General features: G+C 63.0%; 47 protein-coding genes and 3 tRNA genes (1 of these 50 cut by a window edge). 28 read left to right on the forward strand and 22 right to left on the reverse strand.

The window, feature by feature from the left end:
- Nucleotides 1-238: 238 nt before the first annotated feature.
- Nucleotides 239-3097, forward strand: a complete 2859-nt coding sequence (locus LRS11_RS13880; RefSeq protein ID WP_260493542.1) for an HD domain-containing phosphohydrolase — start codon at nt 239-241, stop codon at nt 3095-3097.
- 123 nt (nt 3098-3220) lie between these two features.
- Here LRS11_RS13880 and lpxH read toward each other — a convergent pair whose 3' ends face one another.
- A complete protein-coding gene (lpxH, locus tag LRS11_RS13885) occupies nt 3221-3943 on the reverse strand; it encodes a UDP-2,3-diacylglucosamine diphosphatase (protein WP_260493543.1) in 723 nt (240 codons plus the stop codon).
- Nucleotides 3944-3947: 4 nt separating this feature from the next.
- On the reverse strand, nt 3948-4442 hold the full coding sequence (locus LRS11_RS13890; RefSeq protein WP_260493544.1) for a peptidylprolyl isomerase: 495 nt from the start codon (nt 4440-4442) through the stop codon (nt 3948-3950).
- 202 nt (nt 4443-4644) lie between these two features.
- Between LRS11_RS13890 and LRS11_RS13895 the strand changes: the two genes are divergently transcribed.
- Nucleotides 4645-6312, forward strand: a complete 1668-nt coding sequence (locus LRS11_RS13895; RefSeq protein ID WP_260493545.1) for a glutamine--tRNA ligase/YqeY domain fusion protein — start codon at nt 4645-4647, stop codon at nt 6310-6312.
- Nucleotides 6313-6315: 3 nt separating this feature from the next.
- Nucleotides 6316-7701 (forward strand): cysteine--tRNA ligase, encoded by a 1386-nt coding sequence (cysS, locus tag LRS11_RS13900; protein WP_260493546.1) that lies wholly within the window; start codon nt 6316-6318, stop codon nt 7699-7701.
- A gap of 109 nt (nt 7702-7810) precedes the next feature.
- Here the strand turns inward: cysS and ampC are convergent, their stop codons facing one another.
- Nucleotides 7811-8956: a class C beta-lactamase gene (gene ampC, locus LRS11_RS13905; RefSeq protein ID WP_409519733.1), complete on the reverse strand. Its 1146-nt coding sequence runs from the start codon at nt 8954-8956 to the stop codon at nt 7811-7813.
- Nucleotides 8957-8967: 11 nt separating this feature from the next.
- The gene (locus LRS11_RS13910; protein ID WP_260493547.1) at nt 8968-9405 is read right to left on the reverse strand and encodes an Lrp/AsnC family transcriptional regulator; all 438 of its coding nucleotides are present in this window, start codon (nt 9403-9405) and stop codon (nt 8968-8970) included.
- Between the two features lie 134 nt (nt 9406-9539).
- Between LRS11_RS13910 and LRS11_RS13915 the strand changes: the two genes are divergently transcribed.
- Nucleotides 9540-10433, forward strand: a complete 894-nt coding sequence (locus tag LRS11_RS13915) for a DMT family transporter (protein WP_260496923.1) — start codon at nt 9540-9542, stop codon at nt 10431-10433.
- On the opposite strand, the gene LRS11_RS13920 is transcribed toward LRS11_RS13915, so the two are convergent.
- A complete protein-coding gene (locus LRS11_RS13920) occupies nt 10418-10990 on the reverse strand; it encodes a hypothetical protein (protein ID WP_409519734.1) in 573 nt (190 codons plus the stop codon). The two genes, LRS11_RS13915 and LRS11_RS13920, sit on opposite strands and share 16 nt — an antisense overlap.
- Nucleotides 10991-11220: 230 nt before the next feature.
- On the opposite strand from LRS11_RS13920, the gene LRS11_RS13925 reads away from it, so the two are divergent.
- Nucleotides 11221-13125, forward strand: coding sequence for a putative bifunctional diguanylate cyclase/phosphodiesterase (locus LRS11_RS13925; RefSeq protein WP_260493548.1), 1905 nt, complete (start codon nt 11221-11223; stop codon nt 13123-13125).
- A 79-nt stretch (nt 13126-13204) separates the two neighbouring features.
- Here the strand turns inward: LRS11_RS13925 and folD are convergent, their stop codons facing one another.
- On the reverse strand, nt 13205-14059 hold the full coding sequence (gene folD / locus LRS11_RS13930; RefSeq protein ID WP_260493549.1) for a bifunctional methylenetetrahydrofolate dehydrogenase/methenyltetrahydrofolate cyclohydrolase FolD: 855 nt from the start codon (nt 14057-14059) through the stop codon (nt 13205-13207).
- A gap of 268 nt (nt 14060-14327) precedes the next feature.
- Between folD and LRS11_RS13935 the strand changes: the two genes are divergently transcribed.
- The 9 genes from LRS11_RS13935 to LRS11_RS13975 all read left to right on the forward strand — a co-directional run bounded on the left by LRS11_RS13935 (nt 14328) and on the right by LRS11_RS13975 (nt 23233).
- Nucleotides 14328-14404 (forward strand) — tRNA-Arg (locus LRS11_RS13935).
- Nucleotides 14405-14435: 31 nt separating this feature from the next.
- Nucleotides 14436-14511 (forward strand) — tRNA-His (locus LRS11_RS13940).
- A gap of 57 nt (nt 14512-14568) precedes the next feature.
- Nucleotides 14569-14653: transfer RNA gene (locus LRS11_RS13945), tRNA-Leu, on the forward strand.
- 135 nt (nt 14654-14788) lie between these two features.
- On the forward strand, nt 14789-16099 hold the full coding sequence (gene tig, locus LRS11_RS13950) for a trigger factor (RefSeq protein ID WP_260493550.1): 1311 nt from the start codon (nt 14789-14791) through the stop codon (nt 16097-16099).
- A gap of 91 nt (nt 16100-16190) precedes the next feature.
- The gene (gene clpP / locus LRS11_RS13955; protein ID WP_173205549.1) at nt 16191-16826 is read left to right on the forward strand and encodes an ATP-dependent Clp endopeptidase proteolytic subunit ClpP; all 636 of its coding nucleotides are present in this window, start codon (nt 16191-16193) and stop codon (nt 16824-16826) included.
- A 113-nt stretch (nt 16827-16939) separates the two neighbouring features.
- Complete coding sequence (gene clpX / locus LRS11_RS13960; RefSeq protein ID WP_182834827.1) at nt 16940-18220, forward strand: ATP-dependent Clp protease ATP-binding subunit ClpX; 1281 nt, start codon at nt 16940-16942, stop codon at nt 18218-18220.
- 146 nt (nt 18221-18366) lie between these two features.
- The gene (gene lon, locus LRS11_RS13965) at nt 18367-20763 is read left to right on the forward strand and encodes an endopeptidase La (protein WP_182834828.1); all 2397 of its coding nucleotides are present in this window, start codon (nt 18367-18369) and stop codon (nt 20761-20763) included.
- 135 nt (nt 20764-20898) lie between these two features.
- Nucleotides 20899-21171: a nucleoid-associated protein HU-beta gene (gene hupB / locus LRS11_RS13970; protein ID WP_003239952.1), complete on the forward strand. Its 273-nt coding sequence runs from the start codon at nt 20899-20901 to the stop codon at nt 21169-21171.
- Between the two features lie 184 nt (nt 21172-21355).
- Nucleotides 21356-23233: a SurA N-terminal domain-containing protein gene (locus tag LRS11_RS13975; RefSeq protein ID WP_260493551.1), complete on the forward strand. Its 1878-nt coding sequence runs from the start codon at nt 21356-21358 to the stop codon at nt 23231-23233.
- An 88-nt stretch (nt 23234-23321) separates the two neighbouring features.
- Here LRS11_RS13975 and fabI read toward each other — a convergent pair whose 3' ends face one another.
- The 6 genes from fabI to LRS11_RS14005 are packed head-to-tail and all read right to left on the reverse strand — an operon-like array spanning nt 23322 to nt 31514.
- Nucleotides 23322-24116 (reverse strand): enoyl-ACP reductase FabI, encoded by a 795-nt coding sequence (fabI, locus tag LRS11_RS13980; protein ID WP_260493552.1) that lies wholly within the window; start codon nt 24114-24116, stop codon nt 23322-23324.
- Nucleotides 24117-24136: 20 nt separating this feature from the next.
- Nucleotides 24137-25750 (reverse strand): ABC transporter ATP-binding protein, encoded by a 1614-nt coding sequence (locus LRS11_RS13985; protein ID WP_260493553.1) that lies wholly within the window; start codon nt 25748-25750, stop codon nt 24137-24139.
- A gap of 1 nt (nt 25751) precedes the next feature.
- Nucleotides 25752-26771, reverse strand: coding sequence for an ABC transporter permease (locus tag LRS11_RS13990; protein WP_260496925.1), 1020 nt, complete (start codon nt 26769-26771; stop codon nt 25752-25754).
- A gap of 2 nt (nt 26772-26773) precedes the next feature.
- Nucleotides 26774-27859 (reverse strand): microcin C ABC transporter permease YejB, encoded by a 1086-nt coding sequence (locus LRS11_RS13995; protein ID WP_260493554.1) that lies wholly within the window; start codon nt 27857-27859, stop codon nt 26774-26776.
- Nucleotides 27859-29688: an extracellular solute-binding protein gene (locus LRS11_RS14000; RefSeq protein ID WP_260493555.1), complete on the reverse strand. Its 1830-nt coding sequence runs from the start codon at nt 29686-29688 to the stop codon at nt 27859-27861. Before LRS11_RS14000 ends, LRS11_RS13995 begins: the two co-directional genes overlap by 1 nt.
- Nucleotides 29685-31514: an extracellular solute-binding protein gene (locus LRS11_RS14005; protein WP_260493556.1), complete on the reverse strand. Its 1830-nt coding sequence runs from the start codon at nt 31512-31514 to the stop codon at nt 29685-29687. The genes LRS11_RS14000 and LRS11_RS14005 overlap by 4 nt, the downstream gene beginning before the upstream one ends.
- 146 nt (nt 31515-31660) lie before the next feature.
- On the opposite strand from LRS11_RS14005, the gene LRS11_RS14010 reads away from it, so the two are divergent.
- The gene (locus LRS11_RS14010; protein WP_260493557.1) at nt 31661-33103 is read left to right on the forward strand and encodes an HDOD domain-containing protein; all 1443 of its coding nucleotides are present in this window, start codon (nt 31661-31663) and stop codon (nt 33101-33103) included.
- A gap of 41 nt (nt 33104-33144) precedes the next feature.
- Here LRS11_RS14010 and LRS11_RS14015 read toward each other — a convergent pair whose 3' ends face one another.
- Together LRS11_RS14015 and gloB are read right to left on the reverse strand one after the other, a co-directional pair.
- Nucleotides 33145-34737, reverse strand: coding sequence for a LysM peptidoglycan-binding domain-containing protein (locus LRS11_RS14015; RefSeq protein WP_260493558.1), 1593 nt, complete (start codon nt 34735-34737; stop codon nt 33145-33147).
- 92 nt (nt 34738-34829) lie between these two features.
- The gene (gloB, locus tag LRS11_RS14020) at nt 34830-35618 is read right to left on the reverse strand and encodes a hydroxyacylglutathione hydrolase (RefSeq protein WP_260493559.1); all 789 of its coding nucleotides are present in this window, start codon (nt 35616-35618) and stop codon (nt 34830-34832) included.
- 76 nt (nt 35619-35694) lie between these two features.
- Here gloB and LRS11_RS14025 point away from each other — a divergent pair, with 76 nt between their 5' ends.
- The 8 genes from LRS11_RS14025 (at nt 35695) to nudC (ending at nt 45007) form a co-directional block, all read left to right on the forward strand.
- Nucleotides 35695-36453: a class I SAM-dependent methyltransferase gene (locus LRS11_RS14025; protein WP_260493560.1), complete on the forward strand. Its 759-nt coding sequence runs from the start codon at nt 35695-35697 to the stop codon at nt 36451-36453.
- Nucleotides 36454-36462: 9 nt separating this feature from the next.
- Entirely contained in the window at nt 36463-36918 is a 456-nt protein-coding gene (rnhA, locus tag LRS11_RS14030; protein WP_173205590.1) for a ribonuclease HI, read from the forward strand.
- Nucleotides 36911-37645: a DNA polymerase III subunit epsilon gene (dnaQ, locus tag LRS11_RS14035; protein ID WP_260493561.1), complete on the forward strand. Its 735-nt coding sequence runs from the start codon at nt 36911-36913 to the stop codon at nt 37643-37645. The genes rnhA and dnaQ overlap by 8 nt, the downstream gene beginning before the upstream one ends.
- 122 nt (nt 37646-37767) lie before the next feature.
- Nucleotides 37768-40002 (forward strand): Orn/Lys/Arg decarboxylase N-terminal domain-containing protein, encoded by a 2235-nt coding sequence (locus LRS11_RS14040; RefSeq protein ID WP_260493562.1) that lies wholly within the window; start codon nt 37768-37770, stop codon nt 40000-40002.
- A gap of 58 nt (nt 40003-40060) precedes the next feature.
- Complete coding sequence (locus tag LRS11_RS14045; RefSeq protein ID WP_260493563.1) at nt 40061-41398, forward strand: amino acid permease; 1338 nt, start codon at nt 40061-40063, stop codon at nt 41396-41398.
- 259 nt (nt 41399-41657) lie between these two features.
- Nucleotides 41658-42470, forward strand: a complete 813-nt coding sequence (locus LRS11_RS14050; protein WP_260493564.1) for a crotonase/enoyl-CoA hydratase family protein — start codon at nt 41658-41660, stop codon at nt 42468-42470.
- A 33-nt stretch (nt 42471-42503) separates the two neighbouring features.
- Entirely contained in the window at nt 42504-44174 is a 1671-nt protein-coding gene (locus tag LRS11_RS14055; RefSeq protein WP_260493565.1) for a ferrous iron transporter B, read from the forward strand.
- Complete coding sequence (nudC, locus tag LRS11_RS14060; RefSeq protein ID WP_260493566.1) at nt 44174-45007, forward strand: NAD(+) diphosphatase; 834 nt, start codon at nt 44174-44176, stop codon at nt 45005-45007. Before LRS11_RS14055 ends, nudC begins: the two co-directional genes overlap by 1 nt.
- Before the next feature lie 231 nt (nt 45008-45238).
- Here the strand turns inward: nudC and LRS11_RS14065 are convergent, their stop codons facing one another.
- A complete protein-coding gene (locus LRS11_RS14065) occupies nt 45239-46024 on the reverse strand; it encodes a TSUP family transporter (RefSeq protein ID WP_260493567.1) in 786 nt (261 codons plus the stop codon).
- A 101-nt stretch (nt 46025-46125) separates the two neighbouring features.
- On the opposite strand from LRS11_RS14065, the gene LRS11_RS14070 reads away from it, so the two are divergent.
- Entirely contained in the window at nt 46126-46776 is a 651-nt protein-coding gene (locus LRS11_RS14070; RefSeq protein ID WP_260493568.1) for a hypothetical protein, read from the forward strand.
- Nucleotides 46777-46831: 55 nt separating this feature from the next.
- Here LRS11_RS14070 and LRS11_RS14075 read toward each other — a convergent pair whose 3' ends face one another.
- The 4 genes from LRS11_RS14075 to LRS11_RS14090 all read right to left on the reverse strand — a co-directional run bounded on the left by LRS11_RS14075 (nt 46832) and on the right by LRS11_RS14090 (nt 49976).
- A complete protein-coding gene (locus LRS11_RS14075; protein WP_260493569.1) occupies nt 46832-47599 on the reverse strand; it encodes an SDR family oxidoreductase in 768 nt (255 codons plus the stop codon).
- 20 nt (nt 47600-47619) lie between these two features.
- Nucleotides 47620-48687, reverse strand: a complete 1068-nt coding sequence (locus LRS11_RS14080) for a phosphotransferase family protein (RefSeq protein ID WP_260493570.1) — start codon at nt 48685-48687, stop codon at nt 47620-47622.
- Between the two features lie 202 nt (nt 48688-48889).
- Entirely contained in the window at nt 48890-49204 is a 315-nt protein-coding gene (locus LRS11_RS14085; RefSeq protein ID WP_182834850.1) for an SCP2 sterol-binding domain-containing protein, read from the reverse strand.
- Between the two features lie 61 nt (nt 49205-49265).
- On the reverse strand, nt 49266-49976 hold the full coding sequence (locus tag LRS11_RS14090; protein WP_260493571.1) for a histidine phosphatase family protein: 711 nt from the start codon (nt 49974-49976) through the stop codon (nt 49266-49268).
- Between the two features lie 329 nt (nt 49977-50305).
- Between LRS11_RS14090 and sohB the strand changes: the two genes are divergently transcribed.
- Both sohB and LRS11_RS14100 read left to right on the forward strand, forming a co-directional pair.
- Entirely contained in the window at nt 50306-51328 is a 1023-nt protein-coding gene (sohB, locus tag LRS11_RS14095) for a protease SohB (protein WP_260493572.1), read from the forward strand.
- Nucleotides 51329-51339: 11 nt separating this feature from the next.
- On the forward strand, nt 51340-52329 hold the full coding sequence (locus LRS11_RS14100) for a YhdH/YhfP family quinone oxidoreductase (RefSeq protein ID WP_260493573.1): 990 nt from the start codon (nt 51340-51342) through the stop codon (nt 52327-52329).
- A gap of 121 nt (nt 52330-52450) precedes the next feature.
- Here the strand turns inward: LRS11_RS14100 and LRS11_RS14105 are convergent, their stop codons facing one another.
- Nucleotides 52451-52888, reverse strand: a complete 438-nt coding sequence (locus tag LRS11_RS14105) for a hotdog fold domain-containing protein (RefSeq protein ID WP_260493574.1) — start codon at nt 52886-52888, stop codon at nt 52451-52453.
- Between the two features lie 112 nt (nt 52889-53000).
- On the opposite strand from LRS11_RS14105, the gene LRS11_RS14110 reads away from it, so the two are divergent.
- The gene (locus LRS11_RS14110) at nt 53001-53585 is read left to right on the forward strand and encodes a TetR/AcrR family transcriptional regulator (protein WP_260493575.1); all 585 of its coding nucleotides are present in this window, start codon (nt 53001-53003) and stop codon (nt 53583-53585) included.
- 133 nt (nt 53586-53718) lie between these two features.
- On the opposite strand, the gene LRS11_RS14115 is transcribed toward LRS11_RS14110, so the two are convergent.
- Nucleotides 53719-54216 (reverse strand): DUF934 domain-containing protein, encoded by a 498-nt coding sequence (locus tag LRS11_RS14115; protein WP_260493576.1) that lies wholly within the window; start codon nt 54214-54216, stop codon nt 53719-53721.
- A complete protein-coding gene (locus LRS11_RS14120) occupies nt 54200-55858 on the reverse strand; it encodes a nitrite/sulfite reductase (protein WP_260493577.1) in 1659 nt (552 codons plus the stop codon). Before LRS11_RS14120 ends, LRS11_RS14115 begins: the two co-directional genes overlap by 17 nt.
- A gap of 488 nt (nt 55859-56346) precedes the next feature.
- Here LRS11_RS14120 and LRS11_RS14125 point away from each other — a divergent pair, with 488 nt between their 5' ends.
- A protein-coding gene (locus LRS11_RS14125; protein WP_260493578.1) for an ABC transporter substrate-binding protein crosses the window boundary here: on the forward strand, nt 56347-56459 show its start. The gene runs 943 nt beyond the window's last position; 113 of the gene's 1056 nt are visible here — the first part of the coding sequence; the start codon lies at nt 56347-56349; the stop codon falls past the right edge of the window.

A 56459-nucleotide genomic window follows, 5' to 3' on the forward strand; every position in this document is an offset into this window, starting at 1 on the left:
AGCTGAACTGCGCCGTGCAGTTCAGCGAGCGAATGGGGGGTGAAGATGGGCCGGGAGTCTTGTCGAGGTCATTGGCTGAAGAGTAGCTTGCGCGCGGCTCTGCTGAGTCCGGATCAGGCCGTGGAGCCGGCGCGGCGCTCTGGTTGCGAGCCGTTTTGCCTGGCCGCGATCACAGCGCACCTGGCTGAGGAGCTGCCGAACAGCTATTACCCTGACGTACTGGCCGGGCGGGACAACCATGCATAAGTCCGCAGGCGGCATCTCCCTGCAACTGCTGATCGCCCTGGCGATCACCTTCAGCTCCCTGTTGCTGGGCGGGGCGCTGGCTTGGCAGGGCTACCAAGGGGTCGAGCAGGCCCTGGTGGTGGCCGCCGGCGATACCGCCCAGCAGTTCGGCAAGACCTTCAATGAGAAGGCCCGGCGGCTGATCGACCCGGTGCGCAGTTCGATCCGTCTGCTCGCCTACGACGCCATCTCTCAGGCCGACACCCTGCCGCAACGGCTCGAAAGCCTGCCGCTGCTGGTGGAGTGCCTGACCGCCAACAATGTGCTCAGCAACATCTATGTCGGCTACCCCAATGGTGAGCTGCTGTCGGTGCTGCGCGACCCGGAGCTGCGCCAGCGTTTCGGTGGCCCCGAGGGGGCAGACTTCCTGGTGATGAGCATGAGCAGGGGCGAGTCCGGTGCCTTGCTGGGCGAGTGGCGTTTCTACGACAGCGACCTGACCCTGTTGCAGTCCGAGGTCAAGCCCGATTTCCGCTTCGATCCGCGCACCCGGCCCTGGTTCACCCAGAGCATTGAGCAGGCCAGCACCGTGCTGACCCGCCCCTATGTGTTCTTCGGCACCCGCGAGATCGGCCTGACCCTGGCGCAGCGCAGCATCGATGGGGCGGCGGTGATCGGCATGGACGCCTCGGTGAATGCGCTCGCCAGCGAGATGCAGGATATGCGCATGACGGCCGGCACCGAGATCGCGCTGGTGGATGGCGAGGGCACGGTGCTGACTTACCCGGACCTGCAGCGGGTGATCGTCGAGGAGGGTGAGGGGCTGCGCCTGTCGCGCATCGAGGAATTGGGCATCCCCAGTCTGGCCCAGCTGTTCGCCGATCCACCGCAGGGCACCGCGCCGCGGCTGTACCGGGTGGAAGGCCGCGAGTGGTACGGCATGCGCGTGCCGATGTCGAGCCTCTCCGATCAGCCGCTGCAGGTGCTGATCGCCGTGCCGGCCGATGAGCTGCAGGCTGGCGCGCGCAAGGTGCTGCTGGAGCAACTGCAGTGGGCGCTGGTACTGATCGCCCTGTTGTTGTTGGTCGGCTGGCTGCTCGGCCATCGCATCGGCCGGCCGCTGCGGCTGTTGGCTGGCCAGGTGCGCGCCCTGGCGAGTTTTGATTTCAGCCTCGAGGTGGGCGTCGAGTCCAGCGTCAGCGAAGTGCATGATCTCAGTCGCGTGCTGCGGCGCATGTCGGGGGCCATTCGTAACTTCCAGTCCATCACCCTGACGCTGAGCCGCGAAACGAACCTGGAGAGCATGCTCGGCGGGGTGCTCGGGCAATTGGTCGAGGCCACCGGGGCGAGTGGCGGCGCCGTCTACCTGCATGACGACGAGAGCGGCGAGTTGCGCCTGGCGGCCGACTGCCATGGTGAGGACTATCCGGAGAGCGTCGCGCTCGAGGCGCACAGTCATGAGGATCTGGCGGCCGCCGTGGCCCAGGCCCTGGCGATTCGCGGCCACTGTCTGGAGGTCGTGCTCAACGACCGCAGTGACGAACTGCTCGGCATCCTGGTGCTGCAGCTGGCACCCGAGCATGCACAGGGTGGCGCTGTGCAACAACCCTTCCGCCGCTTCGTCGAGGAGCTGTCCGGCGCCGCCGCGGTGGCCATCGAGACACGCCAGCTGATCGAGGCCCAGCAGCGTCTGCTGGACGCCATCATCAAGCTGCTGGCCGATGCCATCGACGCCAAGAGCCCCTATACCGGCGGTCACTGCGAACGGGTACCGCAGCTGGCGCAGATGCTGCTGGACCAGGTCATCGCCGATCGCGGGCCTTACGCCGACTTCAGCATGAGCGAAGCCGAGCTGTACGAGTTTCGCATCGCCGCCTGGCTGCACGACTGTGGCAAGGTCACCAGTCCGGAATACGTGGTGGACAAGGCGACCAAGCTGGAGAGCCTGTACAACCGCATCCACGAGGTGCGCATGCGCTTCGAGGTGCTCTGGCGCGACGCCGAGCTCGACTACTGGCAGGGCCTGGCTGGCGGCAGCGAGCGGGAGGCCCTGCAGTCGACCCTGGCGCAGCGCCAGGCCGAGCTGCAAGAGGAGTTCGCCTTCGTCGCGGCAGCCAACGTCGGCGGCGAATTTATGAAGGACGAGGACGTCGAGCGCCTGCAGCAGATCGGCCAGCGGCGCTGGCTGCGCCATTTCGACAATCGCCTGGGGCTATCGCGCGACGAGGCCGAGCGGTTGGCGGCGGTGCCATTGGCGGCGCTGCCGGTGGAGGAGGCGCTGCTCGCCGACCGCCCCGAACACCGGGTGCCCTGGGGCGAGCGCAAGCCGCCGGTGACCAAGGACGACCCGCGCAATGTCTGGGGCTTCGACATGCGCCTGCCGGCCTATGCCTGCAACTACGGCGAACTGTACAACCTGGGCATTCGTCGCGGCACGCTGAACGATGAAGAGCGCTTCAAGATCAACGACCATATCGTGCAGACCATCATCATGCTCAGCACCTTGCCGCTACCGCGCCAGCTCAAGCGGGTGCCGACCATTGCCGGCAGCCACCACGAGAAGATGGATGGCAGCGGCTACCCGCGGCGACTGGGCAAGGACGACATGAGCATCGCCGAACGGGTGATGGCCATCGCCGATATCTTCGAGGCGCTGACCGCCGCCGATCGTCCGTACAAGGCGCCGAAGACCTTGTCCGAGTCGGTGAAGATCCTCGCCTTCATGGCCCGCGACCAGCACATCGATGCGCAGTTGTTCCGTCTGTTCCTGAGCAGCGGCGTGTACCGCGAATACGGCGAGCAATTTCTTCGCCCGGAACAGCTCGACGAGGTGGATATCCAGCCTTGGCTGCAGATGCTTGACGCTCTGTGACGGCGGCTGGCTCAGTCGAGCAGCCGGTAGCCCGGACTTCAGTCCGGGACATGCCGGACGCCCTCCCGGACTGAAGTCCGGGCTACGTCACTAGGGCGCTCCCACGGTGTGTCGCCGCAGCTTCTAGCTCAGAGGGAAAGGTGCCTGATGCAGGCCGTTCTCATCCACCTGCAGGGCCCAGCCCTGCTGGTCCCAGTCGCCGAGGACGATGCGCCGGGCGGCCTGGCCGTCGACCAGCAGCTCATGCACCGCCGGACGGTGGGTGTGGCCGTGGATCAGGGTGCGCACGCCGTGCGCGGCCATGATCCGCGGCACTTCGTCCGGGGTCACGTCGACAATCTGGCTGGCTTTCATGCGGGTCTGCGCGCGGCTTTCGTTGCGCAGCTTGCGCGCCAGCTTGTGGCGGGTGGTGAGCGGCAGGTTGCGCAGGATGAACAGGCTGAGCGGGTTGCGTAGCCAGCGGCGCAGCTTCATGTAGGCCAGGTCCTGGGTACACAGGCTGTCACCGTGCATCAGCAGCACCGGCTCGCCATTGAAACGCACCAGGCTGGGGTCTTGCAGCAGGGTACAGCCGGCTTCGCGGCAAAAGGCTTTGCCGATCAGGAAGTCGCGGTTGCCATGCATGAGGAAAATTTGCGTGCCGCTGTCACTCAGCTGGCGCAGGGCACGGGCGATCTCGTGCTGGAAGGGCGTCATGCCATCGTCGCCGATCCATACCTCGAAGAAGTCGCCGAGGATGTACAGGGCTTCGGCCGCACGGGCACGGGTCTGCAGGAAATGTAGAAACGCCCGGCTGATGTCCGGGCGTTGCTCTTCCAGGTGCAGATCGGAGATCAGCAGGATCATCGACTTACTCGACGATTTCGGCTTTCTCGATGATCACGTCGTCGACCGGCACATCCTGGTGGCCGGATTTCATGGTGGTGGCCACGCCTTTGATCTTGTTGACCACGTCCATGCCTTCTACCACTTCGCCGAACACCGCGTAGCCCCAGCCCTGTACGGTCGGTGCGCTGTGGTTGAGGAAGCTGTTGTCGGCGACGTTGATGAAGAACTGCGCGCTCGCGGAGTGCGGCTCCATGGTGCGGGCCATGGCCACGGTGCCGACCTTGTTGGCCACGCCGTTGTTGGCTTCGTTCTTGATGGTGGCGCGGGTGGCTTTCTGCTTCATGCCCGGCTCGAAACCGCCGCCCTGGATCATGAAGTTGCTGATCACGCGGTGGAAAACGGTGCCGTCGTAATGACCGCTCTTCACATATTCCTTGAAGTTGGCCACGGTTTCCGGGGCCTTGTCTTCGAAGAGTTCCAGGGTGATGACGCCGTGGTTGGTGTGCAGCTTGATCATGGGATTCACTCTTGGGTTACGGGCAAAGCGGTGGAAGTGGCGTGGCAGCGAGACAGGCAGGGCCTGTTTTCACGCCATTATGCTCACGCCCGGTCGCTTTGCGGCTGTCAGGGGGTTGACGGGTTGGGTATCATACGGGCTTTGTTTTGACCGGCCTACTGTCTCGCCGCATCTGGCCGCGCACCTGACCCTCAAGGACATCATGAGCAAGCCCACCGTCGAAAAAGCCGCCAACTTCCTGCTGCCCATCGTTCAGGCTGACCTGGACAGCGGCAAGCACGCCAAGATCATCACGCGCTTCCCGCCGGAGCCCAACGGCTACCTGCACATCGGCCATGCCAAGTCGATCTGCCTGAACTTCGGCCTGGCCCAGGCCCTCGGCGGCGAGTGCAACCTGCGCTTCGACGACACCAACCCGGCCAAGGAAGACCAGGAATACATCGACGCGATCAAGAGCGACGTCGAGTGGCTGGGCTTCCAGTGGGCCGGCGAGGAGCGCTACGCCTCCAACTATTTCGACCAGTTGCATGCCTGGGCCATCGAGCTGATCAAGGCCGGCAAGGCCTTCGTCTGCGACCTGAATGCCGAGGAAATGCGCGCCTACCGTGGCAGCCTGACCGAGCCGGGCAAGAACAGCCCGTTCCGCGAGCGTTCGGTGGAAGAGAACCTCGACCTGTATGCCCGCATGAAGGCCGGCGAGTTCGCCGATGGCGCCCGTTCGCTGCGCGCGAAGATCGACATGACCTCGCCGAACATCAACCTGCGCGACCCGATCCTCTACCGCATCCGCCACGCCCATCACCATCAGACCGGTGACAAGTGGTGCATCTACCCGAGCTACGACTTCACCCACGGCCAGTCGGACGCCATCGAGGGCATCACCCATTCCATCTGCACCCTGGAGTTCGAAGACCACCGCCCGCTGTACGAGTGGTTCCTCGAGCAACTGCCGGTGCCGGCGCAACCGCGCCAGTACGAATTCGCCCGCCTCAACCTGAACTACACCATCACCAGCAAGCGCAAGCTCAAGCAGCTGGTCGATGAAAAGCATGTGAATGGTTGGGACGATCCGCGCATGTCGACCCTGTCCGGCTTCCGTCGCCGCGGCTACACGCCGGCGTCGATCCGCAACTTCTGCGACATGATCGGCGTCAACCGCGCCGGCGGCGTGGTCGATGTCGGCATGCTCGAATTCGCCATCCGTGACGACCTCGATGCCAACGCTGCGCGCGCCATGTGCGTGCTCAAGCCGCTGAAAGTGGTGATCAGCAACTATCCAGAAGGCCAGGTCGAGAACCTCGAACTACCGCGCCATCCCAAGCAGGACATGGGCGTACGCGTGCTGCCGTTCAGCCGCGAGATCTACATCGACGCCAGCGACTTCGAAGAAACCCCGCCGGACGGCTTCAAGCGCCTGATCCCCGGTGGTGAAGTGCGCCTGCGTGGCAGCTATGTGATCCGCGCCGACGAAGCGATCAAGGACGCCGCCGGCAATATCGTCGAGCTGCGCTGCTCCTACGACGAGAACACCCTGGGCAAGAACCCCGAAGGCCGCAAGGTCAAGGGCGTGATCCACTGGGTGCCGGCCACCGAGAGCGTGGAGTGCGAAGTGCGCCTGTACGACCGCCTGTTCCGCTCCGCCAACCCGGAGAAGGACGAGGAGGGCGGCAGCTTCCTCGACAACATCAACCCGGATTCGCTGGTGGTGCTGCAAGGCTGCCGCGCCGAGCCGTCGCTGGCCAACGCCGCGCCGGAAGAGCGCTTCCAGTTCGAGCGCGAAGGCTACTTCGTCGCCGACCTGAAAGACTCGCAGCCGGGCAAACCGGTGTTCAATCGCACCGTTACCCTGCGCGATTCCTGGGGAGCCTGAACCATGGCTTTGTCCATCTACAACACCCTGAGCAAGACTAAGGAGGCGTTCAAGCCACTGGTCGACAATCAGGTGCGTATGTACGTGTGCGGCATGACCGTGTACGACTTCTGCCACATCGGCCACGCCCGCGTGATGGTGGCGTTCGACGTGGTCACCCGCTGGCTGCGCCATCGTGGCTATGACGTGACCTACGTGCGCAATATCACCGACATCGACGACAAGATCATCAAGCGCGCTCAGGAGAACGGCGAGCCGTTCGAAGCCCTGGTCGAGCGCATGATCGCCGCCATGCACGAGGACGAGGCGCGCCTGTCCGTGCTGCGTCCGGATATCGAGCCACGCGCCACCGGCCATATCGCCGGCATGCACCAGATGATCCAGGCCCTGATCGACAAGGGTTTCGCCTATGCGCCCGGCAACGGCGACGTGTACTACCGGGTCGGCAAGTTTGTCGGCTACGGCAAGCTGTCGCGCAAGAAGATCGAAGACCTGAAGATCGGCGCGCGCATCGAAGTCGACGAGATCAAGCAAGACCCGCTCGACTTCGTCCTGTGGAAAGGCGCCAAGCCGGGCGAGCCGAGCTGGCAGTCGCCTTGGGGCGCGGGTCGGCCGGGCTGGCACATCGAGTGCTCGGTGATGTCCACCTGCTGCCTGGGCGAGACCTTCGACATCCACGGCGGCGGCCCGGACCTGGTGTTCCCGCACCACGAGAACGAGATCGCTCAGAGCGAGGCGGCCACCGGCAAGCTCTACGCCAACGCCTGGATGCACGCCGGCGCGGTACGTGTGGACGGCGAGAAGATGTCCAAGTCCCTGGGCAACTTCTTCACCATCCGCGAGGTGCTGGAGAAGTACCACCCGGAAGTGGTGCGCTACCTGCTGGTGTCCAGCCACTACCGCAGCCCGATCAACTACTCGGAAGACAGCCTCAAGGAAGCCAAGGGCGCCCTGGAGCGCTTCTACAACGGCCTCAAAGGCTTGCCACAGGCTCAGGCGGCCGGCGGCGACGAGTTCGTCGAGCGCTTCGGTGCGGCCATGGACGACGACTTCAACTCGCCGGAAGCCTGCGCCGTGCTGTTCGAGATGATCCGCGAGGTCAACCGCCTGCGTGAGTCGGATCTGCCTGCCGCCGCCGCTCTGGCGGCGCGGCTGAAGGAGCTGGCCGGCGTGCTGGGTGTGCTGCAGCTGGAACCGGATGTGTTCCTCCAGGCCGGTGCCGTGGGCAAGGTCGATGCCGCTGAAGTGGATGCTCTGATTGCCGCGCGCCTGCAGGCGCGCGCCGAGAAGAACTGGGCAGAAAGCGACCGCATCCGCGACCAGCTCACCGCCATGGGCGTGGTGCTGGAAGACGGCAAGGGCGGGACTACCTGGCGCCTGGCCGAATAAGCGCTTGCGCGTCATGGAAAAGGCCGCCCTCGGGCGGCCTTTTCATTTGTAGCCGGATGCAATCCGGGATGGATATAGGAAAGGCCCCGGATTGCATCCGGGCTACAGGTCAGTGCTGCAGCGCACCGAGTATCTGCAGGGCGACGCGCACCCGTTCGGCATTCGGGTAGTTGCGGTTGGCCAGGATCACCAGACCGGTATCACGGGCCGGCAGCAGCACCACATAGGCGCCGAAGCCATTGGTCGAGCCGGTCTTGTTCAACAGCAGGTCGCCCTGGGCCGCTTGCGGTTTGCTGAAGCGTTCGACGGCATGCGGTTCCAGCGCCATTGGCGAGGAGTTGCCGGCCTGCAGGCGCTCCAGGCTGATGGGGTAGGTGTAGCGCTCCCAGCCCAGGCCCTGGGTCATGTCGCCGACCCGGTAGTAACCCTGGTGCGTGGTCGTGATGGCCTGGCGCAGCGGTGTCGGCAGCCGCGATGGGTCGAGGTTAGCCTCGACGAAGCGCAGCATGTCGGCGGCAGTGGACTTCACCCCGTAGGCCTCGGCATCCAGTGGTCCCGGCTGCACGCGGAGCGGCTGGTCTTCGCGGTAGCCCCAGGCGTAGTGCGCCATGTGCGCCTGCGGCACCCGCGCATGGCTTTCGCTCATGCCCAGCTGCGGAAATAGTCGGCGCTCCAGCAACTGGCCGAAGGGCTCGCCCAGGCTGGCGGCAGCCAGGTGGCCGAACAGGCCGATGCTGGGGTTGGAGTACAGGCGCTGGCTGCCAGCGGGGTAGGCGGGTTGCCAGGCGCGGTAGTAGTCGAGGATCTGCCGTTCGCTGTGCACGGTATCCGGGAACTGCAACGGCAAACCGCCGGGCGTGTAGATGGCCAGGTCGAGCAGGCTGATTTGCTCGAAGGCGCTGCCGCGCAGTGCCGGTAGATGCTGGCTGGCTTTGTCGCTCAGGCTCAGTTTGCCCTCGGCCTGGGCATAGGCGCCGAGGGTGGCAGTGAACAGCTTGCTTACCGAACCCAGCTCGAACAGCGTGTGTTCATCCACCGCCTGAACGCTCTCGCGGGAAGCGACGCCATAGTTGAAGAAGTGACGCTCGCCCTTGTGAACGATGGCCACGGCCAGTCCGGGAATCTCGTACTCGGCTATGGCGGGTTGCACGGCGGCATCGACGGCGGCGCGCAGGTCTGCCTGGGCAGTGGCGGCCTGGGTCATGGCTGTATGGCCGACTAGCAGCAGAGTCAGCGCGGTGAGGATGACGCGCATGGCTGTTTCCTTCAGTTCATCGGCGGCAGGCGGCGCGGCACCGAGGTCTTCTTGACGATGGCGGTGTTGGTCTCGGCATAGGCGTTGATGCGGTCCAGCAGTTCGTCGAGCTGTTCCATGGAGCGCACGTGCAGGCGGGCGACGAAGCAGTCCTCGCCGGTGATCTTGTCGCACTCGGTGAACTCGGGAATCGACTGGATCTGTCGCTCTACCTCGTGCAGCTTGCCCGGCAGCGGGCGTACCCGGACGATGGCCTGCAGCTGATAGCCGAAGTGGCGCGGGTCCACCTCCACCGTGTAGCCCTTGATCACCCCGCGCTCTTCAAGGCGGCGCAGGCGCTCGGCTACGCTGGGCGAGGACAGGCCGCTGATCTGCGCCAGGGCCTTGAGCGAACGGCGCGAGTCTTCCATCAGGGCCTTGAGCAGAAGCTGGTCGATTTCGTCGGTCATGGCGTGCTCGTTAGGTGATTAAGTGAAAACGCCTTCGCATTAAAGGTTTCGCGTTTATTTCGCCTTAGATTAGCTCTGGAGCCGCTGGAGTGGGTAGCCGAATAATGAGCGCACCCCAACCGGAGACTCCGACCATGGACAAGACCCTCAAGCGCGGCTCGCTGGAAATGATCGCGGCGATGCTGATTTCCGGCACCATTGGCTGGTTCGTCCTGGTGTCCGGCCAGGCCGTGGTCGACGTGGTGTTCTGGCGCTGCGTGATCGGCGGCGCCATGTTGCTGCTGGTCTGTGCCGTGCTCGGCCTGCTGCGCGCCGAGCTGCTGGGCCGCCGCGTGTTGGCTCTGGCGGTAGTCAGCGGGGTGGCCATAGTCGGCAACTGGCTGCTGCTGTTTGCCTCCTACTCCAAGGCGTCCATCGCCATCAGCACGGCGGTGTACAACGTCCAGCCGTTCATGCTGGTGGGGCTGGCCGCGCTGTTCCTCGGCGAGCGTATCAGCCTGGCCAAGCTGGCCTGGTTGGGTGTGGCCTTCCTCGGCATGCTGGCCATCGTCAGCGCCCATGGCGACACCGGTACGACGGGCGAGAACTACCTGCTGGGTATCGCTCTGGCACTGGGCGCCGCGCTGCTCTACGCGCTGGCGGCGCTGATCGTGAAACGCCTGACTGGCACGCCGCCGCACCTGATTGCACTGATCCAGCTGTTTACCGGCATCCTGATGCTGGCGCCGCTGGCCAGTTATCAGCTGCCCGAGCAGCCGCAGGCCTGGGCCAGCCTGGCGGCCCTGGGCATCGTGCATACCGGGGTGATGTACATGCTGCTGTATAGCGCGATCCAGAAGTTGCCAACGGCGCTGACCGGGGCGCTGTCCTTCGTCTATCCGATCGCAGCGATCTTCGTCGACTGGCTGGCCTTCGGTCATCGCCTCAGCCCGCTGCAGTGGCTGGGCGTGGCGGCCATCCTGCTGGCGGCGGCCGGTATGCAGCAGGGCTGGAGCCTGCGCGGGGCCAGGCTTCAGTCGAGCCGGTAGCGGGCCAGTTCCTGAGGCGAGAGTACGCGCATCTTGCTCGGTTCGATGCGGCTCATGTCTTCGGCCAGGCTGGCCGGGATATTCATCTCACGCCAGTAGGCGCTCGGGTTGTAGCGTGCAGCGCTGCTGCTGCGCTCGGACAGGGCCGAGTCGCCGCTCGGGTAGTAGGGGCGGTGCAGGCCGACGTGGCCGCGTACGTTCTTGTCGCGCCCGGCAGCCAGCAGGTAGACGCAGGTGCCCTGGCAGATGCCATTGCTGGGCACCAGTGCATCGAATCCGGTTTCCCGCAGCAGGCGGCCCATGCGGATGGCTTCCTGCACGCTGCCGCCAATGCTGTCTAGCACCACGATCTTCTTGGCGAACTCGCCCGGATTCTGCCGGAGTCCCTTGAGCAAGGCCTCGTAGTCGTTCGGGGCAATCTCCTCGAAGATCTTGACTGCCAGGATCCGGCCGACAGTCGTGTGCTGCACGGGCTGGACTTCGACTTGGGCGAACGTGGCTGTCGAGCAGAGCGTGGCAGTGGCGAGCAGGGCGCTGCGGAGGGTGGTGCTGATCAAAAGCGTGTCTCGGCGGAAGATGAGTACAGGTCGCTGAAGATACCTGCAAGCGCGCGTAACGCCCAGATTGGAATGCATCCAGTAATCGCCTGGCATTCGCGGGGGCCCATGCTGCAGCCTTTTGCCGCAGCACAAAAACTTGCCGCTGGCGCGCAGTTTTCGTTAGCGTGCAATCTTTTCGCCGAGCCACGACCGCTTCGCAGTAGTCGCATCATGGAAGAGAAGTAGAGATGACGCGCGCGCAAGACTCGCAAGCCCAGTACGAGCAGAACGATCCACTGGATCGGCGTTTGCAGGCGCGGCGCCTCGGCCAGATCGCCAATGTGCAGTGCGTCGTGCTGCTGCTGATCGGCCTGCAGACCGTGTTGGCGCAGAGCTGGCTGAACACCGTGCTGGTGCTGCTGGCGCTGGCCCTGGTGGTGGTTGGCCAGCAGCTGAACCGGCGCGGGGCAACCACGGCGGCCATCGTGCTGGTGCTGGTCTCGTTGACGGGGGTGGTCACGGTGTCCCTGTGGTTCAGTCAGGGGCTCTATAGCGGAGTGCTGCTGGCCTATCCGGCTATCCTCATCGTGGCCGGCATGGTCGCGTCGCTGCGGTTGTTCATCGGTCTGCTGCTGAGCATGTTGGCGTCGGTGGCCGGCATGACCTACGCCTCGCTCAGCGGTCTGCTGGTGTTCGAGCCCTGGCCGATCGGGGTCGGGCGAATGATCAATGTCAGCTGCATCCTGCTGATGTGCGCGATGGCGGTGTGGCTGCTGGCCAATGACCTGCGCCGCACGCTGTTGCGCCTGCAGCAGGAAATCCTGCGGGTGAAGGACTCCCAGGCCAGCTTCACCCATCTGGCCCAGCACGATGCGCTGACCAATCTGCCCAATCGCCTGTTGATCAGCGACCGCATGGAGCAGGCTATCGGCCAGGCGCGGCGCTACAAGAAGCGCGTGGCCTTGCTGTTTCTCGATCTGGACAACTTCAAGACGATCAACGATTCGCTGGGGCACGCCGCCGGCGACGAGCTGCTCAAAGAAGTGGCGCTGCGTCTGCAAGGCGTGGTGCGTGACACCGATACGGTCAGCCGCCAGGGTGGCGATGAGTTCCTTATGGCGCTGGCCGATGTCGATGACCCGGCCACGATTTCTGCCGTGGCGACTCAGGTGCAGGCCGAGCTGGCGCGCCCCTTTGCCTTGAAAGGGATGCAGATCGTCACCTCGATCTCCATCGGTATCGCTCTGTTCCCCGAGGATGGCGACGACTTCGATACGCTGCTCAAGCATGCGGACATGGCCATGTACCAGGCCAAGTCGGCGGGGCGTAACGGTTTCTGCTTCTTCGATGCGCAAATGAACGCCGACACCCGTGAGCGTCTGAGTCTGGAGCTGGATCTGCGTCAGGCGCTGGCGCGCGGTGAGTTCGTCTTGCACTACCAGCCCATTGTCGACATCCACAGCGGTCGCTTGCTGGCGGCCGAGGCTCTGATCCGCTGGCAGCACCCAGTGCTGGGAGTGATCGCGCCGGATCGGTTCATTCGGGTGGCCGAACAGTCGGGGCTGATTGTCGAAATCGGTGAGTGGGTGCTGAACGAGGCCTGTCGCCAGATGATGCTCTGGCAGGCGGCCGGTCTGCCGCGCTTCGTGGTCTCGGTGAATCTTTCCGCGGTGCAGTTTCTTCGGGGCAATCTTGAGGCGTTGATCGGCACGGCTTTGAGCCGCTTCGGTTTGAATCCCAGCTGCCTCGAACTGGAGTTGACCGAGTCGATCCTGTTGCAGGATTCGGCGGCCTTTATCGACATGCTTTACCGCCTCAAGGCACTGGGCGTGAAGTTGTCGATCGATGATTTCGGTACAGGCTATTCCAATCTGGCCTATCTGCAGCGCTTTCGCGTGGACAAGCTAAAGATCGATCAGTCATTCGTCCGCAAGTTGCTGGGCAATGCGCAGGATCAGGCCATCGTCACGGCGATCATCCAGATGGCCAAGAGCCTTAACCTGCTGACCACGGCCGAAGGCATCGAGGATGAGTCGATTCGGCGGCTGCTGGCCGAACTGGGTTGCGATCAGGGGCAGGGCTACCTGTTCGCCAGGCCGCTGCCTGCTCAGGAATTCATGGCGTTTGCTCAGGGTGCGCCGTTGCCGGCGTAGCCTGCCGTGCTCGACAACTGAAAATAAAACGGCACCCGAGGGTGCCGTTTTTTTGGATGCCACCTGTCCAGCAATACCCTTACACGTGCAGGTGTTCGGCCGCGTACAGGGTGTTTTCCAGCAGGCAGGCGCGGGTCATTGGGCCGACGCCGCCCGGTACCGGGGTGATCCAGCCGGCGCGTTCGGCAGCGGCGTCGAACTCCACGTCACCGACCAGCTTGCCGTCGGCCTGGCGGTTGATGCCCACGTCGATGACGATGGCGCCCGGCTTGATCCACTCGCCCTTGACCAGTCCCGGTTTACCGGCCGCTACGACCACCAGGTCGGCATTGGCCAGGTGGCCCGGCAGGTCCTTGGTGAAGCGGTGGGTGACGGTCACGGTGCAGCCGGCCAGCAACAGTTCCAGGGCCATCGGTCGGCCGACGATGTTGGAGGCGCCGACGATCACTGCATTCAATCCGTGCGGATCGACACCGGTGCTTTGCAGCAGGGTCATGATGCCTTTCGGCGTACAGGGGCGCAGCAGTGGGATGCGTTGGGCCAGGCGGCCGACGTTGAAGGGATGGAAACCGTCCACGTCCTTGTCCGGGCTGATCCGCTCGAGCAGTTGCGAGGCGTCCAGGTGCGCCGGCAGCGGCAGTTGCACGAGGATGCCGTCGATGGCCTGATCGTCGTTCAGGTGATCGATCAGGGCCAGCAGCTCGCCCTGGCTGGTGCTGGCCGGCAGGTCGTGGGCCACGGAGACGAAGCCGACTTCCTCGCAGTCCTTGCGCTTGTGCGAGACGTAAACCTGGGAGGCGGGGTCGCTACCGACCAGGATCACGGCCAGGCCGGGGGCGCGCAGGCCTTGCTGGCGGCGTTCGACAACGCGTTGGGCAATTTGCTGGCGCAGGCTGGCGGCTATGGCTTTGCCGTCGATCAGTTGTGCGGTCATGGCGCGTGGTTAACCATCGGGAAGGATTGAAAAAGGGCGTGCATTCTCGCACGGCGGGGCGGTTGGGCAAAGGCGCCACCCGGCGAATTTCCTGTAACTCCTTTATCTCGCTGAATTTTTTTAACTTTTGGTGTTGACGCTATGGCGACGCCTCTATAAGATTCGCCCCGCTTGTCGAGCACAGCCAGTCGCTGGGTAAGACGGCAAAAGCGAAGCCTTCGGGCCTAGCCGAAGCCGAAGCTTCAAGTCTGCGCTAGCAGATGAACAAGCGCCCGTAGCTCAGCTGGATAGAGCATCCGCCTTCTAAGCGGATGGTCGCAGGTTCGAGTCCTGCCGGGCGTGCCATCTGGCAGTCAGGCACAAGCATCGCAATATGGTGGGCGTAGCTCAGTTGGTAGAGCACAGGATTGTGGCTCCTGGTGTCGAGGGTTCGATTCCCTTCGTCCACCCCATATTCGAGAAAACGCCAGGCCACTAGGCCTGGCGTTTTTGTTTCAGCGCTATACCACGCGGACGTGGTGAAATTGGTAGACACACCAGATTTAGGTTCTGGCGCCGCAAGGTGTGAGAGTTCGAGTCTCTCCGTCCGCACCATCTTTTCTTCCTTTATATACCTCGCCGTTCCTGCGTCTTTTCCGCAGGTGACTTCTGCTATTCGACCCACTAGAATGCATGCCCTTGATTCTGGGCCGGAACGGCCGGCTTACGTCTGTGCAACGAGGAATACCCATGCAAGTTTCTGTTGAAAGCACCTCCGCTCTTGAGCGCCGCATGACCATCGGTGTCCCGGCCGAGCGCATCGAGACCGAAGTGACCAAGCGTCTGCAACAGACTGCCCGTCGTGCCAAGGTCGCTGGCTTCCGCCCCGGCAAGGTGCCGATGAGCGTGATTCGTCAGCGTTACGAAGACTCCGCTCGCCAGGAAGCCCTGGGCGACCTGATCCAGGCCACCTTCTACGAAGCCATCGTTGAGCAGAAGCTGAACCCGGCTGGCGCTCCGGCCGTAGAACCGAAGTCCTTCGAGAAGGGCAAGGACCTGGAATACGTTGCGATCTTCGAAGTCATCCCGGAAATCCAGGTTGCCGGCCTCGACAGCATCGCCATCGAGCGTCTGCAGGCTGAAGTCGCTGACGCCGATGTCGACAACATGCTGGAAATCCTGCGCAAGCAGAACACCCGTTTCGAGGCCAGCGATCGTGCTGCCGAGAATGGCGATCAGCTGACCATCGATTTCGTTGGCAAGGTTGACGGTGAAGTCTTCGCTGGCGGTTCTGCCAAGGGCACTCAGCTGGTGCTGGGTTCCGGCCGCATGATCCCGGGCTTCGAAGATGCCCTGGTTGGCGTCAAGGCTGGCGAAGAGCGCGTGATCACCCCGACTTTCCCGGCTGACTACCAGAACCTCGATCTGGCCGGCAAAGCTGCCGAGTTCAGCGTTACCGTGACTGCCGTGGCTGCCCCGCAACTGCCGGAGCTGAATGACGAGTTCTTCACCCTGTTCGGTGTGAAGGAAGGCGGTCTGGATGGCTTCCGTGCCGAAGTGCGCAAGAACATGGAGCGCGAACTGCGCCAGGCCATCAAGTCCAAGGTTAAGAACCAGGTAATGGAAGGTCTGCTGGCCGCCAACCCGGTTGAAGTGCCGAAGGCGCTGATCGGCAACGAAGTGAATCGTCTGCGCGTGCAGGCCGTTCAGCAGTTCGGTGGCAACATCAAGCCTGACCAACTGCCGGCCGAGCTGTTCGAAGAGCAGGCTAAGCGCCGCGTTTCCCTCGGCCTGCTGGTCGCCGAAGTGGTCAAGCAGTTCGAACTGAAGCCGGACGACGCCCGCGTACGCGAAGTGATCGAAGAAATGGCTTCGGCCTATCAGGAGCCGCAGCAGGTTGTGGCCTGGTACTACAAGAACGACCAGCAGCTGAACGAAGTGCGTTCGGTTGTACTGGAAGAACAAGTTGTAGATACTGTCCTGCAGAAGGCCAAAGTGACCGATAAAGCGGTCTCCTACGAAGAAGCGGTCAAGCCGGCGGAAGCTCCGCAAGCAGCCTGATCCCTCGCCTCGTTAGAGCAAACCATAAGCCAGCCTTCGAGCTGGCTTATGCGTCTTTGGGATATGAACATTTATGGAGAGATCGCTGGATATGTCGCGTAATCAATTTATGCAGCAAATGCCTGATATCCAGGCTGCCGGTGGCCTGGTGCCGATGGTGGTCGAGCAGTCCGCCCGCGGCGAGCGTGCCTACGATATCTACTCGCGCCTGTTGAAGGAGCGGGTGATCTTCCTGGTTGGTCCGGTCGAGGACTACATGGCCAACCTGGTGGTCGCCCAATTGCTGTTCCTTGAAGCGGAAAACCCGGACAAGGATATCCATCTCTATATCAACTCCCCGGGTGGTTCGGTAACCGCAGGCATGTCGATCTACGACACCATGCAGTTCATCAAGCCAAACGTGTCGACCACCTGTATCGGTCAGGCTTGCAGCATGGGTGCCTTCCTGCTGACCGCTGGTGCTGAGGGTAAGCGTTACTGTCTGCCGAACTCGCGCGTGATGATTCACCAGCCGCTGGGCGGTTTCCAAGGTCAGGCGTCGGACATTGAAATTCACGCCAAGGAGATCCTCTTCATCCGTGAGCGTCTCAACATACTGATGGCTAAGCACAGTGGACGCACTTTGGAAGAAATCGAGCGCGATACCAATCGTGATAATTTCATGAGCGCCGAAGCCGCTCGTGAGTATGGGTTGATCGACGCAGTGATTGAACAGCGCCCCGCTTAATATAGGCAGCTCAAAATAGGGCGGTTTGGCGTGTCCGGCCGTCATGCAGGCTTGAAAATGCCTGCAATTGCCTCCATCTTGTTTTCCATGCCTACCGGATTTGGATTGATCGAATGACTGACACCCGCAATGGCGAGGACAACGGCAAGCTGCTTTATTGCTCCTTCTGCGGCAAAAGCCAGCATGAAGTGCGCAAATTGATTGCCGGCCCCTCGGTCTTTATCTGCGACGAGTGCGTCGACCTGTGCAACGACATCATCCGTGAGGAGGTGCAGGAAGCACAGGCCGAAAGCAGCGCGCACAAGTTGCCCGCGCCGAAAGAGATCAGCGGCATTCTGGATCAGTACGTCATCGGTCAGGAGCGCGCCAAGAAGGTGCTCTCTGTCGCGGTGTACAACCATTACAAGCGTTTGAATCAGCGCGACAAGAAAGACGATGTCGAGCTGGGCAAGAGCAACATCCTGCTGATCGGTCCGACTGGCTCGGGTAAGACCCTGCTGGCCGAAACCCTGGCGCGTCTGCTCAATGTGCCGTTCACCATCGCCGATGCCACCACCCTGACCGAAGCCGGTTATGTCGGTGAGGACGTCGAGAACATCATTCAGAAGCTGTTGCAGAAGTGCGACTACGATGTCGAGAAGGCCCAGATGGGCATTGTCTACATCGACGAAATCGACAAGATTTCGCGCAAGTCGGACAACCCGTCGATCACCCGTGACGTTTCGGGCGAGGGCGTGCAGCAGGCGCTGTTGAAGCTGATCGAAGGCACTGTGGCTTCGGTTCCGCCGCAGGGCGGGCGCAAGCATCCCCAGCAGGAATTCCTGCAGGTGGACACGCGCAACATCCTGTTCATCTGTGGTGGTGCGTTCTCCGGTCTGGAGAAGGTCATCCATGGTCGTTCGACCAAGGGTGGCATCGGCTTCAATGCCGAAGTGCGTAGCCAGGAGCTGGGCAAGAAGGTTGGCGAGGCGCTGCGTGAAGTTGAGCCGGATGATCTGGTCAAGTTCGGCCTGATTCCCGAGTTCGTGGGTCGTCTGCCGGTCATCGCGACTCTCGACGAGCTCGACGAGGCGGCGCTGATGCAGATCCTTACCGAGCCGAAGAACGCGCTGACCAAGCAGTACGGCAAGCTCTTCGAAATGGAAGGCGTGGATTTGGAGTTCCGTCCGGATGCCCTGAAGGCCGTGGCCCATCGTGCGCTGGAGCGCAAGACCGGTGCCCGTGGCCTGCGTTCCATCCTCGAAGGTGTGCTGCTCGACACCATGTATGAGATCCCCTCGCAGAGTGAAGTCAGCAAGGTGGTGATCGACGAAAGCGTGATCGAAGGTAATTCCAAGCCGCTGCTGATCTACGAAAACAGCGAGCCGCCAGCCAAGGCTGCTCCCGACGCGTGATGTCAGATACTTGATGAAATAAAGGGCCCTGCGGGGCCCTTTGTTTTTCCGGTGTCCTTGCTTGTTTTTTCCGGAGGCTGGCCCCATCTTAGGTTCAAGGGTCTCCCGTCCGTTTACGGCCAAATGGCCGCCGTAGAGCTGAAATCATGAAGACAACCATCGAATTGCCTCTCCTGCCCTTGCGCGATGTTGTGGTCTACCCACACATGGTCATCCCGCTGTTCGTCGGGCGCGAGAAATCCATTGAGGCCCTCGAGGCTGCAATGACCGGCGACAAGCAGATTCTCCTGCTGGCGCAACGTAATCCTGCCGACGACGATCCGGGCGAAGATGCCCTGTATCGCGTGGGGACCGTGGCCACCGTGCTGCAGTTGCTGAAACTGCCGGACGGTACGGTCAAGGTGCTGGTCGAAGGCGAGCAACGCGGCAGCATCGAGCGCTTCATCGAGGTGGACGGCCATTGCCGCGCCGAAGTGCAGCTGATCGACGAGATGGAAGTCGCCGAGCGTGAGTCGGAAGTCTTCTCGCGCAGCCTGCTCAGTCAGTTCGAACAGTATGTGCAATTGGGCAAGAAGGTCCCGGCGGAGGTGTTGTCTTCGCTGAACAGCATCGATGAGCCGGGCCGCCTGGTCGATACCATGGCCGCGCACATGGTGCTGAAGATCGAGCAGAAGCAGGAAATCCTCGAAATCACCGAGTTGCCCGCCCGCGTCGAGCATGTGCTGGCGCTACTGGATGCGGAAATCGACCTGCTGCAGGTGGAAAAGCGCATCCGTGGTCGGGTCAAGAAGCAGATGGAGCGCAGCCAGCGCGAGTACTACCTGAATGAGCAGATGAAGGCCATTCAGAAGGAGCTGGGCGACATCGACGAAGGCCACAATGAAATCGATGAGCTGAAAAAGCGCATCGACAACGCCGGCCTGACCAAGGAAGCCCTGACCAAAGCCAATGCCGAGCTGAACAAGCTCAAGCAGATGTCACCGATGTCGGCCGAAGCCACGGTGGTGCGCTCCTACATTGACTGGCTGGTGAATGTGCCGTGGAAGGCCGAGAGCAAGGTGCGTCTGGACCTGGCCAAAGCCGAAGACATCCTCGATGCCGATCACTATGGTCTGGATGAGGTCAAGGATCGCATCCTCGAGTATCTCGCCGTGCAGAAGCGGGTGAAGAAGCTCAAGGGGCCGGTGCTGTGCCTGGTTGGCCCGCCTGGGGTGGGCAAGACCTCCCTGGCCGAGTCCATCGCCCGCGCGACCAACCGCAAGTTCGTGCGCATGGCCCTGGGTGGTGTGCGCGACGAAGCCGAGATCCGCGGTCACCGGCGCACCTACATTGGCTCCATGCCGGGTCGCTTGATCCAGAAGATGACCAAGGTTGCCGTGCGCAACCCGCTGTTCCTGCTCGACGAAATCGACAAGATGGGCCAGGACATGCGCGGCGATCCGGCCTCGGCGCTGCTGGAAGTGCTGGATCCGGAGCAGAACCACAACTTCAATGACCATTACCTGGAGGTCGATTACGACCTGTCGGATGTGATGTTCATCTGCACCGCCAACTCCATGAATATCCCCGGCCCGCTACTGGACCGCATGGAGGTGATTCGTCTGCCCGGTTACACCGAGGACGAGAAGATCAATATCGCGGTCAAGTACCTGGCGCCCAAGCAGATCGAGGCCAATGGCCTGAAGAAAGGTGAGATCGAGTTCGAAGAGGCCGCGATTCGCGACATCATTCGGTATTACACCCGTGAGGCGGGGGTGCGTAGCCTGGAGCGGCAGATCGCCAAGGTCTGCCGCAAGGCGGTGAAGGAGCACTCCAAGGAAAAACGTTTCAAGGTATTGGTAACCGACGAGTTGCTCGAGCATTTCCTCGGCGTGCGGCGTTATCGCTATGGTCTGGCCGAGCAGCAGGATCAGATCGGTCAGGTCACAGGCCTGGCCTGGACTCAGGTGGGTGGCGAGTTGCTGACCATCGAGACCGCTGTGGTGCCCGGCAAGGGCCAGCTGATCAAGACCGGCTCGCTGGGTGACGTGATGGCCGAGTCGATGACTGCCGCGCTCACCGTGGTGCGTAGCCGGGCCAAGAGCCTGGGGATTGCGCCGGACTTCCACGAGAAGCGTGACGTGCACATCCACATGCCGGAAGGCGCGACGCCGAAGGATGGGCCGAGTGCCGGTATCGGTTTGTGCACGGCATTGGTGTCGGCGCTGACGCAGATCCCGGTGCGTGCCGATGTGGCCATGACCGGTGAGATCACCCTGCGTGGTCAGGTGCTGGCGATTGGCGGCTTGAAGGAGAAATTGCTGGCCGCCCACCGTGGTGGAATCAAGACGGTGATCATTCCTGAGGAAAATGTGCGCGATCTGAAGGAAATTCCCGAGAATATTAAGCAAGACCTGACCATTAAGCCGGTTAAATGGATTGACGAGGTCCTGCAAATTGCGCTGCAATACGCCCCGGAGCCCTTGCCTGATGCGGCTCCCGAGATGGTTGCAAAGGATGACAAGCGCGAGTCTGATTCCAAGGAGCGAATCAGCACGCATTAGCCGTAGGGCCTCCTTGACACATTTTTCGAGCCCTTGCTATAAAGCGGCTCTTACGTGTCAGCCAGGCCCTTCAGCACCCGCTTTGCTTACACCAAACAATTAAGAAACAACTCAACAGAGATAAGGGGACTTAGAGTGAACAAGTCGGAACTGATCGATGCCATCGCCGCATCTGCTGATATCCCGAAAGCTGTTGCTGGCCGCGCGCTGGACGCAGTGATCGAATCCGTCACTGGCGCCCTGAAGGCTGGTGATTCCGTGGTGCTGGTTGGCTTCGGTACTTTCGCTGTCAAAGAGCGTGCTGCTCGCACTGGCCGCAACCCGCAGACCGGCAAGCCGATCAGCATTGCTGCTGCCAAGATCCCTGGCTTCAAAGCTGGTAAAGCCCTGAAAGACGCCGTCAACTAAGCGTCTCTCTGGCCTTGCCCTTCCAGGTCGGGCTGGTCCCGACCTGGTCGGAGTGGTGGTTCAGACGAGCCAAAGCCACTCCACCAGTTACCGAGAAGGCGCATCCTAGGATGCGCCTTTCTTTTATCCGGATTTTACCCACGCTGCATGGCTGCTTGTTCAGCGCAGCCGTTTCGGGGGATGCATGCTGCAGAACATCAGGGACAATTCACAGGGGTGGATTGCCAAGACCATCGTCGGCGTTATCGTCGCGCTGATGGCTTTCACCGGATTCGACGCCATCGTCAACTCCGCTAGCAACAGTAAGAATGCTGCCGACGTCAACGGTGAGAAAATCACCCAGGACACGCTTAGCCGTGCTGTTGATATGCAGCGCCGCCAGTACATTCAGCAGTTCGGCAAGGACTTCGATGTCTCGATGCTGGACGACAAGCTGCTGCGCGAGTCGGCGCTGAATGCCTTGATCGAGCGCAACCTGCTGCTGCAGGGCGCCAAAGACTCCGGCATGGCCTTTTCCCAGGCAGCACTCGATCAGTTGATCCTCGGCATGCCGCTGTTTCAGCAAGACGGTAAGTTCGATGCCGCACGCTTTGACCAGGTCATTCGCCAGGAAGGCTTTACCCGGATGCAGTTCCGCGAGCGCCTGGAGCAGGATGTGCTGGTCAGCCAGTTGCAAGCCGGCCTGGTCGGCAGCAGCTTCCTCACCGACGCCGAGCTCAGCGCTTTCGTCCGTCTGGACAAGCAGACTCGCGATTTCGCCACGTTGACCCTGAAGGCGGACACCGCGGCTGTGCAGCTCCAGGATGTAGAGCTGAAGAAGTTCTACGAAGAGCATGCCGATCAGTTCATGAGCCCTGAGCAGGTGGTTCTGGACTACGTCGAATTGAAGAAAGATGCCTTCTTCGACCGCGTCGAGATCAAGGACGACGAGCTGCAGGAGCTGTACCAGAAGGAAATCGCCGGTTTGGCCGAGCAGCGCCAGGCCGCGCATATCCTGCTGGAGGTCAACGACAAGCTCAGCGACGAGCAGGCCAAGGCCAAGCTCGAAGACGTGAAAAAGCGCCTGCAGCAGGGTGAAGACTTTGCCGCGCTGGCCAAGGAGCTGTCGCAGGATCCGGGCTCGGCTGCCAATGGCGGTGACCTGGGTTATGCCGGCCCGGGTGTCTACGATCCGGCCTTCGAGGAGGCGCTCTACAGCCTCAAAGAGGGCGAAGTGTCGGCTCCGGTACGTAGCCAGTTCGGTTGGCACCTGGTCAAGCTGCTGGGTGTGCAAGCTGCAGATGTGCCGAGCTTTGACAGCCTGAAAGACAAGCTGATTGCTGACAACAAGGCGCCGCGTGTCGAGCAGCTGTTCGTCGAAGCGGCCAAGGCCCTGGAAGATGCTGCCTACGAGGCGTCCGACCTGGCCCAGCCGGCCCAGGAGCAAGGGCTTGCCGTGCAAACCACGGCAGCCTTTGGCCGCGAGGGTGGCAGCGAAGGTCTGGCGGCCAACCGTCAGGTGATCCAGGCTGCTTTCAGCGAGGACCTTCTGGAAGGTGGCGCCAACAGCGGTGCCATCGAACTGGATCCGGCCACCGTGGTGGTCATCCGGGTCAAGGAGCACAAGAAGTCCGAACTGCTGCCTTTTGATCAGGTGCAGAACAGCATTCGTGAAACCCTGACCCTGCAGCGCGCCAATGAAGCGGTCAAGGCCAAGGGCGAGGCGCTGCTGGTCAGCCTGCGTGAAGGCAAGACGCCGGTCGAGCAGGCTGAGGACGGGCAGAGCTGGAAGGTTGTCGAGGCGGCTACCCGCAGTCAGGAGGGCATCGAGCCCGTGCTGCTGCAGGCGCTGTTCCGCATGCCGAAACCTGCTGAAGATGGTACGCCGACTTTCGCGGGCGTCAGCCTGGGCAACGGTGACTACGTGCTGCTGCGCCTGAACGGCGTCGGTCAGCCGCAAGCCGAGCTGAGCGAAGAAGAGAAGAGCATGTACCGTCGCTTCCTGGCTTCGCGCCTGGGCCAGCAGGACTTCAATGCCTTCCGTGCCGAGTTGAAAGAGCAGGCTGATATCGAGCGTTATTGATCGAGGTGCCGCCCTGTGGGGCGGCCATCCAGCCACAAAAAAGGCCGCTGATCAGCGGCCTTTTTTGTGGGCGAAGATTGAGTCGGACTCAGTCTTCGATGTTGCCCATGGCGGTGGTGTTGAAGCCGCCGTCGACGTACATGATCTCACCGCTGATGCCTGAGGCCAGGTCGGAGCAGAGGAAGGCGCCGGCGTTGCCGACTTCGTCGATCGTCACATTGCGGCGCAGCGGGGTCTGCTTCTCGTTGGCGGCGAGCATCTTGCGGAAGCTCTTGATGCCGCTGGCCGCTAGGGTGCGGATCGGGCCGGCGGAGATGGCGTTGACGCGCGTGCCTTCCGGGCCGAGGCTGCCAGCCAGATAGCGCACGCCGGCTTCCAGGCTGGCCTTGGCCATGCCCATTACGTTGTAGTTGGGCATGGTGCGTTCCGCGCCCAGGTAGGACAGGGTCAGCAGGCTGCCGTTGCGGCCTTTCATCAGCTCGCGGCCGGCCTTGGCCAGGGCGACGAAGCTGTAGGCGCTGATGTCGTGGGCGATGCGAAAGCCTTCGCGGGTGGTGACATCGGTGAAGTCGCCATCCAGCTGGTCGCCGGGGGCGAAGCCGACCGAGTGGACGATGCAGTCCAGGCTGTCCCATTTCTGGCTGAGGGCGGCAAAGGCGCTGGCGATCTCTTCATCGCTGGCGACGTCGCAGGGGAAGCACAGCTCGGCGCTGGAGCCCCAGCCGGCGGCGAATTCCTCGACGCGGCCTTTCAGCTTTTCGTTCTGATAAGTGAAGGCGAGCTCGGCGCCTTCGCGGTGCATGGCGGCGGCGATGCCCGAGGCAATCGACAGCTTGCTGGCCACGCCAACAATCAGTACGCGCTTACCGGTGAGAAAACCCATGTGCGTTGTTCCTCTTCTGGTTAGTCAGGAGTTGCGGGGGCCAGGAAGGCGGCCTCCAGCAACTGCCGGGTATAAGTGTGCTGCGGTGCGGCGAAGATCGCGTCAGCCTGGCCCTGTTCAACGACCTTGCCCTGTTTGACCACCATCAGCTGGTGGCTCAGGGCCCTGACCACCGCCAGGTCATGGCTGATGAACAGGTAGGTCAGGTTGTACTTGGCCTGCAACGAGCGCAGTAGCTCCACTACTTGGCGCTGGACCGTGCGGTCGAGCGCCGAGGTGGGCTCGTCCAACAGAATCAGCGCCGGTTTCAGCACCAGTGCCCGGGCAATGGCAATCCGCTGCCGCTGCCCGCCGGAAAACTCATGGGGGTAGCGATGCCGGGTTTCCGGATCCAGACCTACTTCCACAAGCGCGTCGATGACTGCCTGTTCCTGCTCCGCCGGCGTACCCATGCGATGGATGCGCAGGCCTTCGCCAACGATCTGCCCGACCGACATGCGTGGGCTGAGGCTGCCGAAGGGGTCCTGAAAGACCACCTGCATCTGCCGTCGCCATGGCCTCACGGCCTGCTGCGACAACCCGTTCAGCGCCTGGCCCTGGAAGCGGATGGCGCCCTGGCTGCCAAGCAGGCGCAGGATCGCCAGGCCGAGGGTGGACTTGCCGGAACCACTTTCGCCGACAATGCCCAGGGTCTGGCCCTGGGGCAGGCTGAAGTTGATGCCGTCCACCGCCTTCACATGATCGACCGTGCGGCGCAGAAACCCTTTCTTGATCGGGAACCACACTCGCAGGTCGTCCACTTCCAACAGCGGCGGGCCGGCAGGATTGTCCGCCGGTTCGCCGCTGGGCTCGGCACCGAGCAGTTCCTGGGTATAGGGATGCTGCGGTGCATGGAACAATTCTTCACACGACGCCTGTTCGACGATGCGACCGCGCTGCATGACACATACGCGATGGGCGATTCTTCGTACCAGGTTGAGATCGTGGCTGATCAGCAGCAGGGCCATGCCCAGGCGTGCCTGCAGTTCCTTGAGCAGTTCGAGGATCTTCAGCTGCACGGTGACGTCCAGCGCGGTGGTCGGCTCGTCGGCGATCAGCAGTTCCGGCTCGTTGGCCAGGGCCATGGCAATCACCACGCGCTGGCGCTGGCCGCCGGACAGCTCATGCGGATAGGCGCGCAGGCGTTTGTGCGGCTCGGGGATGCCGACCAGCTCCAGCAGCTCCAGGGTGCGTGCGGTGGCGGCCTTGCCGGTGAGGCCTTTGTGCAGGCCGAGCACTTCGTTGATCTGCTTGCCGATAGTGTGCAGCGGGTTGAGCGAGGTCATCGGTTCCTGGAACACCATGGCGATGCGGTTGCCACGGATACCGCGCAGCTTGGCCTCGTCGAGCTTGAGCAGGTCCTGCCCCTGGAACAGGATGCTGCCGGCCGGGTGTTGGGCCAGCGGATAGGGCAGCAGGCGCAGGATCGAATGCGCCGTGACCGACTTGCCGGAGCCGCTTTCGCCGACCAGGGCCAGGGTTTCGCCCTTGCGGATATCGAAGCTGACGCCTTCGACCACGCGCTGCCTGAGCTCGCCGGTGACGAACTCGACGGCGAGGTCGCGCACTTCGATCAGGTTGTTCGCTTCGCTCATCTTATTTCCTCGGATCGAAGGCATCGCGCGCCGCTTCGCCGATGAACACCAGCAGGCTCAGCATCAACCCCAGCACGACGAAGGCGCTGATGCCCAGCCAGGGGGCCTGCAGGTTGGATTTGCCCTGGGCCACCAGTTCACCGAGCGAGGGCTCGCCGGCGGGCAGGCCGAAGCCGAGGAAGTCCAGCGAGGTCAGGGTGCCGATCGCGGTGGTGATGATGAAGGGCATGAAGGTCAGGGTCGAGACCATAGCGTTGGGCAGGATGTGGCGGAACATGATGGCGCCGTTCTGCATGCCCAAGGCTCGGGCGGCGCGCACGTATTCCAGGTTGCGCCCACGGAGGAATTCGGCACGCACCAGGTCGACCAGGGTCATCCAGGAGAACAGCAGCATGATCCCCAGCAGCCACCAGAAACTCGGCTGCACGAAGCTGGAGAGGATGATCAGCATGAACAGCATCGGCAGGCCCGACCAGATTTCCAGGAAGCGCTGCCCGACCAGGTCGATCCAGCCGCCATAGAACCCCTGCAGGGCACCGGCGATCACCCCGATGATCGAGCTGAGCACGGTCAGCACCAGGGCGAACAGGATCGAGATACGGAAGCCGTAGATAATCCGCGCCAGCACGTCGCGGCCCTGGTCATCGGTGCCTAGCCAGTTCTGCGCGGAGGGCGGGGCGGGCGAGGGCACCTGCAGGTCGTAGTTGATGCTGCTGTAGTCGAAGGGGATCGGCGGCCAGAGCATCCAGCCGTCCTTGGCCGCGACCAGTTCGCGGATGTAGGGGCTCTTGTAATTGGCCTGCAGCGGGAATTCGCCGCCGAAGGTGGTTTCCGCATAGCGCTTGAACACCGGGAAGTACCACTCGCCGTCGTAACGCACCGCCAGCGGCTTGTCGTTGGCGATCAGTTCGGCGCCGAGGCTGAGGGTGAACAGGGCGAGAAACAGCCACAGCGACCACCAGCCGCGCTTGTTAGCCTTGAAGCGGGCAAAGCGCCGCTGATTGAGAGGGGAGAGCTTCATCATCAATTCTCCCGGCTATCGAAGTCGATGCGCGGGTCGACCAGGGTATAGGACACGTCGCTGAGCAGCTTGGCCAGCAGGCCGAACAGGGAAAAGATGAACAGGGTGCCGAACACCACCGGATAGTCGCGATTGACGATCGACTCGAAGCCGAGCAGACCCAGGCCGTCGAGGGAGAACACCACCTCGATGAGCATCGAGCCGGTGAAGAAGATGCCGAGGAAGGCGCTGGGGAAGCCGGCGATGATGATCAGCATGGCGTTGCGGAACACATGGCCGTAGAGCACCTGATTGTTGGTCAGGCCCTTGGCGCGTGCGGTGATCACGTACTGCTTGCTGATCTCGTCGAGGAAGCTGTTCTTGGTCAGCAGGGTAAGGGTGGCGAAGTTGCCGATCACCAGCGCGGTCACCGGCAAGACTAGGTGCCAGAAGTAGTCGAGGATCTGCCCGCCGAGGCTCAGTTCGTCGAAGTTGTTCGAGGTCAGCCCGCGTAGCGGGAACCAGTCCCAGTAACTGCCGCCGGCGAACAGCACGATCATCAGGATGGCGAAGAGGAAGGCCGGGATGGCATAGCCGATGATGATCGCCGAGCTAGTCCAGACATCGAAGGCGCTGCCGTGGCGGGTGGCCTTGGCGATGCCCAGTGGAATGGAGATCAGGTAGGTGATCAGGGTGCTCCATAGGCCCAGGGAAATCGACACCGGCATCTTCTCGATGATCAGGTCGATGACCTGGGTATCACGGGCGAAGCTGACGCCGAAATCCAGCTGGGCGTAGTTTTTCAGCATGATCCAGAAGCGTTCCGGCGCCGACTTGTCGAAGCCGTACATGCGCTCGATCTCGGCGATCAGGTCGGGGTCCAGGCCCTGGGCGCCACGGTAGGTCGAACCGGCCACCGCCACTTCGCCGCCACCACCGGAAACGCGCCCGGTGGCGCCACCGGAGGCGGCATCGAAGCCTTCCAGCTTGGCGATCATCTGCTCGACCGGGCCGCCGGGCGCGGCCTGGATGATGATGAAGTTGATCAGCAGGATGCCCAGCAGGGTAGGGATGATCAGCAGCAGGCGGCGCAGGATATAGGCGAGCATCAGTTGGCTTCCTGCGCGGGTTCGGTTGGCGCGGTGACCGGCGCGCTGGCTTGGGATTCTTCCCACCAGGTCATCAGGCCGTAGTCGTACAGCGGCGTGATGGCTGGGCGGCCGAAGCGCTTCCAGTAGGCCACGCGCCAGGTGTCGACGTAGTAGTTGGGCACCACGTAGTGGCCCCAGAGCAGGGCGCGATCGAGGGCACGGGCGTGGGTGATCAGCGCCTTGCGCGAGTCGGCGCGGATCAGGCCCTCCACCAGCTTGTCGATGGCCGGGTCACGCAGGCCCATGAAGTTGCGGCTACCGGGGTTGTCGGCGCTGCTCGAGTGCCAGTACTCGCGCTGTTCATTGCCCGGCGAGCTGGACTGCGACCAGATGGCCGAGGTCATGTCGTAGTCGCGCGAGTTGAGGCGGTTGATGTACTGGGACACGTCGACCCGGCGGATCTGCAGATCGATGCCCAGCTCGGCGAGATTGCGTTTGAACGGCAGGATCACCCGCTCCAAGTTGGCCTGGAAGTTGAGGAATTCGAAGCTCAGCTGCTTGCCATTGGCATCGACCATCTTGTCGTTGTCGATGCGGTAGCCTGCCTCGGTCAGCAGCTGGTAGGCGCGCCGGCTCTGCTCGCGAATGATGCCGCTGCCATCGCTGACCGGCGGCTTGAAGGCCTGGGTGAAGACTGCCGGTGGCAGTTGTGCCCGCAGGGGTTCGAGCAGCTTCAGTTCGTCGGCATCCGGCAGGCCGCTGGCCGCCATTTCCGAGTTCTCGAAATAGCTGTGGGTGCGCTTGTAGGCGCCGTAGAACAGTTGCTTGTTGGCCCATTCGAAGTCGAACAACAGGGCGATGGCCTCGCGCACGCGGGCATCCTGGAACAGCGGGCGGCGCAGGTTGAACACATAGCCCTGCATGCCAACCGGGTTATGGTTGGTGATGGCCTGCTGGACGAACTTGCCGGCACTCAGGGCCGGGGACTCGTAGCCGGTGGCCCAGTCCTTGGCCGAGTACTCGAGGTTGACGTCGAAGCTGCCTTTCTTGAAGGCCTCGAGAGCGACTGCGCTGTCGCGGTAGTACTCAATCTGGATGGTGTCGAAGTTGTACTGGCCGCGCGCGACGGGCAGGTCCTTGGCCCACCAGTCCTTGATCCGTTCGAAGCGCAGGGCGCTGCCCGGCTCGACCTTGGTGATTTGGTAGGGGCCGCTGCCCAGCGGTGGCTCCAGGCTGCTCTTGGCGAAGTCGCGGTTGGCCCACCAGTGCTTGGGCAGGATCTGCAACTGGCCAAGGATCAGCGGCAGCTCACGGTTCTCCGGGTGCTTGAAGTCGAAGCGCACGCGCAGTTTGTCCTCGACCACCACCTGCGCCACATCGGCGTAGTAGTGGCGGTACTGCGGTGTGCCTTTTTCGATCAGGGTGTTGAAGGTAAAGGCCACGTCCTCGGCGGTGACCGGGGTGCCGTCATGGAAGCGGGCCTTGGGGTTGAGGATAAAGCGCACGAAGCTGTTGTCGGGCGCCTTGTCGATCTTCTCGGCGAGCAGGCCATATTCGGTAAAGGGCTCGTCTGGCGAGTGGTAGGTCAGGCTGTCGTAGATCAGGCCGATCTGCGCCGGTGCATTGCCCTTGGTGATGAACGGATTGAAGCTGTCGAACCCGCTCAGACCCGGCAGGCGCAGGATGCCGCCCTTGGGCGCGTCCGGGTTCACATAGTCGAAGTGCTGGAAATTGGCCGGATATTTGGGCGCTTCGCCATACAGGGTCAGGGCGTGCTGCGGAGCGGCCTGGGCCAGGCCGGCTATTAGCAGCAGGCCGGCGCCCAGGGCGCGCAGGGGGTTAGTCATCGAGCGGTCTCCGTGGGCTTCAGCCACCAGGCCCGCAGCCCCAGGGTGTAGGGCGGGGTGGTGACGAAGGCGAACCGGTTGCGGTACGCCAGGCGGTGATGGTTGATGTACCAGTTGGGAATGCTGTAGTGCTGCCAGAGCAGCACGCGGTCGATGGCGCGGCTGGCAGCCACCTGTTCGTCACGGGTCTGCGCTTCCAGGAGTTTCTCCAGCAGCGTATCGACCACCGGGTGGGTGACACCCGCGTAGTTCTTGCTGCCTTTGACATCGGCCTGGCTGGAATGGAAGTACTGCACCTGCTCCAGGCCCGGACTCAGGCTCTGCGGCAGGGTCATGAGAATCATGTCGTAGTCGAAGTGATCGAGGCGCTGCTTGTACTGGGCGCGGTCGACGGTGCGCAGATTGACCTGGATGCCGATGCTGGCGAGGTTCTCGGTATAGGGCTGGAGAATGCGCTCGAGGTTCGGGTTGACCAGCAGGATTTCGAAGCGCAGCGGCTCGCCCTTGCTGTTGACCAGCTTGTGTCCGGAGGGTTTCCAGCCGGCTTCGCCGAGCAGGCCCATGGCCTTGCGTAGGGTCTCCCGCGGGATGCCGCGGCCGTCGGTTTCCGGCAGGCTGAACGGCTCTTGGAACAAGGGCGCGGGCAGTTGCTTGCGGTACGGCGAGAGCAGCAGCCACTCGCGGCCTTCCGGCTTGCCGCTGGCGGCGAACTCGCTGTTCGGGTAGTAGCTGCTGGTGCGCTTGTAGGCGCTGTTGAACAGCGCGCGGTTGGTCCATTCGAAGTCGAACATCAGACCCATGGCCTCGCGCACCTTGCGCTCGGCGAAGATGGCGCGGCGGCTGTTCATGAATAGCGCCTGGGTCTGGGTCGGGATCTGGTGCGGGATTTCGGCGCGGATTACCTCGCCCCGGGCAATGGCGGGGAAGCGATAGCCGGTGGCCCAGTTTTTCGCCTGGTGCTCGATATAGAAGTCGAACTCGCCGGCCTTGAACGCTTCGAAGGCGACACTGCTGTCGCGGTAGAACTCCACCTCGACCCGGTCGAAATTGTATTTGCCACGGTTGACCGGCAGCTTCTCGCCCCACCAGTCCTTGACCCGCTCGAACACCAGGCTGCGTCCCGGGCTGATCGCGCTGACCTTGTACGGCCCGCTGCCCAGCGGCACGTCAAAACTGGTGGCCTTGAAGTCGCGCTTCTTCCAGTAGTGCTGCGGCAGTACCGGCAGTTCGCCAAGCCGCAGGATCAGCAACGGGTTGCCGGCACGCTTGAAGACAAAACGGATGCGATGGCGGTTGAGGATGTCGACCCGCTTCACTTCCTGCAGGTTGGTGCGGTACTGCGGGTGACCATCCTTGACCAGCAGGCGATAGGAGAACGCCACGTCATAGGCGGTGATTGGCTTGCCATCGTGGAAGCGCGCTTCTTCGCGCAGGTTGAACACCACCCAGCTGCGATCCTCGCTGTACTCCACGCTCTTGGCGATCAGCCCGTAGCTGGTGGCGGACTCGTCGCCCGAAGGGTCGTACTGGCCGGTACCGGCCATCAGCGGTTCGTTCAGCTCGCTGACCCCGTACTGCATGAAGTTGGGCGCGGCGGAGGGACTGCTACCCTTGAAGCTATAGGGGTTGAGCGTGTCGAAGGTGCCATAGGCCATGACCCGCAGCGTGCCGCCTTTGGGTGCGTCGGGGTTCACCCAGTCGAAGTGGGTGAAGCTGGCGGGGTATTTGAGGGTGCCGAACTGGGCGTAGCCGTGGCTTTCGCTAAGGGTCGCGAAAGCGGGAAAGCTCAGGGCCAGACCAACAATCAGCAGGAGCAGGGGACGCATTGGGCGCAAGATCCAGTCCATGGCGGCGTTTGGGCTTCTCGGGCGGTACAGTAACAGCTTGTATCCGCAGGAAAAAGAGTGCCTTTTTCAGAGCATGAACGGTCAATTTGATTACACTGAAACAAATTGAAATAGAGGTTGGCATCTTGGTGGAACGCAGTGTGGGTGTACAGGCATGGATAGATCGTCTGAATCAGGCCGAATTGCCCGCTTTAGCCGCGGTGGTGCAGGATTTGCACCGGCTTTCCCAGGTCGACAAGGCCTCGGTGCAGCAGTTGGCCGATGTCCTGTTGCGTGATGCCTCGTTGACCGCCAAGGTGCTGCGGGTCGGCAACAGCGTTTATTACAACCCCTCCCAGGAAGGCATTCGCACGATTTCCCGAGCCATCGTGCTGATCGGCTTCGACAATGTGCGTCTGATTGGCATGTCGGTCAGCCTGATCGACAGCCTGCTGACCAAGGTGCCACGCGAGCAGCTGCAGATGCTGTTGGCGCGTTCGTTCCATGCCGCGGTGCAGGCGCGCAACATCGCCGGCTACGTGCTGAGCAAGAACCAGGAAGAAGTCTTTATCGCCGCGCTGCTGCACACGGTGGGCGAACTGGCGTTCTGGGCCTGTGGCGGCGATCAGGCTGACGAGCTGGCCGATGCCCTGGAACAGCCCAATGTGGATGCCGACGAGGCGGTGCGCCAGGTGCTTGGTACCAGCTTCCGCCAACTGACCCAGGGTCTGGTGAAAAGTTGGAACCTCGGCGAGCTGGCGACCTTCGCCCACGGCAGCGGCAATCAGCATGATCCGGCGGTGCGGGCGATCAACCTGGGCGTGAAGATCAGTGAGGCGGCGCTGAACGGCTGGGACTCGCCGGAGATGGAAAAACTGGTGCAGCAACTGGCGGATTTCACCGGGGTCAGCCCGGAAGATGCCTTGAAGCAGGTGCTGGAGAGCGCCGAAGAAACCGTCGAGGTGGCTGCTACCTTCGGCGCCAGCCAGCTGTGCCGGCTGATTCCCAATACCGACCCCGAACAGATCAAGCTGCAACAGCAGGAGCGCAAGGCGCGCCTGTTGCAGCCGGACCTGCTGGTGCTGCAGCAGGCGCTGCAGGACCTGGGCATGATGATCAACCAGAAGGGCGATGTCGGCCTGATCCTCGATACCCTGCTCAAGGGGCTGCATCAGGGGGCTGGCCTGGAGCGAGTGATGCTGGTGGTGCTGGCTGACGGGCAGACCCGCTTCCGTGCCAAGCGGGCAGTGGGCGAGGGCACCGAGCAGTGGCTGACGGACTTCCAGTTGCCGGCGGCGCAAATTGAGCAACCGCATATCTTCAGCTACGCCCTGCGCAACCGTGAGGCGCTGTGGATGGGCGTGCCAGCCAGTTACAACCTGGCCGAACTGGTGACCCTGCCGATGCGCCAGTTGCTCGGCCAGGGCATGTTCTTTATCGCCCCGATCATGGCGGGAACCCGCGAAATCGGTGTGCTGTATGCCGACAGCCGAGTATCCGGGCGGGCGCTCAAGCATGAGCAGTTCGTGGCTTTCCAGCGCTTTACCCAGCTGACTGGGCGCTGCCTGGAGGCGTTAACCAAACGCTGATTGGTCGCTGTCGTACCCGGATTGCATCCGGGCTACGGCTCTCAGTTGAGATACAGGGTCAGGGTCTGGCCCGGTTTCAGCGAGCTGCTGTTGCTGCGCGGATTCCAGCGCTGCAGGTGCTTCAGGTCGACCTTGAAGCGCTGCGCGATCAGGTACAGCGAGTCGCCTGACTTGACCCGGTAATAGGTGACGTTCTGACGGCTGGCGGGCTTGGCGGCGGCCACCGAGTTGCCGGTGCCACCGCTGGCCCCGCTACCCCCGTGGATCACCAGGGTCTGGCCCAGGCTCAGCTTGCTGCGCGCGTTGAGCTTGTTCCAGCGTTGCAGGTCTTTCAGCGAGACATTGTTGCTGTTGGCGATCTGCCACAGGGTATCGCCACTCTTCACCTTGTAGCTGCGCGGCCCGGCGCTCGGCGTGGCCTTGGCAACCTGCTGGTGCAGCGGCTGGCTCGGTTCGCGGTCGCCGGCGGCGGGAATGCTGAGGACCTGGCCAACCCGCAGGCTGTTGCTCTTGAGCTTGTTGACGTCCTTCAGGGTGTTGACTGTCAGGTGGTAGCGGTTGGCAATGCTGTGCAGGTTGTCGCCGTTGCGCACACGGTATTCCTGCCAGCGCACCACCTGCTGCGGTTTCATCAGGGCCAGGTTGGCGTTGAGCAGCTCGGCTTTCCCGGTGGGCACCAACAGGTGCTGCGGGCCATCCATGGTGATGCCTTTCTTGAAAGCCGGATTGAGGCTTTGCAGCTCGTCCTCTTCCATGTCGACCAGGGCCGCTACCCGCGTCAGGTCGAGGCCCGGCTTGCTCGCCACCTGTTCGAAGTAGGGCTCGTTGGCGATCGGGTTGAGGCGTACGCCGTAGGCTTCAGGCGACATGACGATCTGCGACAGGGCCAGCAGTTTGGGCACGTAGGCCTGGGTTTCCTTGGGCAGTGGCAGGTTCCAGTAGTCGGTCGGCAGGCCGAGCTTCTGGTTGCGCTCGATGGCCCGGCTGACCGTACCTTCACCAGCGTTGTAGGCCGCCAGGGCCAGCAGCCAGTCGCCGTTGAACATGTCGTGCAGGCGGCTCAGGTAGGTCATGGCGGCGTTGGTCGAGGCGACGATGTCGCGGCGGCCGTCGTACCAGTTGGTTTGGCGCAGGTTGAAGTGACGACCAGTGGAGGGAATGAACTGCCAGATGCCCACGGCATGGCTGCGCGAGTAGGCGAAGGGGTTGTAGGCGCTCTCAATGACGGGCAGCAGGGCCAGTTCCATCGGCATATTGCGCTCTTCCAGGCGCTCGACCACGTAATGGATATAGAGGCTGCCGCGTTCGCTGGCGTTTTCCAGGAAGGAGGGATTGCTGGCAAACCACAGGCGTTGCTGCTCGATGCGCGGATTGACGCCGATCTCGCCCTGCAGCTTGAAGCCTTCGCGCATGCGTTCCCAGATGTCGCGCGGCTCTTCGGGTTCGGCTTCCTGGCTGAGCCACTCCGGTTCCTGCTGCAGGCTGACGGCGCGATCGGTATCGCGGTCGTTCTCCGGGGTGGACGGGGCCATGTTCTGGCAACCGGCGACAAACAGACAGGCCAACACCGCCAGAGCCCTTGCTCTCTGTGCCAATGCAGCTGAATCAAGGGATCTGAAAGGTAATAAAAACATTGGTTGCTAGTGTCTGCCGGCGCTAAAAAGTTGGGGGATTCTAGGAATGCCCCTAGGGGTGGTCAAGTTTTCACCAGTCCATTGGTCAGTTTTTAACCAATTCGAAAGTTGTCTTTCCACCTGCGCAGGCTGGCAAACACCTCGTCCGCCGAGCGCTGCTGGGGGCCTTCCCGCTCGTCGATTTTTTCTTTAATGGATGTTTCGGTGCAGCGCAGGAAGGGGTTGATGGCTTTCTCCAGGGCGATGGTCGAGGGCAGGCTGATCCGTCCTGCCGCGCGCCAGGCGCTGACTTCGGCAAAGTGCCTGGCGACGGCCGCATTGTGCGGTTCCACGGCGCGGGCGAAGTGCAGATTGCTCAGGGTGTATTCGTGGGTGCAGTAGACCCGCGTGGCATCCGGCAGGCTGGCCAGTAGGCTCAGCGATGCATGCATCTGCGCCGGGCTGCCTTCGAACAGGCGGCCGCAGCCTGCGGAGAACAGGGTGTCGCCACAGAACAGCCAAGGCTGCGCGGGATCGGCGTGGTAGTAGGCGATATGGCCGAGGGTGTGGCCGGGCACCTCATGGATGACGAGCTCGCGGTCGAGCACGCTGATGCGATCACCTTCAGCCAAGGCCACGTCGCGCTCTGGGATTTGCTCCTGCGCCGGGCCATACACGCGGGCGCCGGTGGCGGCCTTGAGCTGGGCGATGCCGCCGATATGGTCCGGGTGGTGATGGGTGATCAGGATGTCGCTGAGCTGCCAGCCTGGATGGGCGGCGAGCCAGGCCACTACCGGCGCGGCGTCACCCGGATCGACCACGGCGCAGCGGCGCTGGGCGTGGTCCTGCAGGAGCCACAGATAGTTGTCGCTGAAGGCGGGCAGGGCGTCGATCTGAAACATTTTTCGGGGTCGCCAAGTGAGGGGCATTGGCGCATCTTAAGCGGCAAAGCCCTGCTTGTGTCACTGGAGGTTCCCGATGAGCGAGCAACCCTTCGCCCAGGCCGATGCCGATTGGCTAGACCTCACCCAGGCGGCCCGCGAGTGGCTGGCTTCGCCGCTCGGCGAGCTGTTGCTGGAAGAAGAGCGCCGCGCGCTGGATGAAGAACTGGCGCGTTATTTTGGCGGTTACCTGGTGCATTACGGCCCGGCGGCGGTCCAGCCACCGAAGGCGCCGCAGATCCGCTGCAATGTACGCCTTGGCGCGCCGCTGGCCGGTGTGGACATCGCCTGCGAAGAGCAGGCCTGGCCGCTCGGTGAGCACGCTGCCGATGTGGTGGTGCTGCAACACGGCCTGGATTTCTGCCTGTCGCCCCACGGCCTGCTGCGTGAGGCGGCACACAGCGTGCGCCCGGGCGGTCATCTGTTGATCGTCGGGATCAACCCCTGGAGCGCCTGGGGGCTGCGCCATTACTTCGCTCGTGATGGTTTTCGTCAGGCCCGCTGCATCTCGCCGGCGCGCATGAGCGACTGGCTCAGCCTGCTCGGCTTTGCGCTGGAGAAACGCCGCTTCGGGTGCTATCGTCCGCCGCTTGCTTCAGCGGCCTGGCAATCGCGCCTGGCCCGGCTGGAGACTTGGGGCGGCGCCTGGCAGATGCCGGGCGCGGGCTTCTATCTGTTGGTAGCGCGCAAGCTGGTGGTCGGCTTGCGGCCGCTGCGACCTGTGCAACGGGCCACCATGGGCAAGTTGCTGCCAATGCCGGTGGCTAAAGTCAGCCGCCGCGATTCCGAGCAGTAGATGTAGTCAATGAGCGAAGAAATAGTCGAGATCTACACCGATGGCGCCTGCAAGGGCAATCCCGGCCCGGGTGGCTGGGGCGCGCTGTTGGTTTTCAAGGGTGCTGAAAAAGAACTCTGGGGCGGCGAGCCCAACACCACCAACAACCGCATGGAGCTGATGGCGGCGATCTGCGCGTTGATCGCCCTGACCCGTCCCTGTTCCGTGCGTCTGGTTACCGACTCGCAGTACGTGATGAAGGGTATCCAGGAGTGGATGCCGAACTGGAAGAAGCGCGGCTGGAAGACGGCTGCCAAGGAACCGGTGAAGAACGCCGACCTGTGGCAGGCGCTGGACGAGCAGGTCAACCGCCATAACGTGACCTGGCAGTGGGTGCGCGGGCATACCGGCCACCCCGGCAACGAGAAGGCCGACCAGTTGGCCAATCGCGGTGTCGATGAAGTGAGGGCAATGAAACATGCGTAGCGTGGTACTCGATACTGAAACCACCGGCATGCCGGTGACCGATGGGCACCGCATCATCGAGATCGGCTGCGTCGAGCTGGAAGGCCGGCGCCTGACCGGGCGCCACTACCACGTCTATCTCAACCCGGATCGCGAGATCGACGAGGGCGCGATCGCCGTGCACGGCATTACCAACGAGTTCGTTGCCGACAAGCCGCGCTTCAAGGAAGTCGCCGATGAGTTCTACGAGTTCATCCACGGCGCCCAGCTGATCATCCACAACGCGGCGTTCGACGTCGGCTTCATCAACAACGAGTTCGCCCTGCTCGGGCAGAGCGAGCGCGCCGAAGTCAGCGACTACTGCGGCATCCTCGATACTCTGCTGATGGCCCGCGAGCGTCATCCGGGCCAGCGCAACAACCTCGATGCCCTGTGCAAACGCTATGGCGTCGACAACTCCGGTCGTGATCTGCACGGCGCACTGCTCGACGCCGAGATCCTCGCCGACGTCTACCTGACCATGACCGGCGGCCAGACCCACCTGTCGCTGGCCGGCGAGGGTGGTGATGGCAGCGGTCGGCAGATGCCCAGCCCGATCATTCGCCTGGATGCCAACCGCTCGCCAACCCGCATCATCCGCGCCAGCGAGGCCGAACTGGCTGCCCATGCTGCGCGTCTGGCGGTGATCGAAAAGTCTGCCGGGGCGCCGTCGCTGTGGGCGCAACTGGACGCGCCGAAAGAAAGCTGAGGCAAGGGTAAAGGTTGTCCAGGCGACCTTTTCTTACAGCTTGCCGCACAGGGGGTTCCGCCGGTCCGGGCGAGCTTCTAACCTGAGGGGATAGGCCGCTGCCGGCCCCTCAGGAACTCATAATGTATAAAGACCTGAAATTCCCCGTCCTCATCGTCCACCGCGACATCAAGGCCGACACCGTAGCCGGCGAACGCGTACGGGCGATTGCCGAGGAACTGAGCCAGGATGGCTTCACCATCCTCTCCACCGCCAGCTCCGCCGAGGGGCGCATCGTCGCTTCTACCCACCACGGCCTGGCCTGCATCCTGGTCGCCGCCGAAGGAGCGGGGGAGAACCAGCGTCTGCTGCAGGACATGGTCGAGCTGATCCGCATCGCCCGCGTGCGCGCACCGCAGCTGCCGATCTTCGCCCTGGGCGAACAGGTGACCATCGAGAACGCGCCGGCCGAGGCCATGGCCGATCTCAATCACCTGCGCGGCATCCTCTATCTGTACGAAGACACCGTGTCCTTCCTTGCCCGCCAGGTGGCGCGCGCCGCGCACAACTACCTCGATGGCCTGTTGCCGCCGTTCTTCAAGGCGCTGGTGCAGCACACCGAGCAGTCCAACTATTCCTGGCACACGCCCGGCCACGGTGGTGGCGTGGCCTACCGCAAGAGCCCGGTGGGGCAGGCCTTCCACCAGTTCTTCGGCGAGAACACCCTGCGTTCCGACTTGTCCGTGTCGGTGCCGGAGCTGGGCTCGCTGCTCGATCACACCGGCCCGCTGGCCGAGGCCGAGGCCCGCGCCGCCCGCAACTTCGGCGCCGACCACACCTTCTTCGTGATCAACGGCACCTCGACGGCGAACAAGATCGTCTGGCACTCGATGGTCGGTCGCGACGACCTGGTGCTGGTCGATCGCAACTGCCACAAGTCGATCCTCCATTCGATCATCATGACCGGCGCCATTCCGTTGTACCTGTGCCCGGAGCGCAACGAGCTGGGCATCATCGGGCCGATTCCGCTGAGCGAGTTCAGCAAGGAATCGATCCAGGCCAAGATCGACGCCAGCCCGCTGGCCAAGGGCCGTGCGCCCAAGGTCAAGCTGGCGGTGGTGACCAACTCCACCTACGACGGCCTCTGTTACAACGCCGAGCTGATCAAGCGCACCCTGGCCGACAGCGTCGAGGTGCTGCATTTCGACGAGGCCTGGTACGCCTACGCGGCGTTCCACGAGTTCTATGCCGGGCGCTACGGCATGGGCACCGAGTGCGGCGAGAAGACCCCGCTGGTGTTCACCACCCACTCCACCCACAAGCTGCTGGCGGCCTTCAGTCAGGCCTCGATGATCCACGTGCAGGACGGCGGCGCGCGTCAGCTGGACCGTGAACGCTTCAACGAAGCCTTCATGATGCACATCTCCACCTCGCCGCAGTACGGCATCATCGCCTCGCTGGACGTGGCTTCAGCAATGATGGAAGGCCCGGCCGGGCGCTCGCTGATCCAGGAAACCTTCGACGAGGCGCTGAGTTTCCGCCGCGCCCTGGCCAACCTGCGGCAGAACCTCAAGGCCGATGACTGGTGGTTCAGCATCTGGCAGCCGCCGCAGGCCGAGGGCGTACAGACCGGCGACTGGCTGTTGCAACCAAATGCCGCCTGGCACGGTTTCGGCGAGATCGCCGAGGACTATGTGCTGCTCGACCCGATCAAGGTCACCCTGGTGATGCCGGGGCTGTCCGCCGAGGGCGCACTGGCCGAGTCGGGCATCCCCGCCGCGGTGGTCGGCAAGTTCCTCTGGGAGCGCGGTCTGGTGGTGGAGAAGACCGGCCTGTATTCCTTCCTGGTGCTGTTTTCCATGGGTATCACCAAGGGCAAGTGGAGCACCCTGCTCACCGAGTTGCTGGAGTTCAAGCGCCTGTACGACGCCAACGTGGCACTGGTCGATGCGCTGCCCTCGGTTGCTCGTGAAGATGCCGCGCGCTACGCCGGCATGGGCCTGCGTGACTTGTGCGACCAGCTGCATGCCTGCTACCGCGAGAACGCCACGGCCAAGGCGCTCAAGCGCATGTACACGGTGCTGCCGCAGGTGGCGATCAAGCCGGCCGACGCCTACAACCAGCTGGTGCGTGGCGAGGTCGAGGCGGTGCCGATCGAACAGCTGGAAGGGCGTATCGCGGCGGTGATGCTGGTGCCTTATCCGCCAGGCATTCCGCTGATCATGCCGGGCGAGCGCTTCACTGCCGAGACCCGCTCGATCATCGATTACCTGCAGTTCGCCCGAACCTTCGATAGCCAGTTCCCTGGCTTCGATGCCGATGTGCATGGGCTGCAGCGCGATGGCGCGTGCTATACCGTGGATTGCATCAAACAATAACGCACGGCCTGTAACGACCCGAGTGGCGGCCAGGCCGGCCACGCCATCGGGGGATGTTATGGCTGAGGACAAAGGTGCGCCGGGCGAGATGGGTTTCTGGACCTGTACCGCCCTGGTGGTTGGCAACATGGTCGGCTCGGGGGTGTTTCTGCTACCCGCCAGCCTGACACCCTACGGTGGTCTGAGCCTGGTTGGCTGGCTGGTATCAAGCGTCGGCGCGGTGCTGTTGGCGCTGACCTTTTCGCGTCTGGCGCGGCTCAATCCGGCTGCCGGCGGACCCTACGCCTACACCCGTGACGCCTTCGGCAGCTTCGCCGGCTACTTGTGCGCCTGGATCTACTGGATGGCCGCCTGGATCGGTAATGCCGCCATCTCGGTCACTTTGGTCGGCTACCTGCAGGTGTTCCTGCCCATTCTGCGCGACCCGACGCTGATGGTCGCAACGGCGATTGGTGCTATCTGGCTGTGTACGCTGATCAATCTGCGCGGCATCAAGTCCTTCGCCCTCGCGCAGAACATCCTTACCCTGCTCAAGTTGGTGCCGCTGCTGCTGGTTGGCCTGCTTGGCTGGTTCCACTTCCATCCCGAGTACCTGAGCATCCCCGAACCGGAGAAACTGCCCGGCGGCGGCTACGCCCAGGCCATCGCCACCACGGCGGCGCTGACCCTGTGGTCGTTCATCGGCCTGGAGTCGGCCACGGTGCCGGCCGAGCATGTGCGTGACCCGCGCCGCACCATTCCGCGCGCCACCCTGGTTGGCACCCTGGTGGCGGCGACTGTGTACATTCTCTCCAATACGGCAGTGCAGGGCATCCTCGCACCCGAGGTGCTGGCCCATTCCAGCGCACCTTTCGCCGACGCCGCCCGGGTGATGCTCGGCGACTGGGGCTACTACTTCATCGCCGGCGGCGCGGTGGTCGCCTGCCTCGGCGCCCTCAACGGCTGGATTCTGCTGCAGGGCCAGATTCCCATGGCGCCCGCGCGTGATGGCTTGCTACCGGCGATCCTGGCCAAAACCAACAAGAACGGCGTGCCGGCCCACGGCATGCTCATCTCGGGCGTACTGGTGACCCTGCTGGTGCTGGTGAACGGCCAGGGCGAGCTGGTCGAGGTGTTCAATGTGATCATCCTGCTCGGCACCATGGCCGGTGTGGTGCCCTACGTGTTCTGCGCCGCCGCGCTGCTGCACCTGCTGGCGACCCGTCCGAGCGACTTCGGCGAGCGGGAGAAGGGGCCGCTGCTGTGGATCGGCTGTTGCGCCTTCAGCTATTCGATATGGGCGCTGTATGGCACGGGCGAGCAGGCCGTGTTCTGGGGTTTCCTGGTGTTGATGGCGGGGATTCCGGTCTACACCTGGCGGCAGTGGCGTAATCGGCTGGCAGCTGCAGTGGAGTAACTCCACTAGCACCTTGGCGCTGCCTGGTGGGGGCGGCGCCCGAGCGAACGCTGATTTATCCCAGAGCACAGAGTCGAGTTCTAAAAAAGATCAAGCGCTTAACGAATATAGTCAGAAATGTTCTTAGCTTTGCTAGCGTGCCTTGCATCACAGTGGCCAGCATCGACATTTATTACATGCTTGTTATAGTTGGGCGGTTAAACCCATAACAATGTTTCTATGCGCGCCGCCTGGCGCCACGCCTTCGAGGATGATCTGCGTGCCGGACTACAAAGCCTTCCGTGTCGAGTTGAACGACAAGATTGCCCACGTACAGATCAACCGCCCGGAAAAGGTCAACGCGATGAACGCGGACTTCTGGGCCGAGATCGTCGATATCTTCCGCTGGATCGACGACACCGATGAAGCGCGCGTGGTGGTGCTTTCCGGCGCCGGCAAACACTTCTCCTCGGGTATCGACCTGATGCTGCTGGCCCAGGCTGGCAGCGCGCTGGGCAAGGATGTCGGGCGCAACGCCGAAGCCCTGCGGCGCAAGATCCTCCAGCTGCAAGCCTCCTTCAATGCCGTCGACAACTGCCGCAAGCCGGTGCTGGCGGCTATCCAGGGCTATTGCCTGGGCGGCGCCATCGACCTGATCGCCGCCTGCGACATGCGTTACAGCACCGTCGATGCACAGTTCTCGATCAAGGAAATCGACATGGGCATGGCGGCCGACGTCGGCACCCTGCAACGTCTGCCGCGCATCATCGGCGACGGCATGATGCGTGAACTGGCCTACACCGGCCGCACCATCGATGGCGGCGAAGCCCAGCGCATTGGCCTGGTCAATCGTACCTACGCCAGCCAGGAAGAACTGCTGGCCGGCGTGCTGGCACTGGCCGGCGAGATTGCCGCGAAGTCGCCCATCGCCATCCGTGGCACCAAACACATGATTCGCTACATGCGCGATCACCGCGTCGATGACGGCCTGGAGTATGTGGCCAACTGGAATGCCGCCATGCTGCAATCTGCTGACCTGCGCGTGGCCATGGCCGCGCACATGAGCAAGCAGAAAGCCGAATTTGCCGACTGATGCAGTACCAGCCTAGCGAGGTGCAGTAGACCTATGGTCACTGGAGCGACATCCCTGAGCCTGGTGCGTGACGAACTGTTCACCACCATGGAAGAGACCGAACAGAGTCTCGAACACTTCATCGCCGAGCGGCACAACGGCAGCCTGCTGCAGCAGGCGGTGGAAAACCTGCAGCAGGTGCGCGGCACGCTCAACCTGATCGAGCTGGCCGGTGCCGAGCTGCTGGCCCAGGAAGTCCTGCAACAGGCCACCGATATCCCCGCCGGCGCCGGCGAAGAGCGCGACGTGCAGCTCTCGGCGCTGAGCAGTGCGATGTATGTGCTGCGCCGCTATCTGGAAAACGTCGACGCCCATCGCCAGGAAATGCCTGAGCTGCTGCTGCCGGCGATCAACGAGCTGCGTCAGGCCGGTGCGCAGCCGCCGCTGCCGGAGAGTTTCTTCTTCAGCGTGCGGCTCGATCAGCAGCGCGCTGCCCGCATGGTTCCCGGTGATGTATCGGCTGACGATACCCGTCGCCTGCGTCACATGTACCAGGTCGGTCTGCTCGGTTTCATCCGCGAGGACAACCCCCAGGCTGGGCTCAAGTTGATGCTGCGTGCCCTGGCGCGTCTCGACAGCCTGTTTGGCGACGACTCGCGCGGGCGCCTGTGCTGGGTCGGTGCCGCTGCCGTGGAAGCACAGCTGGATGGCCAGCTGTTGCCACGCAAGTCGCGCAAGCAGCTGTTCTCCCGTCTCGATCGCGAACTCAAGCAAGCCCTGGGCAACAGCACCTACGAGGCGCCGCGCAGCCTGCTCAAGGAACTGCTGTACCTGGTGGCCCTGGCCGACAGTAAGGGCGAGCAGGCCAGCTCGGTGCGCGAGGTGTTCGGCCTCAATGCGCTGCCATTTACCGACCATCTGCTCGATGAGGAATACCAGCGCCTGTCCGGGCCGGGGCAGGGCGTGATGCGTTCGCTGTCCTCGGCGATTCGCGAGGAGCTGGCCAGCGTCAAGGATCTGCTCGATCTGATCGAGCGCGGCACGGCCCAGTCGGACAGCTTCGGCAACCTGCATGCGTTGCTGGGCAAACTGGCCAAGACCCTCGGCATGGTTGGCCTGAGCTCGGCGGCCAATGCCCTGCAGGTACAACTGCCGGTGGTAGCTGGCTGGGGCGAAGCCAGCCCGGCGCAAATGCAGGATCTGCACAAGCTTGCCGAAGCCGTGCTCTATGTGGAAAGCATGGTAGCCAGCCTGGAACGTGGCGAGCGCCGTGATCAGCGTCCTGCGCAGATTCAGCCGGGCGACGAGGGCGAGGCCTTCGCCGCGCATCAGCTGACCGAGGCGCGCATCGTGGTGGTCGACGAGGCCCAGGGCGGTCTGGCCCTGGCCAAGCGGGCGATCACTTCCTACCTGGAATCCAACGGTGACCGCATGCACCTGGCCAACGTGCCCATCAGCCTGCAGGCGGTGCGCGGTGGCTTGTGGTTCCTCGGTCAGGAGCGCGCGGCCAAGTTGATCGGTCTGTGTGCCGACTATATCCAGACACGCATGATCGAAACCCAGCAGATGCCTTCCGAGCAGATGCTGGAAACCCTGGCCGATGCCCTCAGCAGCCTGGAGTACTACCTGGAAGGTGGCGCCGTGCTGCGTCCGGAAACCAGCCCGAGTGTGCTCGACCTCGCTGAGGAAAGCGTGCGTGCCCTGGGTCTGCCGGTAGCCGCCTGATGGCAGCGGGTTGGCAGACCACTCCAGTGCTGGATAACAGCCAGGCCGGTGGCTGGGCGCTGGTGCATGGCGCTCAGGGTTTCCTGGCCGACAGCAATGGCGTGCTGTTTCCCCGCGAATGGCTCAAGCGTCAGGACCTGCCGCTGCGCGGCGAACAGGGCCTGGGCTATTTCAATGGCGAGGCCGTCTGGCTGCTGCAGCTGGAGCAGCCTGCCGAATTGCCCGGCTGTTACTGGCAGAGCCTGCGTCAGTTCATGCTGCAGGCCGATTACCCGACGTTCCGCATGCTGGCGTTCGCCGAGCAGGTGGCGACCTGGCAGAGCCAGCATCGCTTCTGCGGGCGCTGCGGCACGCCGACCCAGCAGGTAGCGGGCGAGCGCTGCATGCGTTGTCCGTCCTGCGGCCTGGATGGCTATGCGCGTATTTCACCGAGCATGATTGTGCTGGTCACCCGTGGTGACGAGATTCTCCTGGCCCGTTCGCCGCGCTTCGTGCCTGGTGTGTACAGCACCCTGGCCGGTTTCGTCGAGCCGGGGGAGTCGGCGGAGGAGTGCGTGCTGCGCGAAGTGCATGAGGAGGTCGGCATCGAGGTCGGCAACCTGCAGTATCTCGGTAGCCAGGGCTGGCCGTTCCCGCATTCGCTGATGCTCGGTTTCCATGCCGAATATGTCGGCGGCGAGATCGTCCCGCAGGCCGACGAGATCGAGGATGCGCGCTGGTTTCCTATCGAGCAGCTGCCACCGTTGCCGATGACGCGTTCGATCGCCCGCTATCTGATCGACCTCTATGTGGCTCGCCGCCTGGGCCAGCCCGAGCCGCAGCTGGCACGGTAGATTCTGTTATTCAGCACAAGCTCTTGTAGGAGCCAGCTTGCTGGCGATCAGCGGGATGCTGTCTGCCTATCGCCAGCAAGCTGGCCCCTACAGGATCAGACCGTAGGGCGGATAAAGTCCGCGGGTTTCACCCGCCTACGAATTTCATCGTCAGCGATGGCAAGCCGCTATCCATGACCGAATTCGGCTGGGATGGATGGCGCGTTACCCATCCACCACAACGTACTCAGCCTACGCCTGGCCGAACCAGTGCTGCCAGGCCAGGCGCGCGGTCAGCGCCAACACCACCAGAATGAATACCGGGCGGATGAACTTCGAGCCGCCGCGAATCGCCGTGCGCGCACCGAAGAAGGCCCCGGCCATCAGTGCCAGGCCCATGCAGATGCCGAGCAGCCAGGCCACCTGGCCGGTGATGATGAACACCGTCAGGGCCATGGCATTGCTGACGAAGTTCATGCTGCGTGCCACGCCGCTGGCGCGCACCAGGTCCAGTGGGTAGAGCAGCAGCGTGCTGACCGTCCAGAAGGCGCCGGTGCCGGGGCCGGCCACGCCGTCGTAGAAGCCCAGGCCGAGCCCCTGTGGCCACTGGCGGCGCTGGGCAATGGGCGCATCCTGCTGCGCATGGGTTGGCGGGGTCTTGCCGAACAGCAGGTACAGGCCGCAGCCGAACACCACCGCCGGCAGCATCTGGTTCAGCCAGGCGGCGGGCAGCCAGTGGGCCAGAATGGCGCCCAGGGTGGCTCCCAGCGCCGTGGCCAGCAGGGCATTGCGCCATTGCCGGGGATGGAACAGCTTGCGCCGGTAGAAGGTGTAGCTGGCGGTGGCCGAGCCGAAGGTGGCGCACAGTTTGTTGGTGCCCAGCACCAGATGCGGCGGCAGACCAGCCGTGAGCAGGGCGGGGATGGTCAGCAGGCCACCACCGCCGGCAATCGCGTCGATAAAGCCGGCAGTGAAGGCGACCAGGGCGAGAATCGCCAGAGTGAGTGGGTCGACTCCCAACTCAAAAGGAAAAGGCATAAAAAACTCGACGTGGATTCAATTGTGCGGGGTGGCGACTGGCCTGTCCGTCTGCCTGCTGCGCATAATGCCGGCAATTTCACGGAGAAGGAATTACACCCATGCAGTATGACGGCCTGGCCTGGTTCATTGGCCTTCTGGCGATACTGGCGCTGTTCATTGCCGCGCGCATTCTGTTGTCGCGTAGCTGGTTCCTCGGCTGGCTGCGCGGCACTGTTGGTCTGGCCTTTGTCGGCCTGGCCGGGCTGGTCGGCGTGGTCGCCTATGATCTGCTCAGCTACAGCCCGCTGCCGGAAGGCAAGCCGCTGCTGACCCTGAGCTTCAGTGCCGACGGCCCACAGCGTTACCAGGTCAGCCTGCTGGAGGGTGGTGAAGAACGCCAGGTCACCTTGGAAGGCGATCTGTGGCAGCTCGATGGTCGCTTGCTGCGCTGGAAAGGCCTGGCCGCGCTGATCGGTCTGCAGCCGGGTTATCGCCTGGAAAAACTCTCCGGGCGTTTCCTTGCCATCGAGCAGCAGGAAAGCGCGCGCCACGCCCAGGTTGCCCTGGCGCAGAGCCCCTACGGTATCGATCTGTGGCGTTGGCTGCGCCTGGGCCAGCATGATCTGTTCCTGTTCGATCCCGAAGCCGCGCGCGTGACCTATCTGCCGATTGCCGATGGGGCGATGTTCAGCGTCAGCCTGAGCCCGACCGGTTTGCTGGCCCAGCCGATGAATCAGGCGGCCAATCAGGCCCTGAAAGACTGGCAGTAAAACCCAGGCAATGAAAAAGGGACCCGAAGGTCCCTTTTTTGTGCACGGCTGTTTCTCAGGAGAGGAAGCCACCATCCACGTTCAGCGCCACGCCGGTGGTGTAGCTGGAGGCTTCGCTGGCCAGGTACAGCACGGCACCGGCCATTTCGCTCGGGGCAGCCACGCGCTTGAGCGGGATGCGCTGCAGGGCGAGGTTGAGGATGGCGTCGTTCTTGGTCAGCGCGGAGGCGAACTTGGTGTCGGTCAGGCCCGGCAGCAGGGCGTTGCAGCGGATGCCGAACTGCGCGCACTCCTTGGCGAAGACCTTGGTCATGCTGATCACGGCGGCTTTGGTCACCGAGTAGATGCCCTGGAACTCGCCCGGCGAGACGCCGTTGATCGAGGCGACGTTGATGATGCTGCCGCCACCGCCGGCCTTCATCAGCTTGCCGCCTTCGATGGACATGAAGTAGTAGCCGCGGATGTTGACGTCGACGGTTTTCTGGAACGCGCTCAGGTCGGTGTCCAGCACGTTGCAGAACTGCGGGTTGGTGGCGGCGTTGTTGACCAGGATGTCGAGGCGGCCGAACTGCTCGCGGATCATCGCGAAGACGTTGCTGATCTGCTCCATCTCGCCGATGTGGCAGGCAATGGCAGTGGCCTTGCCGCCGTCGGCGAGGATGGCGTCGGCGACTTTCTGGCAGTCGTCGATCTTGCGGCTCGACACGATCACGTGGGCGCCTTGCTGGGCCAGCAGCTTGGCGATGGCCTCACCGATGCCACGGCTGGCGCCGGAGACGAAAGCGATCTTGCCGTCGAGGTCGAACAGGTTGGTCTTGGACATTCTGGTTACCTTGATCCGGTTTAGAGGGTGGATTTGCCGATGACCTGCAGGCTCATCTGCTCCAGCAGTTTGTTCATGTGAACGAACTGGGCGAAGCGCTTGTCCTTGGTCTGGCCGTGGAAGAAGCGGTAGTAGATCTGCTGCACGATGCCGGCCAGGCGGAACAGGCCGTAGGTGTAGTAGAAATCGAAATTGTCGATCTGGATGCCCGAGCGCTCGGCGTAGTAGTCGACGAACTCCTGGCGAGTCAGCATGCCGGGGGCGTTGCTTGGCTGACGGCGCATCAGTTGCACCGGCGCCGGGTCGGCCGCCTCGATCCAGTAGGCGAGGGTGTTGCCCAGGTCCATCAGCGGGTCGCCGATGGTGGTCAGCTCCCAGTCCAGCACGCCGATGATCTGCATCGGGTTGCTCGGGTCGAGGATCACGTTGTCGAAGCGGTAGTCGTTGTGGGCGATGGCCGGTTTGCGGTGGTCGGCTGGCATCTTCTCGCGCAGCCAGGCCTTGACCGGTTCCCAGGTCGGCGCATCGGGGGTCAGGGCCTTCTCGTAGCGATCGCTCCAGCCTTCGATCTGGCGCTTGACGTAGCCTTCCGGCTTACCCAGGTCGGCCAGTCCGCAGGCCTGGTAATCAACGTTGTGCAAGTCGACCAGCTTGTCGATGAAGCTCTTGCACAGCGCGCGGGTCTGCTCGGCGCTGAAGTTCAGCTCGGTCGGCATGTCCGAGCGCAGGATGATGCCCTTGACCCGCTGCATCACATAGAACTCGGCGCCGATCACCGACTCGTCGGTGCAGTGCACGTAGGCCTTGGGGCAGTAGGGGAAGCCGGCGTTGAGCTGGTTGAGGATGCGGTACTCGCGGCCCATGTCGTGCGCCGACTTGGCCTTGTGGCCGAACGGCGGGCGGCGCAGGACGAATTCCTGCTGCGGGTATTCCAGCAGATAGGTCAGGTTCGAGGCGCCGCCCGGGAACTGGCTGATGCGCGGCTCGCCGGTCAGGCCGGGAATATGCGCCTTGAGGTACTGGTCGATGATGGCGGCATCGAGTTCTTCGCCATCGCGAATCCCGGTGGACTGGTCTGTAAGCGTCATGCTTATCCCTTCTGCTGATGATGGGTGCCACTAATTATTGGCTAATTTAATGGTGCCCTTAAGCAAAGCACAGCGTTATAGATGTGGCTGTTGGTCATTGATCAAGAGGCCTGATTGCTGTCTGTCGCTTGAGAACGGGCGAAAAAAAACCGGAGTCCGAAGGCTCCGGTTTTTCGTGTTACCACAGCGTAGACGCTAGGTCTTACACCGGGAACAGTTCGGCCAGTTTCATGGCCAGCATCATGTCGCCTTCGGCGCGCAGTTTGCCGCCCATGAAGGCTTGCATGCCGTCGGTTTCGCCGCTGGCGATGCCGGCCAGGGTGGCGCTGTCCATGATCAGGGTGACGTTGGCATTGGCGTTGTCGCCTTGCTGTACGTCGCAGGTGCCGTCTTTGACGATCAGCGCGTAGTTCTCACCGTCTTCGATGTTGAACTGGAATACCAGGTCCAGGCCGGCAGCAGCGCTGGCGTTGAACTTGGACTGCATGGAGTTGATGGTGTCGGCAACGGAGCTCATGGTTTCTATCCTTTGTTATCGAGGGTTTCTGGCGGCCTTGCGGGCCGCAGTGGGCTGGAACTCAGCGATAGGTGATGAGTTCCGGCGCCTTCAACAGCTCCAAATGCACACGGCTGTTGAAGGAAGCCAGGGTCACCTCGTTGCCGCGAAACTGCAGGCGCGACAGCGAGGTGTTGACGATTTGCCAGTTGAGATCGAACGCCTTGTGGGCGGGTACGCCGGTCAACAGGTGGAGCAATGCGGTAATGGTGCCGCCGGAGGTGAACACGGCGATGTTCTGTCTGTGCTCAGCTTGGGCGAGCAGGCGCTCGAGCCCTGACTGTACACCACCGACGAAACCTTGCCAGGTTTCATGGCCGGGCTGGTCGTGTTCTCCGCTGACCCAGCGCTGGATAATGCGCGCGAACAGGCGCTGGAAGGCGGCGCGGTTGTCTTTCGGATTGCGCAGGATGTCGAGGGCATCCGGCTCGCTCGGCAGCATGGCTGGCAACAAACCACGGATCACCGCTTCGGCATCGAATTCGTTAAAGCCGGCGTCCAGCTCCAGCTCTGGCGCTGGCAGGCCAGCGGCGACACAGCGCTGCAAGGCGGCTGTGGCGGTATGCTGTTGGCGGCGCAGGGTGCCGCTGACGCAGCGATCAAAGCTCAGGCCGAGGTGTGCCAGGTGATCACCGAGTACTTCTGCCTGGCGAATACCGGTCGGCGACAGCACGTCATAGTCGTCTGCACCGAAAGAGGCTTGGCCATGGCGAATCAGGTAGATGCTGCCCACGTCTGCAGTCGATCCCGGCAGTGGAAGTTTCGCGAGGTTATGGGCAGAGCCGGGGCGCTGTCAACGAAAAAACATACGCTTGTTTGAATTGCTTTGGGGCTGCCGACGCGCGGCTTTGCACGCTCACTGGGCCATTGCGCTGCGGCGTGCCGGTGGCGGATATGAGGCTCCATAGCCGAGGCTGATAGTGCCGCTGCTGCTGGCGGTTAATCACCTGTCCAAGCATGAACAGATATTTCCGTTGCGGACACTGCCGGTCGGCCTCGGTATGCTTGAGGCTGGCAGGGGCCGCTGGCGGTTTCCTGGATAGGTACGAATAAGGGGGAGCTGTGGAGTTTCTGATGGACTATGCGGAGTTTCTGCTGCGTACCGTAACCCTGGTGGTGGCGGTGATCGTGGTACTGGTGACCATCGCGGCGCTGCGCAGTAAAGGTCGCGGCAAAGGCAGCGGTCATCTCGATGTACACAAGCTGAACGATTTCTACAAAGCCCTGCGCGAGCGCCTCGAGCATGCACTGCTCGACAAGGCTGAGCTGAAGGCCCGGCACAAGGCCGAAGCCAAGCAGGCGAAGATCGACAAGAAGGCCGGCACCAGCAAATCGCGGGTGTTCGTCCTCGACTTCGATGGCGATATCAAGGCCTCGGCCACCGACAGCCTGCGCCACGAAGTGACCGCCTTGCTGAGCATGGCCAGCGCTGCCGACGAAGTGGTGGTGCGCCTGGAAAGTGGCGGTGGCATGGTGCACAGCTATGGCCTGGCCTCGTCGCAGCTGGCGCGGATTCGCGACGCTGGCATCCCGCTGACCGTCTGCGTGGACAAGGTGGCGGCCAGCGGCGGCTACATGATGGCCTGCGTCGGGCAGAAGATCCTCGCTGCGCCGTTCGCCATCCTCGGCTCCATCGGCGTGGTGGCGCAGTTGCCCAACGTGCACCGCCTGTTGAAGAAGCACGACATCGATTTTGAAGTGCTGACCGCCGGTGAATACAAGCGCACCCTGACCGTGTTCGGCGAGAACACCGACAAGGGCCGGGAGAAGTTCCAGGAAGACCTGGAAACCACCCATGTGCTGTTCAAGAACTTCGTGGCGCGCTATCGCGCGCAGCTGGTGATCGACGAGATCGCCACCGGTGAGGTCTGGCTGGGCATTGCCGCGCTGGACAAGCAACTGGTCGACGAGCTCAAGACCAGCGACGAGTACCTGGCTGAGCGCGCCCGCGAAGCCGATCTGTTCCACCTGCATTACGCTGAGAAGAAGAGCCTGCCGGAGCGTTTCGGCCTGGCTGCCAGCGTGGCGCTCGACCGGGTGCTGCTGAACTGGTGGAACCGGCTCCATCAACAACGTTTCTGGTAACGGGAGGCTGCATGACTCAGTTCAAGGCGCTGCTGGTCAGCGAAAACGAAGGTGCGTTCTCGGCTCAGATGACGGAGCGCGACACCGCTGATCTGCCGCTTGGCGATGTGCTGATTCGTGTGCAGTACTCCTCGCTCAACTACAAGGATGCCTTGTCCGCCAGTGGTAACCGTGGTGTGACCCGGAGCTATCCGCATACGCCCGGCATCGATGCCGCCGGGGTAGTCGCCGAATCGCGGGTGGCCGAGTTCGCCGTGGGCGATGAGGTGATCGTCACCGGCTACGACCTGGGCATGAATACCGCCGGTGGTTTTGGTCAGTACATCCGTGTGCCGGCAGCCTGGGTGATCAAGCGCCCGGCCGGACTGAGCCTGCGTGAGGCGATGCTGCTCGGCACGGCCGGGCTGACCGCCGCATTGTGCGTGGACAAGCTGGAGCAGGCCGGGTTGACCCCCGAAGCGGGCCCGGTGCTGGTGACCGGCGCCACCGGCGGGGTTGGCAGTGTCGCCGTGGCCTTGCTGGCGCGCCTGGGTTACAGCGTGGCCGCTGCCACCGGCAAGGTCGAGCAGGGCGAGTTCCTGCGTCAGCTCGGGGCGCAGCAGATCGTGCCACGCAGTGAGCTGCAGGAAGGCATCGACAAGCCGATGCTCAAGGAGCGTTGGGCCGGCGCGGTGGACACGGTAGGCGGTGACATCCTGTTCAACGTGGTCAAGTCGCTGCGCTATGGCGCCAGCGTGGCCTGTTGCGGGCTGACCGCCGGGGTTGGCTTCAAGGCCAATGTCATGCCCTTCATCCTGCGCGGCGCCAACCTCTTGGGGGTGGACTCGGTGGAACTGCCGCTGGTGGTCAAGGCGTCCATGTGGGACAAGCTGTCCGTGCAGTGGAAACTCGGCAACCTCGAGGCCCTGGCGCGGGAAGTGGGGCTGCAGGAGCTACCGCAGGAGATCGAGCAGATCCTGGCGGGCAAGCAGGTCGGTCGGGTGCTGGTCAATCTCGGCTGATAGGTGTGGCGTGGCAGAAGGCCCGGCTTATGCCGGGCCTTTGCGTTTTGAACGACGTAGGGCGGGTGAAACCCGCGTGTTAGCTCGCGGGTGCACCCGCCCTACAGGGTGTGGCCGATCTTCAGGCCTGACTGACATACATGGTGATTTCGGCGCGGAACACCGGCTTGTCACCGACATAGGCCAGCACCGGAACCTTCACATCGCCCAGTTGGCTCCAGTCGATGGCGCTGCCGTCGGCCACGGCGCGAATGTCGCCATCGGCCTTGGCCAGGTATTCCACCGTCATGCCACGGGGAATCCAGCGGCAGCCCTTGGGGATCGAGGCATCGGTCATGGTGCCAGCCGCCAGTTCGGCGGCGTTGCACAGGGCGATGGCGTGCACGGTGCCCAGGTGGTTGAGCACCTCGCGGCGCTTGGCGAAGGTCACTTCGGCGTAACCCGCGCGCAGCTCGACGAACTGCGGGGCGATGCTGGCGAAGTAGGGGGCGACCTGGCCGATCATGGCGCTGAACTGTGCCGGGCCGGCTTGCTGGTACATCTGCATCATCTGACTCATGGGTGCTCCTGGAATGGCAAATACATTGAAGAGAAGCGCGCGCCGAGGCAGTATACGAATATTGGAATTTAATTCTAGAAAAATATTCTAGTAATGATTGTTAAGGAATCCCATGGCCCGTCCCTCGCGTAAACATGAAATTCTCCAGGCTGCCCTGGCCTGCTTTACCGAGTTCGGGGTGGATGCCACGACCATCGAGATGATTCGTGACCGGTCGGGCGCCAGCACCGGCAGCCTGTATCACCACTTCGGCAACAAGGAGCGCATCATCGCAGCGCTCTATCTGGCCGGCACTGGCGAGTACGCCGAACTGCTGGAGCAGGGCTTCAGCACGGCCAATAGCGCCGAAGCCTGCGTCAAGCTGCTGGTGACCAGCTACATCGACTGGGTGGCGGCCAACCCGGACTGGGCGCGCTTCATCCTGCACAGTCGCGGTCGGGTCGAGGCCAGTGAACGCGGTGATGAACTGCGCGAGGCCAACCGCCTGCATTTCCAGCGCATCTTCGAGGCGCTGTCCGGCTATCGGGAGGAGGGGCTGTTCAAGCCGATGCCGGTGGACTGTTTCGCCTCGGTGATCATCGGCCCGACCCATGACTTCGCCCGCAACTGGCTGGCTGGGCGCACCCAGACCGAGCTGGCTGACTGTCGCCAATTGCTGGCGCAGGTGGCCTGGGAGTCGGTGCGCGCCAATCCCTAGGCGCGACATTTTCCGTAGCCCGGATGCAATTCGGGAAGCAGGCGACTCCGCTCCCGGATTGCATCCGGGCTACGGCGGGCTTGGAATAAAAAAGCCCCGCACTTGGCGGGGCTTTTCATGCTGCTGGCCGTGCTCAGGCGCGGCGGCGGAACAGCGGTTGCGGCTGGTCGGCGGACGCCTGGTAGACCTCGGAGAATTCCTCGAAGGCTTGCAGGGCGTCGAGCGGGTCCTTGTCCGCACGCAGGGCGAAGGCATCGAAGCCGACGCGCTGATAGGAGAACAGCTGGTCACGCAGCACATCGCCAATCGCCCGCACTTCGCCTTTGTAGCCGTAGCGGGTGCGCAGCAGGTAGGCGGTGGAGCAATGGCGGCCGTCGGTGAAGGCCGGGAAATTCAGCGCGATCACCTGGAAGTTGTCCAGCTGGTCGGCGATCTCTTCGATCTCTTCGCCGGCATCCAGCCATACGCCGAGGCCGCCATCGCGGGCTTTCAGCGCCGTGCTGTGTTCGACCCACAGGGCCAGCGGCACGATCAGGTCGTCGCAGTTGGAGATGCCATCGAGCGTGGCGTCCTTGGGCAGCAGGTGCCAGGTTTCGTCGAGCACCTGGCCGTTCTTAATGATTCGCTGCATATACACGCTCCTTGAACGGATCGACGCCAACGCGGCGGAAGGTGTCGAGGAAGCTTTCTTCATCGGTGCGCTGTTCGACATAGACCTTGATGATCTTGTCGATCACGTCGGCCATGTCCGCTTCGGCGAAGGACGGGCCGAGGATCTGCGCCAGGCTGGCGTCACGCCCGGCGCTGCCGCCGAGGGACACCTGGTAGAACTCCTGGCCTTTCTTGTCCACGCCGAGGATGCCGATGTGGCCGACGTGGTGATGGCCGCAAGCGTTCATGCAGCCGGAGATGTTCAGGTCGATATTGCCGATGTCGAACAGGTAGTCCAGATCATCGAAACGGCGCTGGATGGCTTCGGCGATCGGGATCGACTTGGCGTTGGCCAGCGAGCAGAAGTCACCGCCCGGGCAGCAGATGATATCGGTCAGCAGGCCGACGTTCGGCGTGGCGAAACCATTCTCGCGCAGCTCGCCCCACAGGGTGAACAGCTGCGCCTGCTCGACGTCGGCGAGGATGATGTTCTGGTTATGGCTGTTGCGCACTTCGCCGAAGCTGTAGCGGTCGGCCAGGTCGGCGATGACGTCCAGCTGTTTGTCGGTGACGTCGCCCGGTGCCACGCCGGTAGGCTTCAGCGACAGGGTCACGGCGACATAGCCGGGGCGCTTGTGGGCGAAGGTGTTGCGCTGGCGCCAGCGGGCGAAGCCCGGGTGCTCGGCGTCGAGCGCGGCCAGAGCAGCGTCCTGATCGCTCAGGGCTTTATAGGCCGGGTCGATGAAGTGCGCGGCGACGCGGGCGACTTCGGCTTCGTTCAGGGTGGTCGGGCCATCCTTGAGGTGGGCCCACTCGGCGTCCACGCGCTCGGCGAACACCTCAGGCGTCAGTGCCTTGACCAGAATCTTGATACGCGCCTTGTACTTGTTGTCGCGACGGCCATAGCGGTTGTACACGCGCAGGATGGCGTCGAGGTAGGACAGCAGGTGCTGCCACGGCAGGAATTCGTTGATGAAGCTGCCGACGATCGGCGTACGGCCCAGGCCGCCACCGACGGAAACGCGGAAGCCCAGTTCGCCAGCGGCGTTCTGCACGGCTTCCAGGCCGATGTCATGCACCTCGATAGCGGCGCGGTCGCTGACGGCGCCGTTGACGGCGATCTTGAACTTGCGCGGCAGGTGGGTGAACTCGGGGTGGAAGGTCGACCACTGACGGATGATCTCGCACCAGGGGCGCGGATCGATCAGCTCATCCTTGGCCACGCCAGCGAACTGGTCGGTGGTGGTGTTGCGGATGCAGTTGCCGCTGGTCTGGATCGCGTGCATCTGCACGGTGGCCAGGTCGGCGAGGATGTCCGGTACATCTTCCAGTTCCGGCCAGTTGAACTGCACGTTCTGCCGGGTACTGATGTGTGCGTAACCCTTGTCGTAGTCGCGAGCGATCTTGGCCATCATGCGCACCTGGGCCGAAGACATCAGGCCGTAGGGCACGGCAACGCGCAACATCGGCGCGAAGCGCTGGATATACAGGCCATTCTGCAGGCGCAGGGGGCGGAACTCCTCACCGGAGAGTTCGCCGGCCAGATAGCGGCGGGTCTGGTCGCGGAACTGCTTGACGCGGTCCTCGACGATCCGTTGATCGTACTCGTCGTATACGTACATATATATCCTGTGATTCAGGCTACTGCTTCATCAGACAGCAAGGCTTTTTGCGCGCACGGCTGCGCACTCCACGCGGAGCCGGGGGAAGATACCAGTTAAGGTTTATGCGCAAAAGTGATGTTTTTGTATAAGGCTTGAACAAAAAGTACTAAGAAGAGCAAATGTGGCCTTTTACCTTGAGGCGCGGGGTTGTCTGGTCTTAACTGTCATGGCGAACCACCCATAACCACAATAAAGGGGGAAGCCATGACCGACCATTCCGAACCAGACAGCCAGGACAGCCTCGTCGATGCCCGCGCTATCTTCACACTGATAGTGCTGGTCGTCGCCACTGCGGTGTTCTGGGTCAGTCAGCAGTAGCTTGTGAAAGCAACAAGAGCCAGCGATGGGCAGCCAGCGCTGGCTTTTTTATGGTGCAGGATCGATGGTGAGCGGATGCACGGGGCGGCTCGGTATACTGCGTGGCAAATTTTCCTGAATAACGTTTCATGAGTGCTCTGTTGCGCATCTTTCTCGCTATTGGCCTTCTGCTGACCGGGCTGCCGGCCCAGGCAGCTTCGGTGGTGTTTCTCAACCCTGGTTATTCAACCGAACGTTTCTG

The organism is Pseudomonas sp. J452, from assembly GCF_024666525.1.
Lineage (GTDB): Bacteria > Pseudomonadota > Gammaproteobacteria > Pseudomonadales > Pseudomonadaceae > Aquipseudomonas.

What these genes read in the sequence shown, in the direction of transcription:
- LRS11_RS14075 (WP_260493569.1), bottom strand. Translation starts at nt 47,599, where the DNA reads ATGTCCAAGACCAACCTGTTCGACCTCGACGGCAAGATCGCTTTCGTC.
- LRS11_RS14105 (WP_260493574.1), bottom strand. Translation starts at nt 52,888, where the DNA reads ATGAGTCAGATGATGCAGATGTACCAGCAAGCCGGCCCGGCACAGTTC.
- LRS11_RS13975 (WP_260493551.1), top strand. Translation starts at nt 21,356, where the DNA reads ATGCTGCAGAACATCAGGGACAATTCACAGGGGTGGATTGCCAAGACC.
- rnhA (WP_173205590.1), top strand. Translation starts at nt 36,463, where the DNA reads ATGAGCGAAGAAATAGTCGAGATCTACACCGATGGCGCCTGCAAGGGC.
- LRS11_RS14085 (WP_182834850.1), bottom strand. Translation starts at nt 49,204, where the DNA reads ATGAGCTCCGTTGCCGACACCATCAACTCCATGCAGTCCAAGTTCAAC.
- LRS11_RS13925 (WP_260493548.1), top strand. Translation starts at nt 11,221, where the DNA reads ATGACGCGCGCGCAAGACTCGCAAGCCCAGTACGAGCAGAACGATCCA.
- LRS11_RS14015 (WP_260493558.1), bottom strand. Translation starts at nt 34,737, where the DNA reads ATGTTTTTATTACCTTTCAGATCCCTTGATTCAGCTGCATTGGCACAG.
- ampC (WP_409519733.1), bottom strand. Translation starts at nt 8,956, where the DNA reads ATGCGCGTCATCCTCACCGCGCTGACTCTGCTGCTAGTCGGCCATACA.
- LRS11_RS14080 (WP_260493570.1), bottom strand. Translation starts at nt 48,687, where the DNA reads ATGACGCTTACAGACCAGTCCACCGGGATTCGCGATGGCGAAGAACTC.
- dnaQ (WP_260493561.1), top strand. Translation starts at nt 36,911, where the DNA reads ATGCGTAGCGTGGTACTCGATACTGAAACCACCGGCATGCCGGTGACC.
- clpX (WP_182834827.1), top strand. Translation starts at nt 16,940, where the DNA reads ATGACTGACACCCGCAATGGCGAGGACAACGGCAAGCTGCTTTATTGC.
- cysS (WP_260493546.1), top strand. Translation starts at nt 6,316, where the DNA reads ATGGCTTTGTCCATCTACAACACCCTGAGCAAGACTAAGGAGGCGTTC.
- LRS11_RS14110 (WP_260493575.1), top strand. Translation starts at nt 53,001, where the DNA reads ATGGCCCGTCCCTCGCGTAAACATGAAATTCTCCAGGCTGCCCTGGCC.
- fabI (WP_260493552.1), bottom strand. Translation starts at nt 24,116, where the DNA reads ATGGGTTTTCTCACCGGTAAGCGCGTACTGATTGTTGGCGTGGCCAGC.
- LRS11_RS14070 (WP_260493568.1), top strand. Translation starts at nt 46,126, where the DNA reads ATGCAGTATGACGGCCTGGCCTGGTTCATTGGCCTTCTGGCGATACTG.
- LRS11_RS14115 (WP_260493576.1), bottom strand. Translation starts at nt 54,216, where the DNA reads ATGCAGCGAATCATTAAGAACGGCCAGGTGCTCGACGAAACCTGGCAC.
- lon (WP_182834828.1), top strand. Translation starts at nt 18,367, where the DNA reads ATGAAGACAACCATCGAATTGCCTCTCCTGCCCTTGCGCGATGTTGTG.
- LRS11_RS14055 (WP_260493565.1), top strand. Translation starts at nt 42,504, where the DNA reads ATGGTCACTGGAGCGACATCCCTGAGCCTGGTGCGTGACGAACTGTTC.
- folD (WP_260493549.1), bottom strand. Translation starts at nt 14,059, where the DNA reads ATGACCGCACAACTGATCGACGGCAAAGCCATAGCCGCCAGCCTGCGC.
- tig (WP_260493550.1), top strand. Translation starts at nt 14,789, where the DNA reads ATGCAAGTTTCTGTTGAAAGCACCTCCGCTCTTGAGCGCCGCATGACC.
- LRS11_RS13910 (WP_260493547.1), bottom strand. Translation starts at nt 9,405, where the DNA reads ATGACCGACGAAATCGACCAGCTTCTGCTCAAGGCCCTGATGGAAGAC.
- LRS11_RS14045 (WP_260493563.1), top strand. Translation starts at nt 40,061, where the DNA reads ATGGCTGAGGACAAAGGTGCGCCGGGCGAGATGGGTTTCTGGACCTGT.
- LRS11_RS13880 (WP_260493542.1), top strand. Translation starts at nt 239, where the DNA reads ATGCATAAGTCCGCAGGCGGCATCTCCCTGCAACTGCTGATCGCCCTG.
- LRS11_RS14065 (WP_260493567.1), bottom strand. Translation starts at nt 46,024, where the DNA reads ATGCCTTTTCCTTTTGAGTTGGGAGTCGACCCACTCACTCTGGCGATT.
- LRS11_RS14040 (WP_260493562.1), top strand. Translation starts at nt 37,768, where the DNA reads ATGTATAAAGACCTGAAATTCCCCGTCCTCATCGTCCACCGCGACATC.
- LRS11_RS13915 (WP_260496923.1), top strand. Translation starts at nt 9,540, where the DNA reads ATGGACAAGACCCTCAAGCGCGGCTCGCTGGAAATGATCGCGGCGATG.
- lpxH (WP_260493543.1), bottom strand. Translation starts at nt 3,943, where the DNA reads ATGATCCTGCTGATCTCCGATCTGCACCTGGAAGAGCAACGCCCGGAC.
- LRS11_RS13995 (WP_260493554.1), bottom strand. Translation starts at nt 27,859, where the DNA reads ATGCTCGCCTATATCCTGCGCCGCCTGCTGCTGATCATCCCTACCCTG.
- LRS11_RS13895 (WP_260493545.1), top strand. Translation starts at nt 4,645, where the DNA reads ATGAGCAAGCCCACCGTCGAAAAAGCCGCCAACTTCCTGCTGCCCATC.
- clpP (WP_173205549.1), top strand. Translation starts at nt 16,191, where the DNA reads ATGTCGCGTAATCAATTTATGCAGCAAATGCCTGATATCCAGGCTGCC.
- LRS11_RS14025 (WP_260493560.1), top strand. Translation starts at nt 35,695, where the DNA reads ATGAGCGAGCAACCCTTCGCCCAGGCCGATGCCGATTGGCTAGACCTC.
- LRS11_RS13990 (WP_260496925.1), bottom strand. Translation starts at nt 26,771, where the DNA reads ATGAAGCTCTCCCCTCTCAATCAGCGGCGCTTTGCCCGCTTCAAGGCT.
- LRS11_RS14120 (WP_260493577.1), bottom strand. Translation starts at nt 55,858, where the DNA reads ATGTACGTATACGACGAGTACGATCAACGGATCGTCGAGGACCGCGTC.
- LRS11_RS14100 (WP_260493573.1), top strand. Translation starts at nt 51,340, where the DNA reads ATGACTCAGTTCAAGGCGCTGCTGGTCAGCGAAAACGAAGGTGCGTTC.
- LRS11_RS13890 (WP_260493544.1), bottom strand. Translation starts at nt 4,442, where the DNA reads ATGATCAAGCTGCACACCAACCACGGCGTCATCACCCTGGAACTCTTC.
- LRS11_RS13985 (WP_260493553.1), bottom strand. Translation starts at nt 25,750, where the DNA reads ATGAGCGAAGCGAACAACCTGATCGAAGTGCGCGACCTCGCCGTCGAG.
- gloB (WP_260493559.1), bottom strand. Translation starts at nt 35,618, where the DNA reads ATGTTTCAGATCGACGCCCTGCCCGCCTTCAGCGACAACTATCTGTGG.
- LRS11_RS14000 (WP_260493555.1), bottom strand. Translation starts at nt 29,688, where the DNA reads ATGACTAACCCCCTGCGCGCCCTGGGCGCCGGCCTGCTGCTAATAGCC.
- nudC (WP_260493566.1), top strand. Translation starts at nt 44,174, where the DNA reads ATGGCAGCGGGTTGGCAGACCACTCCAGTGCTGGATAACAGCCAGGCC.
- LRS11_RS14005 (WP_260493556.1), bottom strand. Translation starts at nt 31,514, where the DNA reads ATGCGTCCCCTGCTCCTGCTGATTGTTGGTCTGGCCCTGAGCTTTCCC.